At 62.6% G+C, this 57,671-nt stretch carries 40 protein-coding genes and 4 tRNA genes (2 of these 44 cut by a window edge); 28 read left to right on the forward strand and 16 right to left on the reverse strand.

Annotated features, from left to right (window positions below; genetic code table 11):
• The 4 genes from ACN9M3_RS03465 to ACN9M3_RS03480 all read left to right on the forward strand — a co-directional run.
• Window positions 1-2,354, forward strand: the 3' portion of a protein-coding gene (locus ACN9M3_RS03465) for a M48 family metallopeptidase (protein ID WP_426320564.1). It extends 1,414 nt beyond the left edge of the window; only the last 2,354 of its 3,768 coding nucleotides appear in the window; its start codon lies off the left edge, out of view; its stop codon occupies window positions 2,352-2,354.
• Between the two features lie 50 nt (window positions 2,355-2,404).
• The gene (locus ACN9M3_RS03470; protein WP_426320566.1) at window positions 2,405-4,159 is read left to right on the forward strand and encodes a M14 family metallopeptidase; all 1,755 of its coding nucleotides are present in this window, start codon (window positions 2,405-2,407) and stop codon (window positions 4,157-4,159) included.
• 89 nt (window positions 4,160-4,248) lie between these two features.
• Window positions 4,249-6,576: a GH92 family glycosyl hydrolase gene (locus ACN9M3_RS03475; RefSeq protein ID WP_426320568.1), complete on the forward strand. Its 2,328-nt coding sequence runs from the start codon at window positions 4,249-4,251 to the stop codon at window positions 6,574-6,576.
• Window positions 6,573-8,900, forward strand: coding sequence for a GH92 family glycosyl hydrolase (locus tag ACN9M3_RS03480; protein ID WP_426320570.1), 2,328 nt, complete (start codon window positions 6,573-6,575; stop codon window positions 8,898-8,900). The genes ACN9M3_RS03475 and ACN9M3_RS03480 overlap by 4 nt, the downstream gene beginning before the upstream one ends.
• Before the next feature lie 307 nt (window positions 8,901-9,207).
• Here ACN9M3_RS03480 and ttcA read toward each other — a convergent pair whose 3' ends face one another.
• From ttcA to ACN9M3_RS03495, 3 genes are read right to left on the reverse strand one after another with little or no spacing between them, the layout of a single operon-like run.
• The gene (gene ttcA, locus ACN9M3_RS03485; RefSeq protein WP_426167594.1) at window positions 9,208-10,113 is read right to left on the reverse strand and encodes a tRNA 2-thiocytidine(32) synthetase TtcA; all 906 of its coding nucleotides are present in this window, start codon (window positions 10,111-10,113) and stop codon (window positions 9,208-9,210) included.
• On the reverse strand, window positions 10,110-10,508 hold the full coding sequence (locus ACN9M3_RS03490; RefSeq protein WP_057265902.1) for a dihydroneopterin aldolase: 399 nt from the start codon (window positions 10,506-10,508) through the stop codon (window positions 10,110-10,112). Before ACN9M3_RS03490 ends, ttcA begins: the two co-directional genes overlap by 4 nt.
• 29 nt (window positions 10,509-10,537) lie before the next feature.
• Window positions 10,538-11,320: an SDR family oxidoreductase gene (locus ACN9M3_RS03495; protein WP_426320573.1), complete on the reverse strand. Its 783-nt coding sequence runs from the start codon at window positions 11,318-11,320 to the stop codon at window positions 10,538-10,540.
• Between the two features lie 53 nt (window positions 11,321-11,373).
• On the opposite strand from ACN9M3_RS03495, the gene ACN9M3_RS03500 reads away from it, so the two are divergent.
• Both ACN9M3_RS03500 and ACN9M3_RS03505 read left to right on the forward strand, forming a co-directional pair.
• Window positions 11,374-12,537, forward strand: a complete 1,164-nt coding sequence (locus ACN9M3_RS03500; RefSeq protein WP_426320575.1) for a class I SAM-dependent methyltransferase — start codon at window positions 11,374-11,376, stop codon at window positions 12,535-12,537.
• 12 nt (window positions 12,538-12,549) lie between these two features.
• Window positions 12,550-13,494: a J domain-containing protein gene (locus ACN9M3_RS03505; RefSeq protein WP_426320577.1), complete on the forward strand. Its 945-nt coding sequence runs from the start codon at window positions 12,550-12,552 to the stop codon at window positions 13,492-13,494.
• A gap of 88 nt (window positions 13,495-13,582) precedes the next feature.
• Here the strand turns inward: ACN9M3_RS03505 and ACN9M3_RS03510 are convergent, their stop codons facing one another.
• Entirely contained in the window at window positions 13,583-14,074 is a 492-nt protein-coding gene (locus ACN9M3_RS03510) for a chemotaxis protein CheW (RefSeq protein ID WP_426167602.1), read from the reverse strand.
• A 145-nt stretch (window positions 14,075-14,219) separates the two neighbouring features.
• On the opposite strand from ACN9M3_RS03510, the gene ACN9M3_RS03515 reads away from it, so the two are divergent.
• The 3 genes from ACN9M3_RS03515 (at window position 14,220) to ACN9M3_RS03525 (ending at window position 19,165) form a co-directional block, all read left to right on the forward strand.
• Window positions 14,220-15,797 (forward strand): DUF3369 domain-containing protein, encoded by a 1,578-nt coding sequence (locus tag ACN9M3_RS03515; RefSeq protein ID WP_426320579.1) that lies wholly within the window; start codon window positions 14,220-14,222, stop codon window positions 15,795-15,797.
• Window positions 15,798-15,931: 134 nt separating this feature from the next.
• Entirely contained in the window at window positions 15,932-17,584 is a 1,653-nt protein-coding gene (locus ACN9M3_RS03520; protein ID WP_426320581.1) for a tetratricopeptide repeat protein, read from the forward strand.
• Window positions 17,585-17,608: 24 nt separating this feature from the next.
• The gene (locus tag ACN9M3_RS03525; protein WP_426167608.1) at window positions 17,609-19,165 is read left to right on the forward strand and encodes an HDOD domain-containing protein; all 1,557 of its coding nucleotides are present in this window, start codon (window positions 17,609-17,611) and stop codon (window positions 19,163-19,165) included.
• A gap of 127 nt (window positions 19,166-19,292) precedes the next feature.
• Here ACN9M3_RS03525 and ACN9M3_RS03530 read toward each other — a convergent pair whose 3' ends face one another.
• Window positions 19,293-22,550: an EAL domain-containing protein gene (locus tag ACN9M3_RS03530; RefSeq protein ID WP_426320583.1), complete on the reverse strand. Its 3,258-nt coding sequence runs from the start codon at window positions 22,548-22,550 to the stop codon at window positions 19,293-19,295.
• 198 nt (window positions 22,551-22,748) lie between these two features.
• Between ACN9M3_RS03530 and ACN9M3_RS03535 the strand changes: the two genes are divergently transcribed.
• The 13 genes from ACN9M3_RS03535 (at window position 22,749) to rpoC (ending at window position 36,689) form a co-directional block, all read left to right on the forward strand.
• Window positions 22,749-22,834, forward strand: a tRNA-Tyr gene (locus ACN9M3_RS03535).
• Between the two features lie 52 nt (window positions 22,835-22,886).
• Window positions 22,887-22,960 (forward strand) — tRNA-Gly (locus ACN9M3_RS03540).
• Between the two features lie 23 nt (window positions 22,961-22,983).
• Window positions 22,984-23,058 (forward strand) — tRNA-Thr (locus ACN9M3_RS03545).
• A gap of 68 nt (window positions 23,059-23,126) precedes the next feature.
• On the forward strand, window positions 23,127-24,317 hold the full coding sequence (gene tuf, locus ACN9M3_RS03550) for an elongation factor Tu (protein WP_426320585.1): 1,191 nt from the start codon (window positions 23,127-23,129) through the stop codon (window positions 24,315-24,317).
• Between the two features lie 82 nt (window positions 24,318-24,399).
• Window positions 24,400-24,475: transfer RNA gene (locus ACN9M3_RS03555), tRNA-Trp, on the forward strand.
• A gap of 36 nt (window positions 24,476-24,511) precedes the next feature.
• Window positions 24,512-24,895: a preprotein translocase subunit SecE gene (secE, locus tag ACN9M3_RS03560; RefSeq protein ID WP_090436079.1), complete on the forward strand. Its 384-nt coding sequence runs from the start codon at window positions 24,512-24,514 to the stop codon at window positions 24,893-24,895.
• The gene (gene nusG / locus ACN9M3_RS03565) at window positions 24,895-25,494 is read left to right on the forward strand and encodes a transcription termination/antitermination protein NusG (protein WP_426167614.1); all 600 of its coding nucleotides are present in this window, start codon (window positions 24,895-24,897) and stop codon (window positions 25,492-25,494) included. Before secE ends, nusG begins: the two co-directional genes overlap by 1 nt.
• 152 nt (window positions 25,495-25,646) lie before the next feature.
• Window positions 25,647-26,078, forward strand: coding sequence for a 50S ribosomal protein L11 (gene rplK, locus ACN9M3_RS03570; RefSeq protein WP_130316656.1), 432 nt, complete (start codon window positions 25,647-25,649; stop codon window positions 26,076-26,078).
• Window positions 26,079-26,080: 2 nt separating this feature from the next.
• The gene (gene rplA / locus ACN9M3_RS03575) at window positions 26,081-26,776 is read left to right on the forward strand and encodes a 50S ribosomal protein L1 (RefSeq protein WP_130316657.1); all 696 of its coding nucleotides are present in this window, start codon (window positions 26,081-26,083) and stop codon (window positions 26,774-26,776) included.
• A gap of 308 nt (window positions 26,777-27,084) precedes the next feature.
• Window positions 27,085-27,582: a 50S ribosomal protein L10 gene (gene rplJ, locus ACN9M3_RS03580; RefSeq protein ID WP_028103002.1), complete on the forward strand. Its 498-nt coding sequence runs from the start codon at window positions 27,085-27,087 to the stop codon at window positions 27,580-27,582.
• A 64-nt stretch (window positions 27,583-27,646) separates the two neighbouring features.
• Window positions 27,647-28,024 (forward strand): 50S ribosomal protein L7/L12, encoded by a 378-nt coding sequence (rplL, locus tag ACN9M3_RS03585; RefSeq protein WP_155452697.1) that lies wholly within the window; start codon window positions 27,647-27,649, stop codon window positions 28,022-28,024.
• A 191-nt stretch (window positions 28,025-28,215) separates the two neighbouring features.
• Entirely contained in the window at window positions 28,216-32,325 is a 4,110-nt protein-coding gene (gene rpoB / locus ACN9M3_RS03590; protein WP_426167617.1) for a DNA-directed RNA polymerase subunit beta, read from the forward strand.
• A 140-nt stretch (window positions 32,326-32,465) separates the two neighbouring features.
• Complete coding sequence (gene rpoC / locus ACN9M3_RS03595) at window positions 32,466-36,689, forward strand: DNA-directed RNA polymerase subunit beta' (RefSeq protein WP_426167619.1); 4,224 nt, start codon at window positions 32,466-32,468, stop codon at window positions 36,687-36,689.
• 169 nt (window positions 36,690-36,858) lie between these two features.
• Here the strand turns inward: rpoC and ACN9M3_RS03600 are convergent, their stop codons facing one another.
• Complete coding sequence (locus ACN9M3_RS03600) at window positions 36,859-37,437, reverse strand: endonuclease/exonuclease/phosphatase family protein (RefSeq protein ID WP_426320592.1); 579 nt, start codon at window positions 37,435-37,437, stop codon at window positions 36,859-36,861.
• A 39-nt stretch (window positions 37,438-37,476) separates the two neighbouring features.
• Here ACN9M3_RS03600 and ACN9M3_RS03605 point away from each other — a divergent pair, with 39 nt between their 5' ends.
• Window positions 37,477-38,073 (forward strand): hypothetical protein, encoded by a 597-nt coding sequence (locus ACN9M3_RS03605; protein ID WP_426167623.1) that lies wholly within the window; start codon window positions 37,477-37,479, stop codon window positions 38,071-38,073.
• Between the two features lie 32 nt (window positions 38,074-38,105).
• Here ACN9M3_RS03605 and ACN9M3_RS03610 read toward each other — a convergent pair whose 3' ends face one another.
• A complete protein-coding gene (locus ACN9M3_RS03610; protein ID WP_426167625.1) occupies window positions 38,106-38,567 on the reverse strand; it encodes a cupin domain-containing protein in 462 nt (153 codons plus the stop codon).
• Window positions 38,568-38,775: 208 nt separating this feature from the next.
• Between ACN9M3_RS03610 and ACN9M3_RS03615 the strand changes: the two genes are divergently transcribed.
• Both ACN9M3_RS03615 and ACN9M3_RS03620 read left to right on the forward strand, forming a co-directional pair.
• Window positions 38,776-39,669 (forward strand): helix-turn-helix domain-containing protein, encoded by an 894-nt coding sequence (locus tag ACN9M3_RS03615; protein ID WP_426320595.1) that lies wholly within the window; start codon window positions 38,776-38,778, stop codon window positions 39,667-39,669.
• 98 nt (window positions 39,670-39,767) lie between these two features.
• Window positions 39,768-41,378 (forward strand): M64 family metallopeptidase, encoded by a 1,611-nt coding sequence (locus tag ACN9M3_RS03620; RefSeq protein WP_426320597.1) that lies wholly within the window; start codon window positions 39,768-39,770, stop codon window positions 41,376-41,378.
• Here the strand turns inward: ACN9M3_RS03620 and ACN9M3_RS03625 are convergent.
• Genes ACN9M3_RS03625 through ACN9M3_RS03660 form a run of 8 tightly spaced genes read right to left on the reverse strand, consistent with a single transcriptional unit; the run spans window position 41,368 to window position 51,689 of the window.
• Window positions 41,368-41,724, reverse strand: a complete 357-nt coding sequence (locus ACN9M3_RS03625; protein WP_426167631.1) for an MmcQ/YjbR family DNA-binding protein — start codon at window positions 41,722-41,724, stop codon at window positions 41,368-41,370. The genes ACN9M3_RS03620 and ACN9M3_RS03625 overlap by 11 nt on opposite strands.
• A gap of 34 nt (window positions 41,725-41,758) precedes the next feature.
• Window positions 41,759-44,143 (reverse strand): glycoside hydrolase family 3 N-terminal domain-containing protein, encoded by a 2,385-nt coding sequence (locus tag ACN9M3_RS03630; protein WP_426320599.1) that lies wholly within the window; start codon window positions 44,141-44,143, stop codon window positions 41,759-41,761.
• Between the two features lie 48 nt (window positions 44,144-44,191).
• A complete protein-coding gene (locus ACN9M3_RS03635; RefSeq protein ID WP_426320601.1) occupies window positions 44,192-45,778 on the reverse strand; it encodes a sugar porter family MFS transporter in 1,587 nt (528 codons plus the stop codon).
• Window positions 45,667-47,436: an IlvD/Edd family dehydratase gene (locus ACN9M3_RS03640; RefSeq protein WP_426320603.1), complete on the reverse strand. Its 1,770-nt coding sequence runs from the start codon at window positions 47,434-47,436 to the stop codon at window positions 45,667-45,669. Before ACN9M3_RS03640 ends, ACN9M3_RS03635 begins: the two co-directional genes overlap by 112 nt.
• Entirely contained in the window at window positions 47,433-48,320 is an 888-nt protein-coding gene (locus ACN9M3_RS03645; protein ID WP_426320605.1) for an SMP-30/gluconolactonase/LRE family protein, read from the reverse strand. The genes ACN9M3_RS03640 and ACN9M3_RS03645 overlap by 4 nt, the downstream gene beginning before the upstream one ends.
• Entirely contained in the window at window positions 48,305-49,072 is a 768-nt protein-coding gene (locus ACN9M3_RS03650; protein ID WP_426323677.1) for an SDR family NAD(P)-dependent oxidoreductase, read from the reverse strand. The genes ACN9M3_RS03645 and ACN9M3_RS03650 overlap by 16 nt, the downstream gene beginning before the upstream one ends.
• Window positions 49,073-49,100: 28 nt before the next feature.
• Window positions 49,101-50,282 (reverse strand): fumarylacetoacetate hydrolase family protein, encoded by a 1,182-nt coding sequence (locus tag ACN9M3_RS03655; protein WP_426320606.1) that lies wholly within the window; start codon window positions 50,280-50,282, stop codon window positions 49,101-49,103.
• Between the two features lie 18 nt (window positions 50,283-50,300).
• Complete coding sequence (locus ACN9M3_RS03660; protein WP_426167643.1) at window positions 50,301-51,689, reverse strand: enolase C-terminal domain-like protein; 1,389 nt, start codon at window positions 51,687-51,689, stop codon at window positions 50,301-50,303.
• Between the two features lie 51 nt (window positions 51,690-51,740).
• On the opposite strand from ACN9M3_RS03660, the gene ACN9M3_RS03665 reads away from it, so the two are divergent.
• Both ACN9M3_RS03665 and ACN9M3_RS03670 read left to right on the forward strand, forming a co-directional pair.
• On the forward strand, window positions 51,741-53,000 hold the full coding sequence (locus tag ACN9M3_RS03665) for an SGNH/GDSL hydrolase family protein (RefSeq protein WP_426320608.1): 1,260 nt from the start codon (window positions 51,741-51,743) through the stop codon (window positions 52,998-53,000).
• Window positions 52,997-55,870: a glycosyl hydrolase 115 family protein gene (locus ACN9M3_RS03670; RefSeq protein WP_426320610.1), complete on the forward strand. Its 2,874-nt coding sequence runs from the start codon at window positions 52,997-52,999 to the stop codon at window positions 55,868-55,870. The genes ACN9M3_RS03665 and ACN9M3_RS03670 overlap by 4 nt, the downstream gene beginning before the upstream one ends.
• Here ACN9M3_RS03670 and ACN9M3_RS03675 read toward each other — a convergent pair.
• Entirely contained in the window at window positions 55,867-56,988 is a 1,122-nt protein-coding gene (locus tag ACN9M3_RS03675; RefSeq protein ID WP_426320612.1) for an endo-1,4-beta-xylanase, read from the reverse strand. The genes ACN9M3_RS03670 and ACN9M3_RS03675 overlap by 4 nt on opposite strands.
• Before the next feature lie 85 nt (window positions 56,989-57,073).
• Between ACN9M3_RS03675 and ACN9M3_RS03680 the strand changes: the two genes are divergently transcribed.
• A protein-coding gene (locus ACN9M3_RS03680) for an alpha-glucuronidase family glycosyl hydrolase (RefSeq protein WP_426320614.1) crosses the window boundary here: on the forward strand, window positions 57,074-57,671 show its 5' portion. 1,508 nt of this gene lie beyond the right edge of the window; only the first 598 of its 2,106 coding nucleotides appear in the window; it begins with the start codon at window positions 57,074-57,076; its stop codon lies off the right edge, out of view.

The raw sequence follows: 57,671 nt of genomic DNA on the forward strand, positions 1-57,671 counted from the left end.
TGTATCCGGTCTCGCTCAAGGAGGACGTGCGCCAGCTGCGCCAGTTGCAGGAGGAGCGCGCGCAATTGTCGGCCGTGATCAATGGCCACGCCCAGGTACAGGGCAATCGCGTCCAGCTGGGCGGCGAGGAGTACCGGGTGAACCAGCTGCCGGCAGCGCTGCAACGCACCGAAGAACGCATCGCCCAACTGGAAGAAAAGCTGCGCCGCCATGATGCAACAGGACGGGCCTGGCACTATGCGGCGGCGGTCAAGCTGGGCGAAGGCTGGCCCGCCTACCTGGACAGCCTGCTCGACGTGCTGCACTACGCTGAACATGGCGCCGCCAACGTGCGCGATGCCTGGGGCCTGGTGCTGAACACCCGCGCCGTGGTGACGGCCGTGGCGCGCCAGAGCGAGAGCAATATCCAGCGCCTGATCGCCGATTGCTGCGGCCTGTACGTGGTGCTGGACGAAATCTATCGCGGCAACGGCGCTGTGCAGCTCGACCCACAGTTGATGGAACGGCTGGACATAAAGGAGAGCTGGCAAGAGGCATTGCAGAAATTCACGCTGCCGCCTGTCTCGCGCGACAACATCAACGACTGGCTGCAGGTTGTCGTCAACTGGACGTCCCATACGAGCAACTGGCTGGGCGCCTTGCGCTCCGCGGTGCTGGAGCAAATGCTGGTCAGTGAAACGCTGCTTGCCAGCCATGTGCGCAGCGGCGCGCCGATCGAAGCGGCACCGCAAGCGTGCCAGGTCCCCAAGACCTACAGCGTGCTGCTGGCAGGAAGCGAGCGCAAACTGCAAACCTCGCTGGACTGGTGGTCGCGGTTCCAGCGTGCCGACGGCTGGCTTGCCGGCGGCGCGCGGCTGGCTGTTGCGGGCGGCGTCGTGGTCAGCGTGCTGGGCATGGGCATGGCGCTCGGCACTTCGACCGTCATGGTGTACAACGGCCTGGGCACGGCGGTACGCGTCACGATCGATGGCAATTCGAAGCTGGTCGAACCGGGCCAGCACATCACGATCGATGCCAGCCCTGAAGAGGGGCATGCGGTCGAAGCCCGCCTGCCGGATGGCCGGCTGCTGGAAAGCTTCCCCGCGCGCGATGGCGCGGACCAGTCGGTGTACAACGTCGCCGGCGGCACTGTGATGGCAACTGGCGTTGTTCATTACGGCGGACCCGGCAATGACGAGAACACCGTGCTTGGCGCACCGCGCTGGTTCGATACCGACGCCGACGTGCTGTTCGAAGAACCGCCGGAGTCGGTCAGCAGCAAGAGCAAGAAATGGCGCAAGGTGCTTGCCGCGGCGTCGGGCATGGAGCCGGAGTCGCTGTCGCAGCTCGTGAAGGACGATGCGCAGCGCAAGGCCATGGTATTGGCCCACGCACGCTGGGACAACATCAAGGCTCCATCGACCCGCGCCTGGCTGACGATGGCGCACGAGGACGGCGCGGGCGACGTGCTGGTACAGCGCCTGAAGGAAGACCCGGAAAACGTCCAGCTGCGGCGCGCAGAACAGGGCGTTGCCAACGAGTCGCCGGAGATTTGTGCGGCCGCGCGCGAGCGTGCCAAGGCACGCCCGGATGACGGCGACCGGCTCTACCTGGCGCTGCGTTGCGGGCAGTCCGCCAGCAAGGAGGAAATCGCGGCGGCGCGGGCACGCTTCCCGGGCAACGCCTGGCTGGCCTACCTGCACGTGCGCACCCTGCTGGATCAAGGCGCCTGGGAGGAAGCACTGGAGCCGCTGCGCAAGGTGCAGGGCAAGCTGCCGTACGAGAATGCCGATCTGGAAATGCAACTGGAACGTTTGCAGCGCCTGTTGGATGGCCAGGCCGGGAACCGCGCCTTGCCCCAAGGTTCGCGCGTCGCTGCCATGGCGCAGGCCGAGCGCGATGCGAATGATCCTTACGGCGCCCTCGCGCGCGGCGAGCTGGCCAAGGCGCTGGACGCGGTCAAGGGCGATCCGGGGCGCGCGGCGCGCATGCGCCGGCTGGTTGGGGCGTCCGATGGCGCCACTGCCGCCCAGGTGCAGGCTGCGCTGGAGGAACCGATGACAAACGGTATCGACCAGGTGACCTTGCTGGTAGGAGCGGCACTGGCGCTGCGCCATGGCCGCGATACCGAACCATACTGGGCCCAGGCGAAGCCGATGGGGGAATATGCGCTGCGCCTGCGCCGCTTCATCGAGGCTTCCGGGGCCGGCAAATACCAGGAAGCGGAAATGGCGCTGGGCGCAATGCCGATGGAAGCGCGTGCGCTGGCCTATGCGGCGGGCGGGGTGGCGGCAGGCGACGGCGCGCCTGCCCGCTGGCGCAAGACTGCGCGCCTGGCGCTGTTCGCTCCCGAGCGCCCATACCTGCGCAACTGAAGCGCACTATAATGCTCCGGCGTTCCCAACCCAACCGCCGGAGCATTGAGATGATTCGTAACGCCGTACTGCTTTCCCTGTTTGCCGCCTTCCCGCTGGCGCATGCCGCGCCGGACCTCTCGACGGTCGCCGAACGCTCCGGCTACCAGGCCACGGGCCGCTACGACGAAGTGCAGCGACTGTGCGCGGACTACCAGAAGGCCTACCCGAAAGCGGTGCGCTGCTTCTCCTTCGGCGAAACGCCGGAAGGCCGGCCGATGCTGGCGCTGGCCGTTTCCCGTACCGGCGCGCTGACCGCCGCTGCGGCCAGGCAGCGCAAGCTGCCGGTGTTGCTGGTGCAAGGCGGCATCCACGCCGGCGAGATCGACGGCAAGGATGCCGGCTTCCTGGCCCTGCGTGAGGCACTGGACGGCAAGACCGCCGCCGGTGCGCTGGACAAACAGGTCGTGCTGTTCATCCCCGTCTTCAACGTCGATGGCCATGAACGCTTCGGCAAGAACAACCGCCCCAACCAGCGCGGCCCGGTGGAAATGGGCTGGCGCGTCACCGCGCAGAACTACAACCTCAATCGCGATTACGTGAAGGCCGATGCGCCGGAAATGCAGGCCATGCTCAAGCTGGTCAACGAATGGGACCCGCTGGCCTACATCGACCTGCACGTGACCGACGGCGCCAAGTTCCAGCCCGACGTCTCGATCCAGGTCGAACCGGTGCACGGCGGCGATACGGCGCTGCTCCCGCTGGGCAAGGAGCTGCGCGACAACGTCATGGCCGACCTGCGCAAGCAGGGCTCCGACCCGCGCCACTTCTACATTTCCTTCGACAAGACCGATCAGCCGGATTCCGGTTTCGTCGACAGCATGGCCACGCCGCGCTTCTCGACCGGCTATTTCCCGCTGCGTAACCGCTTCGCCATGCTGGTGGAAACGCACTCGTGGCGCGATTACCCGCACCGCGTGAAGGTCACCCGCAACACGATTGTCTCGCTGATGGAGCAATTCGCGCAGCATGGCGCGGCCTGGGCCAAGGCCGCAGCGGAAGCCGATGTGCGCGCCGCCAGGCTGGCCGACATGCCCCTCAGCTACAAGACCACCGAGCGTACCGAGATGATCGACTTCCCGGGCTACGAGTACACCCGCACGCCGTCGGACGTCTCGGGTGGCGTCTGGACGAAATATGATGAATCCCGGCCGCAGAAATGGACCGTGCCGCTGCGCGACGAAGTGGTGCCGGATGTAATGGCCAAGGCGCCGGCCGGCGGCTACCTGGTCCCTGCTGCGCAAGCTGCACTGATTGAACCCAAGCTGAAAGTGCATGGCATCAGCTACAAGCGCCTGGAGCAGGCGCCGGGCAAGGTCTCAGTGGAAGCCTTCCGCGCCGATGAAGCCAAGCTGACAGCAAGCTCTTTCGAAGGCCACCAGCTCGCAAGCTGGAAAGGCGCCTGGAAGATGGAACAGCGCGAGGTGGGCAGGGGCGCCCTGTTCGTGCCGATCGCCCAGCCGAAATCGCGGCTGGTGATGACGATGCTGGAACCGGCAGGCGCAGATTCGTTGGCCGCCTGGGGCTTCTTCAACAACTACCTGGAGCGCAAGGAGTACATGGAGGAATACGTGGCCGAGGAGGCTGCCCGTGAAATGCTGGCAGCCGATCCGGCACTGGCAGCCGCCTTCAAGGCCAGGCTGGAAAGCGATGCGGCATTCGCCAAGAACCCGCGCGCCCGACTGGATTTCTTCGCCCGCCGCCACGCCACCTGGGATGAGCGCTACAACCTGTATCCGGTGTACCGCACGGGCCTTGTTTACTAAACTTTCTGAAACTTCGCCGTTTCTGTCACTTTCGATTGCGAGGAAAGATCGGGTAAAGGTATAAAAGCAGCATCATCAAAGGAGACACCATGGGTATCCGACCTTTCGTGGCGCTGTTTACTGCAACACTGTTGGCCGCCGCCGCCCAAGCGGCGCCCACGGGCAGTCCGGCTGCCGCCGTCAACGTGTTTATCGGCACGGGCGGCGACGGCCACACCTTCCCCGGCGCCAGCCGCCCGTTCGGCATGGTGCAACTGAGCCCGGATACCCAGGTGCGTCATTTCCGCCAAAGCTATCCATGGGCGGCGGGCTATCGCTACGAGGACAACTCCATCCTCGGCTTCTCCCATACGCATTTCTCGGGCAGCGGCCACTCCGACCTGGGCGACATCCTGCTGATGCCCTACAGCGGCGAAACCAAGCTTGAGCCGGGCTACCCCGAGCGACCGTTCAGCGGCTACCGTTCCCGCTTCCGCCACGAAGATGAGCGCGCGGAACCGGGCTATTACGCGGTGCGCCTGCAGGATCACGAGGTCGATGTCGAACTGACCGCCAGCGAACGCGTCGGCCTGCACCGCTACCGCTACGCCAAGGGCGCACAGTCAAAGCTGATCCTCGACCTGCGCCAGAGCATTTACGATTACGCCGGCAAGAACTTGTGGTCATCGCTGCGCCTGCGCGACAGCACCACCATCACCGGCATGCGCATTACGCGCGGCTGGGCGCCCGGACGCCAGGTCTACTTCGCCATGAAGCTCTCGCGCCCGGTCTCAAGCCACACCCTGCTCAACCGCGAGGAGGGCGTTGAATACAAGGGCTTCGCCGGTCCCGGCAAGACTCCGGCCGACAAAGTGCAGGTGGAAGGCAAGGCACTGGTGGCCGCCCTTGATTTCGGCATGCCGGAAGATGGCACGCTGATGGTCAAGGTCGCGCTGTCCGGCGTCAGCGAAGATGGCGCGCTGGCCAACCTGGAAGAAATGCCGGGCTGGGATTTCGATGCCGAACGCCAGCGCGCAAGCACAGCCTGGAGCGAGGCGCTGTCCGCCGTTGCCATCGAAGCGCCGGCCGACATGCGGAGCATGGTCTATACAAGCTTGTACCACGCCATGCTGGCGCCAAGCCTGTTCATGGACCGCGACGGCAGGTATCGCGGCCCGGACAACCAGGTGCACCAGGCCAAAGGCTTCCGCTACCATTCGACCTTTTCGCTGTGGGACACCTACCGCGCCCTGCATCCGCTTCTCACGCTGGTGCAGCCGGAACAGCGCAATGCCGACTTCGTGAATTCGCTTGTCGCATCGCGCCAGCATAGCCCGCACGGCATCCTGCCGGTATGGGCTTTCCACAGCCTGGAAACCTGGTGCATGATCGGCTACCACGCGGTGCCGGTGATTGCCGACGCCTACATGAAGGGCATCAAGGGCATCAATGCCGACGAAGCGCTGGCCGCGATGGTTGCCAGCGCCGACTATGGCCCGTACGGCGGCCTTGAACACTACAAGAAGCTGGGCTATGTGCCAATCGACCTGGAACCTGAAGCCGCCTCCAAGACCGTGGAATATGCCTTCGACGACTGGACCATCGCCCGCATGGCCGAGAAGATGGGCAAGAAGGATGTGGCCGCGCGCTTCTACCGGCGCGCGCAGAACTACCGCAATGTGTTCGACACCAAAACCGGCTTTGTCCGCGCCCGCAAATCCACCGGGGAATTCCGCGAGCCCTTCAACCCGGTGCAGTCCAACTTCGGCAGCGATTACACGGAGGGCAGCGCCTGGCAGTACTCCTGGTATATGCCTCACGATAACGCGGGCCTGGTCGGCATGCTGGGTGGCGACGCCGGCCTGCAGACGAAGATCGACCAGGTGTTCGACGCCAAGATCGATGACAAGGTCTACGCGCACATGGAAGACATCTCCGGCCTGATAGGCCATTACGCCCACGGCAACGAACCATCGCACCATGTGGCCTACCTGTACAACTACGCTGGCGCGCCGTGGAAGACCCAGGCGCGCCTGGCGCAGATCGTCGCCAGCCAATACCATAACAAGCCCGATGGCCTGGCGGGCAACGACGACCTGGGACAGATGTCCGCCTGGCTCGCCTTTACCGCATTGGGTTTCTACCCTGTGGCGCCGGGCAGCAACGAGTATGTGATTGGCCGCCCCTTCGTCGACAAGGCCACGCTGAACCTGCCGAACGGGAAACGCTTTGCCATCCGCGCGGAGCAGATGTCGGTGGCCAATCCCTATGTCGGCAGTGTCACGCTGAACGGCAAGCCCTTGGCGCGCACTTTCCTGCGGCATGAAGACATCATGGCCGGCGGCGAGCTGGTATTTCGCATGCAGGCCGGACCGAACAAGGAATGGGGCCGCGAAGCCGGCGCCCGTCCATATAGCCAAACGGGATATCAACAATGAGGAACACCATCTTCCGCGCCGGGCTGGCGCTTGTGCTGGCGGCCACCGCGCCGCTGGCAGCCGCACAATTCGTGGGCAAGGTCAGCGATCCGGTCGAGTGGGTGAACCCGCTGATGGGCACTGCCAGCAAACCGGAAATGTCGAACGGGAACACCTATCCCGCCATCGCAGTCCCGTGGGGCATGAACCTGTGGACGCCGCAAACCGGCAAGATGGGCAATGGCTGGACCTACCAGTACGATGCCGACAAATTGCGCGGGCTGAAACAGACGCACCAGCCCTCGCCATGGATGAATGATTACGGCCAGTTTTCGGTGATGCCGGTGACAGGCAGCAAACGCTTCATGGAAGACGACCGCGCCAGCGCATTTTCGCACAAGGCGGAGGTTTCCAAGCCGTATTATTACAGCGTCTACCTGGCGGATGCCAACGTCACCGCAGAACTCACGCCAACCGAACGCGCTGCCCAGTTCCGCTTCACTTTTCCTGAATCGGACAAGAGCTTTGTGGTGGTGGACGCCTTCGACAAAGGCTCCTACGTCAAGATCGTCCCTGGGCAGCGCAAGATTGTTGGCTACAGCACCCGTTACGCGCGCGGCCCGCTGCCATCCAGTTTCCGCCTGTATTTCGTGATGGTGTTCGACAAGCCGTTCAGCTCCACCGATGTGTGGCGCGGTAAGGAGCTGGTGGAAGGCGCGCTCGAAATGGAAAGCCAGCACAGCGGCGCCATTGTGGGCTTCAAGACCGGTCGCGGCGAGCAAGTGCACATGAAGGTCGCTTCGTCTTTCATCAGTCCCGAACAGGCCGAATTGAACCTGCAGCGCGAACTGGCCAACGACGATTTCGACGCTACGCGCGCACGCGCCAAGGCGGCATGGAACCGCGTACTGTCCAAGGTGGAAGTGGAGGGCGGCAGCATCGACCAGGTGCGCACGTTCTATTCGAGCCTGTACCGGATGGTGCAGTTCCCGAACAAGATGTATGAAATCGATGCCGCCGGCCAGCCGGTGCACTGGAGCCCTTACAACGGCAAGGTCTTGCCCGGCTACCTGTTTGCCGGCACCGGCTTCTGGGACACCTTCCGCGCCCTGTACCCCTTCCTGAACCTTGTCTACCCGTCGATCAACCGCGAAATGCAAGCCGGCCTGGCCAACGCCTACCGTGAAGGCGGCTGGCTGCCCGAGTGGTCTAGTCCCGGCTACGCCGACATCATGGTCGGCAACAACTCCGCCTCGGTGGTTGCCGATGCCTGGATCAAGGGGAGCCGCAGCCCGGACATCGAAACTCTTTGGCAAGCGCTCAAGCACGGCGCCGACAATGAAGGGCCGGTCAGCGCAGTTGGCCGCGCCGGCGTGAAGTACTACAACGAGCTTGGCTACGTGCCATACGACGTGAAGATCAACGAGAACGCCGCACGCACGCTGGAATATGCCTACGACGACTTCGCGATCTACCAGCTGGGCAAGGCACTGGGCAAGCCGGAGTCGGAGATCGGCGTCTACGCGCAGCGCGCCATGAACTACAAGAAGCTGTTCGACCCTGAAACGGGCCTGATGCGCGGCCGTAACAAGGATGGCAGTTTCCAGGCGCCGTTCAACCCGGTCAAGTGGGGCGATGCCTTCACCGAAGGAAATAGCTGGCACTACACCTGGTCGGTCTTTCACGACATCGACGGCCTGGTGAACCTGATGGGCGGCCGCGCAGCCTTCATCAACAAGCTGGATACGGTGATGAGCATGCCGCCCGTGTTTGACGAAAGCTATTACGGCTCCGTGATCCACGAGATCCGCGAGATGCAGGTGGCGAACATGGGCCAGTACGCGCACGGCAACCAGCCGATCCAGCACATGCTTTACCTGTACAACTTTGCCGGCGCACCGTGGAAGTCGCAGTACTGGATTCGCGAAACGCTGAACCGCATGTACAAGCCGACGCCGGATGGCTACTGCGGCGACGAAGACAACGGACAGACTTCGGCCTGGTATGTGTTCTCCGCGCTGGGCTTCTATCCTGTAACGCCGGCTGTCGGCCAGTACGTGGTGGGCGCACCGCTGTTCCAGCACGCCACCGTGCACCTGGAGAACGGCAAGCGGATTCGCATCAACGCACCGGCCAATGGCGCCGCCACGCGCTATATCCGCGCCGCGAAGCTGAATGGCCGCGCGCTGCAGCGAAACTGGCTGGGCCACGATGAACTGCTGCGCGGCGCCACCTTCGATGTGGAGATGTCGGCGCAGCCGAACCAGCAGCGCGGCACGGCTCCCGACGACGCGCCGTATTCCTTTTCGCGTGCTGAAACGGCGGCTACTTCGCCGAAACGATAGCGTCGATCATCCGCTGGGAATAGGGATCGCCCTTCACTTCTGTCGTCAGCATCATGGCGCGCCACAGCGGGACGATGCCGAAGCCCAGCGCGTCGAAGCGCTTTACCGCACAGTTGTTGAAAACTCGCTACCGTTGAATTTTTTGTTGATACCGATTTGTCGCTCGGACTCAAGGAGTTGTTGCGGTAGCTGGAAGAGCGCGCCGGCCTGCGTGAGCCAAACAAGAAGGAAACCTGGACCATCTGCGGATGAATCTGCGCGACGTGCTGGAAATGGCGCGCAGGCGGCGCGCCCTTCGCCAGCAGCGTTAGCCAGCCTGCAGTGGAATCACGCCGGGCACGGTTGCCGGCGTGGAGCAAGGCTCCTCGTCGAAAGCGATATCGCCCAGCGGGTTGGCGATGCCGTCGGTTTTCAGGTCCTTGAAGCCGAACAGCTCGCGGTCCATCAGGTGCGATGGCACCACGGTCGACAGGGCGGAGAAGGTGTTCTCCACGCGGCCGGGATGTTTCTTTTCCCAGTCGCGCAGCATGGCCTTGATCTGCTTGCGCTGCAGGTTCTCCTGCGAGCCGCACAGGTCGCAAGGGATGATCGGGAAGTTCTTCACCGCGGCGTAGCGCTCGGTGTCTTCTTCCTTCACATAAGCCAGCGGGCGGATCACCATGTGCTTGCCGTCGTCCGACACCAGCTTGGCCGGCATGCCCTTGATTTTCCCGCCGAAGAACATGTTCAGGAAGAAGGTCTCGAGGATGTCGTCGCGGTGGTGGCCCAGGGCGATCTTGTTGCAGCCCAATTCATCGGCCACGCGGTACAAGATGCCGCGGCGCAGGCGCGAGCACAGCGAGCAGGTGGTTTTGCCTTCCGGGATCAGGCGCTTGACGATCGAGTAGGTATCCTGGTTCTCGATGTGGAAGGGCACGCCCAGCTTTTCCAGATAGGCCGGTAGCACGTCGGCCGGGAAGTTCGGCTGCTTCTGGTCCAGGTTGACGGCCACGATCTCGAAGTTGATCGGCGCGCGTTCGCGCAGCGTCATCAGGATGTCCAGCAGGGCGTAGGAGTCCTTTCCGCCGGACAGGCACACCATCACCTTGTCGCCGTCTTCAATCATGTTGAAGTCGCCGATGGCCTGGCCGACCAGGCGGCACAGGCGCTTGTGCAGCTTGTTGTTTTCGTAGGCGATCTTGTCTTCGGCCTTGGTGTCCACTACCGCGTTCATGCTGCGTCCTTGATCTTGAATACTTCAACGCCCACGCCTTCGCAGTCAGGATAGACGTCAGGCTTCATGGTCGACACACGGGCGGCGCGCACGCTTGGATGCGCCAGCATGGCCTGCACCACGTCGTCCACCAGGGTTTCCTGCAGGTGCACGTGGCCCTCGGCCATGCGGCGCGCAATGGTCTCGCGCATGAAGTCGTAGTCGACCACTTCGTGCAGTTCGTCGGCCTTTGGCGTGGACACGGCCAGCGGGATATACAGGTCAACGTTGATCAGTACGCGCTGCTCGCCTTTCTTCTCGAAATCGTGCACGCCGATATTGATCAGCACTTCATAGTTGCGCAGGAACAGCCGGCGGCAGTCTTGCAGTTGCGGGTGAATCAGGGCGGACAGCATGGTGCTAAAACCTTAAAAGTGAAAATTCTTTATTTGGCCAGGAACATTACATCGCGCGGCGACGGCAGCAAATGCTGGCCGCCATCGACCAGCAGGGTAGTGCCGGTCACCGCACGCGCGCCTGCCGCATAGACCACGGCGGCGGCAATGTCCTCGGGAGTGCTGGAACGGCCCAGCGGCGTCTGGGTGTGCGCCTTGGCGAAGCCTTCCTCGCTCTGGTCTCCGGATACCATGGTGATGCCCGGCGCCACGCCCACCACCCGGACCTTCGGCGCCAGCGATTGGGCCAGCATGGTGTTGGCCGCCTGCAGCGCCGCCTTGGACAGGGTGTAGGACAGGAAATCAGGGTTGAGATTATAAAGCTTCTGGTCCAGCAGGTTCACAACCACGGCCTGGCCGCCTTCCGGCGTGGCGTCGTACAGCGCGCGCGCCAGCTGGATCGGCGCCGCCACGTTGGCGTGCATGTGGGCGTCGAGCCGGGCGTGGCTGAGATTCAGGTCGCTGTCGTAATCGAACAGGGACGCGTTGTTGACCACGCAGTCGACCCGTTCCAGTGCCTTCACTGCGGCGGGCAGCAGGCCGCGCACGGCTTCCTCGTCAGACAGGTCGCATTGCAGCGTGATGGCGCGGCGGCCGAGGGCGGCGACGGCCTGCGCCACTTCGCGCGCTTCGTCGTGCGAGTTGCGGTAGTGGACGGCGATGTCCCAGCCGGCGCGCGCCAGTCCCAGCGCGATTTCGCGTCCCAGGCGGCGGCCGGCGCCGGTCACCAGGGCCACGCGCGGCTGTTCGGGCGTCGGAGTTGAAGTAGTCATAGTCAAATTGAGCAAAATGGCGCCGGCTGGCGCTGAACCGCTACAATGCCGGCATGTCTTTACCAGCACCTTCCCCCGACGCGCTGGCCGCGTCCCAAGCCCTGCAGCGCCTGATTGCCGACGACATCGCGCGGCAAGGCGGCGCCATTCCGTTCTCCCGCTTCATGGAGCAGGCGCTGTATGCGCCCGGCCTGGGCTATTACAGCGGCGGCGCCGCCAAGCTGGGCAAGGATGGCGATTTTACAACCGCACCCGAGCTGAGCGCCCTGTTCGGGCAGTCGCTGGCGCATGTTGCAGCCGCTATTATGGACCAAAGCGCGCCGCATATCCTTGAATTCGGCGCTGGAACGGGCAAACTGGCGAGGGATATCCTGACCGAGGCGGCGCAAGCCGGCATCGTGGTCGAAAGCTATTCCATCGTCGAACTCTCCGGCGAACTGCGCGCCCGCCAGCAAGAGCTGCTGCGCGCCTTCCCGCAGGTGCGCTGGCTGGATGCCCTGCCGGAATCGTTTGAAGGCGCGGTATTCGGCAACGAAGTGCTGGATGCCATGCCGGTCGACGTGATCACCCTGGCCGACAGCGGCTGGCAGTCGCTGCACGTGGCCGCCGAGGCCGACGAGGCAGGCGGCGCATGCTTCGCCTGGCGCCCGGTGGCGGCCGACGCCGCGCTGCAGTCGCAGATCGAGCGCCAGGTTCCTGATACGAAAGCGCTGCCGGTCGGCTATGTGACCGAAGTGCACGGCGCCGGCTGCGGCTTCATGGCCACGCTGGCCGCCATGCTTGCAAAAGGCAAAGGCGCCGCCTTCCTGTTTGATTATGGCTTCCCGGCGCGCGAATACTACCTGGGCGACCGCGCCACCGGCACCCTGATGTGCCACTACCGCCACCACGCCCACGCGGAACCGTTCTACCTGCCAGGCCTGCAGGACATCACCGCCCACGTCGACTTCACGGCGATGGCGCTGGCGGCGCAGGACGCGGGCGCCGACGTCATGGCATATAACAGCCAGGCCGGCTTCCTGATCGGCGCCGGCATCGGTGAGCTGATGCAGCGTTTCGACCCGGCTGACGCCCTGAATTACCTGCCGCACGCTAACGCACTGCAGAAATTGCTTTCTCCAGCCGAAATGGGAGAATTGTTCAAGGTGCTGGTGATTGGCCATGGCATTGAATTGCCGGGTCAATTGCTGCGTAGCGACCGCAGCCACCGTTTGTAATATGATTGAGAGATGGGAAAGATACATACTCACTATGACAACCTCAAGGTAGCGCGTGGCGCGCCACAGGAAGTCATACGTGCTGCTTACAAGGCCCTGAGCCAGAAATATCATCCTGACAAGAATCCCGGGGATGAGAAGGCGGCCCGCATCATGGCGATCGTCAACACGGCCTATGGCACGTTGTCCGATCCGCAACGCCGCAAGGAGCACGATGAGTGGATCACCCAGGAAGAATGGGAAATCGAATGGCTGGAGAGCACCAGGCACGAGCCGGCGCATGAGCCGGGCTGGTCCGACCAGCTCGACCTGCCGCGCCGGCGCCGGGTGCTCAAGTCCTGGCGCTTCTGGGGCACGGTGGGCGGCGCCGCCGCAGCCGGCTGGCTGGGCGGGGTGCTGACGGTGACCGAGCCGCGCGCCATGTCCAGCGTGCTGGCCGGCGCCTGGGGCGGCAAGCCTCCTGCCGAATTGACCGCCACTGCCGCCGCCACCCCGAAAATCCACCCGCCGCGGGTAGAAAAAGTCACCCCCGACGATGGCTGGGCCGTCGCCAAGCCATACTCGCCGGAACCGTCGGTCTCTGCTGCAGCAGCACCGCCGATCAAGGTGCTGGCCCTGTCGCAGGTAGTGCTGCCCGGTGCCGCGGTTGATTGCGAGGCCGAGGTTGCCCCATCAGTCGCGCCGAACGGCGAACCATGGCCGGTCCAGTCCGGCTACGTGGAAGGTTTCCCGGTCGGGAACAAAGGCGAAGACATGCAGCTGACGCTGGACAACAGTGCCAACGTCGCCCCGGTCTTCATCAAGGTGTACGACCTCGAGCGCCGCTCAAATGTGCGCTACGCCTACGTGCAGCCGCACGACAAGCTGGTAGTCGACCAGCTATCGAACGGCAAATACGAAATTCGCTACCAGAACCTGAACCTCGGCGCCGGCCAAAACGGCTGTACGCACAAATGAAAGTCGGGGTCAGGTCTGGCAATCCGCCACATTTTTCGCGATGCGAAAAATGTGGCGGATTGCCAGACCTGACCCCGACTTTTGTCTTTTAAGCTGCGCCGGCGGTCAGCGTTTCGCTCAGGCCCATTTCAGGGCTGGCCATCAGGCGGTAGATGTCCACCAGGATCAGCATGCGTTCGTCGATCGTGCCGAGGCCGATCATGTATTCGGAGCTGAAGGCGGTGCCCATGTCCGGCGCCGGCTTGATCTGCTCGGGCGTCAGCGTGGTCACGTCGGAGACCGAGTCCACCACCATGCCCACCACGCGGCCATTGATGTTGAGGATGATGACCACCGTGAACTGGTCATATACCGGCTCGCCCAGCTTGAACTTGATGCGCATGTCCACTACCGGGATGATGATGCCGCGCAAGTTGATCACGCCCTTGATGAATTCGGGCGCATTGGCGATGCGGGTTACCGCTTCGTAACCGCGGATCTCTTGCACTTTCAGGATATCGATGCCGTACTCTTCGGAACCCAGCTTGAATGCCAGGAATTCCTTGCCTTGGCTCGCGTCTTCTTGCGCAGTAACTTGCATGGTTTTTTTCCTTTAGCAAAATCTGTGTTGTCAAAGCGTATCAGAGTGCAAAGCGATTTACGAGCGGGCAATTTTTAATTGCTAGCTAAGTCAAATCTGATTATGCTGGATGTAAAGATTAGCGCATTTTGACCAAGGAGACTTCATGGCGGACCCTCAAGCCGTCGATGACAACTGGCTGCTCGAAGAAGACGAAGAAGAAAAGCCAACGCCATCGGCCGGATCCCCTGAACAGCGGCTGTGGCGCGTGCTGATTGTGGACGACGACCAGGACGTGCATGCGGTGACCCGCCTGGCGCTGCGCAATGTCAGTTTCAAGGGGCGCGAGCTGGAGTTGTTCTCGGCCTACAGCGGCCGCGAGGCATTCGAGATCCTGCGCGACACGCCGGACATCGCCCTGGTATTGCTCGACGTGGTGATGGAGACCGACGATGCCGGCCTGCTGCTGGCGCGCCGCATCCGTGAGGAGCTGCACAATTCCATCGTGCGCGTGGTGCTGCGCACCGGCCAGCCGGGCCAGGCGCCGGAACAGCGCGTCATCATCGAATACGACATCAACGATTACAAGGCCAAGACCGAGCTGACCACGCAGAAGCTGTTCACCACCGTGATCTCGGCCTTGCGCGCGTACGAAAGCCTGAACATGCTGGAGCGCTCGCGCATCGGCCTGGGCAAGATCCTGGCCGGCGCGACCAACCTGTACCAGATCCATTCGTTGCGCGAATTCGCGTCGGGCGTGCTGAACCAGGTGTCGGCCATCCTCGACGTGGGTGCGGACGGCGTGCTGTGCCTGATGCAGGTCGACACCGGCGACACGACCGTGGTGGCGGCGACCGGCGGTTATGCGCCGCTGGCGGAAAAGGAACAGATGCCGGAAAGCCATCCGCTGTGGCCGACCATCCAGAAGGCGTTCAAGGAAAAGAAAAGCCAGTTCGAACACCCGGCCAATGTGCTGTTCATCCACACCCAGGAAAGCCGCGACGTGCTGATTTCGGTGACGCCGCCCTGGCCGCTGGCCCAGATCCAGCGCGACCTGCTGGAAGTGTTCTGCGAGCGTATCGCCGCTGCCTTCGACAACCTGTACATGTTCGGCCAGCTGCGCAAGGCGCAGGAGGCCACGGTGGTGGCGCTGGCCGACCTGGCGGAATTCCGCGACGGCTGCACCGGCGGCCATGTGCGGCGCGTGCAGCAGCTGTCCTCGGCTATCGCGGCACGCATGAAAGAGCGCGGCATCTACGATGACGAGCTGACCCCGCAACTGGTCGACATGATCGGCCTCGCTTCGATCCTGCATGACGTGGGCAAGGTCGCCACCCCGGACCATATCCTGCTGAAGCCTGGGCCCCACACCGACGACGAGCGTGCGCTGATGCAAACCCATGCTGCCGTCGGGCGCAGCGTGCTGGAGCGTGCAGCCAATATGGTCGATGGCGTCAGCTACCTGACTTACGGCGCGGAAATCGCCGGCGGCCACCATGAGCACTGGGATGGCGGCGGCTACCCGAACCAGCTCAAGGGCAAGCAGATTCCCTTGTCGGCGCGTATCGTGGCCGTGGTCGATGTCTTCGATTCCTTGCTGCACGAACGTCCGTACAAGGAGCCGTGGCCGTACCCGGAAGTCATGACCTACATCCGCGACCGTGCCGGCACCCAGTTCGATCCCGAGGTGGTGGCAGCCCTGAACGACGTGGTTGAACGCAACCCGGGACTGGGCCAGTCCTGAGCAAAACCCGCTGAGGCAACCCGACTGTGGCAGCCGCGCCGCGCTGCCACCTTCATTCTCACCAAAGTTCACGGCGTGCAGCGTGCAAGCGCTAAAATAAGGACAGCCCTCGCTCTTGTCCTACGCCGAAAGCCATGAATGAACTGAAGGGCCTGACAGCGCTGGTCATCGAGCCCAACCCCAGCATGCGCGCCAGCTTGCACAATATGCTGAGCTTGTGCGGTTTGGTGCGTATTGACGATGCCGCCAGTTCCAACCAGGCCATCCGCGCGCTGGAAACCCGGATCTACGACCTGGTCCTGTGCGAATACGCCCTGGAAGGCGGCCAGGATGGCCAGCAAATGCTGGAAGACCTGCGCCACCACCGCCTGGTCAATGCCTCCACCATGTTCTTCATGGTCACCGGCGAAGGCGAGTTCAGCAAGGTAGTCAGCGCCGCCGAGCTGATGCCCAACGATTACATCCTCAAGCCTTTCGCAGCCGATGCCATGCTGGAGCGCATCTGGCGCGCGCTCGACCGGCGCAACGCCTTGCTGCCGGTGTACCAGTTGATCGACATGGGCGATTTGCGCGCAGCGATCGAAGCTTGCGAGGAAGGCGAGGAAGCGCAGCCGCGCTTTGCCATGGACTTTCGCCGCCTGCGCGCCGAAATGCACATCCAGGCCGGCGAACCGGACCTGGCGGAACCGCTGTATGCCGAACTGTGGAACAGCCGCCAGGTACCCTGGGCACGGCTGGGCCAGGCCAAGACCCTGTACCTGCGCAGCCGCTACGATGAAGCGCGCGCCATGCTGGAAGACCTGCTGGGCAGGAATACCTGCTTCCTCGATGCCTACGACTGGCTGGCGCGCACGCATGAAGCAAATGGCGACCCGGCGGCAGCGCAAGCCGTACTGGCCAATGCGGTTGAACTGTCGCCGCACGCGGTGCGCCGCCTGCGGCGGCTGGGCGAAGTGGCGCTGGAGGCGGGCGACGTCGATGGCGCCGAGCGCGCTTTCAAGCAGGTGGTCAGCAAGACCCGCTATTCCGAGTTCCGCACGCCGGAAGACCATGCCAGGCTGGCGCAAACCCTGGTCAAGAAGGGCGACCCGGTGCAGGCTGCCGCCGTGATCCGCGACCTCGACAAGTCGCTGTCGGGCACGCCCAACGCCGACGTGTGCAGCGCCATCGCCTCGGCCGCGCTGCATGAATTCACCGGCAACGTGGCGCGCATGAATGCCTCGCTGGACTATGCAGTGACGGGCGTGCGCACGGCCAGCGGCCTGTCGAATGAAATGAAGATGGAACTGGCGCGCACCTGCCTGGAGGTGGGCAAGGAGGAGCAGGCGACGGAAGTGATGCGTGACGTCATGCGCAACTCCGCCACGCCGGGCGCCATGGAGCGCGCCATGCGCATGATGGAAAAAAGCGGCCATGCCGAGTTGGGCCAGCGCCTGGCCGACGAAAGCCGCAACGAGGTCGGCGAGATGGTGGCCGCCGGCGCGGCGCTGGCCAAGAAGGGCGATTTCCGCGGTGCGGTCGACCTGATGCTGGAAGCCGTGGCCAAGCTGCCGGACAACTCGCAGGTGGCCTTCAACGCGGCGGTCGCCATCCTGAAATGCCTGGAAAACGAAGGCTGGGACGATGCCCTCGGGCGCCATGCGCTGGCGCTGGTGGCCACGGTGCGCCGCCTTGATCCTGCCAACGACAAGCTGAACGCGCTGGCCGGCCTGCATCAGGACATATTGAAGAAATACAACATCCGTCCCGCCGCGCGGCGCGAAGCCGGGGTGCGCGTCGCGATCTGATAGCCGCTGGGGCTACAATGGGCTATGAGCTCCCATCCACCAGAAGAACGCCCGGTCCGCGCCTACCTGCTGAAAAAGCTATGCAGCGACGACGAGGGCTTGTTTGCGCTTGGCGTGTCGATCGCGCGCGTAGTGCAAATGGCTGACTCGGACGACCAGGGCACGCAAAGCCTGGCCTACCACGTGCTGTCCGACGTCGCGCTGACGCAGAAGATCCTGCGCCTGGCCAATACGCCGCAGTACCGCCAGGCGTCGGGGGCGCCGGTAACCACAATTTCCCATGCAATTTCGCTGCTTGGTTTCGATAACGTGAAAACCACGGCGCTGGCCATGCTGCTGGTCGACACCATGGCCAACAGCAAGCATGCGCAAAGCGTGCGGGTCGAGCTCGAAGCAGCGCTGTGCGCCAGCCTGGTGGGGCGTGAACTGGCGCGCTACAGCCCTTACCAGAAGGCGGAAGAAGCGGCCATCGGCGCGTTGTTCAAGAACCTGGGGCCGTTGCTGATTGCCTCGCGCGAGCATGAGCGCTTCCGCGAAATCAATGCCCTGGTCGTGGCTGGCGAACATTCGCAGGCCCAGGCTTCGCAAATGATCCTGGGCAGCACCTACGACACCTTGACGGCGACCGTGCTGCGCGAATGGAAGATTCCCGATGTGATCATCCGCTCGTTGACTCCCTTGTATGGCAGCACCTTGCGGCCACCGGCGGACCGCACGGAGTGGATACGGCAGGTGGTGCACTTCAGCATGGATGCGGCACGTGCACTGACCCGGCTGGGCGGCGCGGCTGCCGACGACGTGCGGCTGCTGCACCAGCGCTTCGGCAATGCGCTCGGGCTGGAGCGCGAGCAGGTGACCACGGTGCTGACCCGCGCGCGCAGCAGCATGGATGCCTTGTTGAACAGCATGCAGCTGGATGGCGCTTCCGGCGGCAGTGCCGGTGAGCCGGGCGATCCTTACGCGGAATCGGCCGAGGCGCCGGGACCGGCGGGGACCTTGCCGAGCGTGCTGGCGCTGGCCAGCCTGGATGCGGGCGCGAAGGAGGGCGCTTACCCGAGCGGCAAGCCGTATGATGCACGCGAACAGCTGCTGGCGGGGGTGCAGGAGCTGACCGAGATGCGGGTGGAGGGCAAGGCGCGCGTCAATGAGCTGGTGCAGGCGGTGCTGGAGACTTTGTATCGCAGCATGGGCTTCCGCTTTGCGACGGTGTGCCTGAAGGATGCGAAGACGGGGCAGTTCCGGGCGCGTATCGCGCTGGGCGATAAGCGGGCCTTGCGCCTGGAGGGGTTTGTGTTTCCGCTGCAGGGCAAGGATCTGTTCCACCTGGCGCTGGATAACGATGCGGATTTGATGATCGCGGATGCGAATGTGGCCAAGATCCGCGACCTGCTGCCGAAGTGGCATCTGGATCTGTTGCCCGATGCGCGCAGCTTTATCGTGCTGCCGCTGGTGGTGCAGGGCGTGCAGCTTGGCTTGTTCTATGCGGATCGGGCGCTGCCGGCGCCGGAAGGCGTGCCGCCGGATGAGACTTCGCTGATTCGGGCGTTGAAGGCGCAGGTGTTGGCGGCCTTGTCGCCCTAGAACCGGTAAACCCGGGTCCGACCCAAGGGTCAGACCCTTCTCAAAAAGTCAAAGGCCCGGAACCACCCCCGCGGCAGGGAAGCCGTTGGGGGTCTGACCCTTCGGGTCTGACCCCGGTTTACCGGTTTTAAGCGGTCTCCGGCAGCCGCCCGGCAAGAGCCTCAAACTCAGAAACCGGCATCGGCCGCGCAAACAGATACCCCTGCGCCTCGTTGCAATACTTGCTGCGCAAGAATTCCACCTGCGCCTCGGTTTCAACACCCTCCGCCACCACCCCCAGCCCCAGCGCATGCGCCAGCCCGATGGTCGCGGTAACGATCACCGCATCATTCGGATCGCTCTCGATATCCTTCACAAACCCCCGGTCGATCTTGATCCGGTCGATCTCGAACAACTTCAGGTAGCTGAGCGACGAATACCCGGTCCCGAAATCATCGATCGCCACCTTGATCCCGCGCGCCCGCAGCTCGCGCAACAGTTCGCGGCTACGCTCCGGATCCTGCATCGCCGCCGATTCGGTGATTTCCAGCTCCAGCAAGGAGGGATCAATCCCGCTCTCGCGCAGCAACTGGTCCAGCAGCGGCAACAGCGCACCGCCGTGGCACTGGCGCGCCGACAGGTTGACCGCGAGCCGCAACGAACCTTCCCAGCGTCGCAGCAGGCCAACGGTCTGCTGCAGCACCCATTCCCCCAGCGGCAGGATCAGCCCCGACTCTTCCGCGATCGGGATGAAGCGGTCCGGTCCCACCATGCCCAGCTCCGGATGGTGCCAGCGCAGCAGCACTTCGGCGCCGATCACGCGGCGCGTCGCCAGCTCCACCTGCGGCTGCAGGTAAAGCTCGAACTCCTTGCGCTCCAGCGCCTGCCACAGGCGGTTTTCCATCATCAGCCTGTCGTGGGTCGCGGCATTCATGGCCGCTTCGAAGAACTGGAAGTTGCCGCGGCCCTGGCTTTTGGCAGCGTACATCGCCGTATCCGCATGTCGTAGCAGGGTGGCGCTGTCGTGGCCATCGGGCGGGAACATGGCCACGCCGACGCTGGTGCCGGTGTGGATGGTCTTGCCCGCCAGCTGGAACGGCTCGGCCAGGGCGGCCACGATGCGCACGGCAATCTGGCTCGCTTCGGCCGGCGTCACGTTGCCGCCCGTGACCACGATGAATTCATCGCCGCCCAGCCGGGCGATGGTGTCGACTTCGCGCAGCAAGTCGCGCAGGCGGTCGGCCACGGCCACCAGCAACTGGTCGCCGGTGGCGTGGCCGTGGGTATCGTTGATTTTCTTGAAGTGGTCGAGGTCGAGGAACATCACTGCCGCCGTGCCGTTCGCGCGCCGGGTTTGCGCCAGCAGCTGGTCGAGGCGCAGGTTGAGCGACAGGCGGTTATCCAGACCGGTCAGCGGATCGTGGTGGGCCAGCTTGTAGATGCGTTCCTGCGCGCGCTGCTGCTCGGTCAGGTCGTGCAGGATGGCGACGAACACATTGCCGTCGGGGAGCTCGACCTCGCTCACTGAAATTGCAATCGGCAAGATGCTGCCATCGTGCCGGCGTCCGCTTGATTCGTGTTCGTGGGTGGCGCCGCCGGCGATATTGCGCAGCAGGCGCGCCGCGCTGTCGCTTTCCGCTTCCGGCAGCAGGATCGCCAGCGGCATGCCCGACAGCGCTTCCGTCGGATAGCCAAACAGGCGGCAGGCCGCCGCGTTGGCAGACACCAGCAAGCCCTCGGCATCGATGGTCAGGATGGCGTCGGCCGCCTTGTCGAGGATGGCCTGCAGGCGCGCTTCGCGTTCGCGCAAGCGTATCGTGCTTTCTTTCACCTGTTGCTGGATCTGGGCGCGTTCGCCGCTGGTCAGCAGCATCAGGGCGCCGAGCAGGCCGGTCAGCATCAGGCCCGCGCTCAGGACCAGCCAGCTTTGCCAGCCATGCTGGTGCACCATGTAGGCCGCCGAGGGAACCAGCACCAGTTCGTAGTCGCGGCCGCCAAGGCTGAGCTTGCGCCAATAGTCTTCGTCGTTCGGCGCGCGCGACAGCTGGTCGATCAGCGTTGTCGGGCCGGGCATGCTGCGATCCACCAGGCGCGCCTGGATATGCGGGAAATCGGCGTTGGCCAGCGCCCCGTTGACGTAGGAGTCGATCTGCATGGCCAGCAGCAGCATGCCCGCCGCCGGCTGGCCGTCGCCCGGGTCGACGGCTTGCAGCAAGACCACGCCGCTGCCTTCGCCAGGCGTGGAGAGTGCCACCGGTGCGCTGGCGACCGGCTTGCCGGTACGCAGCGCCTCATGCACCGCTTGGGCGCGTACCGGTTCGGCCAGCCAGTCCAGGCCCTGGTAATGGCGGCGCGCGGCAGGCTCGATGAACAGTGTCACCATGTGGTCGCCTGGCGGCACCTCTGGCTGCTTGGAGGCGGCGTGGCTGTGCGTGTGGCCGGGACCGGTGGCGGGGGCGATCATGCGGAAATCGGGGTCGATGGCATCGCGCGCCCAGGTTTCGAAAGCCGGCCGTTCCGCCTCCGACACGAGGCGCAACCAGGCCATGGACAGCAATTCAGGGCGCTGGTCGAGGTAACCGTGCGCAATCTTGTCGAAGCCTTGCGCCGACATCACGCGTCCATAGCGGTTGATGGCGCGCGCCATGGCCAGGACATAGCGCTCATGCTCGCTGAAGCGCGACTGCAGCAAGTCGCCTACCTGTTGCGCCTTGAGACGGAAGCCTTCCAGGTGCTGCCGGGTTTCCCAGCGCGCCACCAGCACGTACAGCATGACGCACAGGGTGACCAGGAACAGTTGCGGCACGCCCACCAGCAGGCGGCGGCGCTGCCACAGCGCGCGCGGCTGGCCGAACAGCACCCAGCACAGCGGCGCCGCAAGCAGGACGCCGATGGCATCGCCGATCCACCAGGTGAGCCAGCTTGTCAGCAGCTCCGCTGGGGCAATGGCGCCGGCGGCAACGGCCGCAAGATTGGACAGCGTACTGCTCACCAGCGTGACGCAAACCGCCAGCAACAGGAAGCGCAGCACATCGCGGCCGGCGCCGATTTCCGGGCGGATGGCGCGCTGGAAATACAGGCCGCCCAGCCAGGCTTGCAGGGCGGAGCCGAAAGCGGCGGCAAGCGCAGCCAGTCCTTGCGGCAACGGTGGCAGGGTCAGCGGATTGGGCGCGCCCGGCAGGGGCAGGAAATTGATCAGCAGGGCGCCGACCGCAACCCCTGGCAGCAAGCGCGGGCCAAAGGTGACCACGCCAGCCAGGGCAATCCCGGCCGGCAGGAAGAGCGGGCTGGCATAACCGGGCGCCAGCGACAGGTAGAGGCAAAAGCGGCCGATGACCGCGTAAGCCGCCAGCATCAGCAGGTTGGCGGCCAATGTTTGCGGCCAGCCGGGAGAGGTATTCTTCACAGAATGAGCGCTCGGAGGCACAGGACAAGTTGACCGATTTTATAGCAAACGGTGCAACCCAAAAACAACACTTGCAAATTTGCAGGACTAGCCATTACAATCTCGCCCCGAAGCGCACGTCATGCAGCGTTTGCGAAATAAGCAAATAACGTTCTTGACAGTGTTAGAAAGTTGCTTCATACTCTGCGGTTCCTTCGCGGAGGGGTGGCCGAGTGGTTAAAGGCAGCAGACTGTAAATCTGCCCTCTTATGAGTACACTGGTTCGAATCCAGTCCCCTCCACCAAAGCTTGCAGGAAGCTGAGTGAAGAGTAGTAGTCGAAAGTAGTCGGAACCTCGCGGGTGTAGCTCAATGGTAGAGCTGAAGCCTTCCAAGCTTAAGACGAGGGTTCGATTCCCTTCACCCGCTCCATAGCAGCACAGTAGTAAAAATAAGCCCTTGTAGCTCAGTGGTAGAGCACTCCCTTGGTAAGGGAGAGGCCACGTGTTCAATCCACGTCAAGGGCACCAGAATTCTGCAGTATCTATCTGTTAGTCGGGCGCGTGCCCAGCAAATCAACATTTGTTAGGAGTCTAAAATGGCAAAAGAAAAGTTCGAGCGGACTAAGCCGCACGTGAACGTTGGCACCATCGGTCACGTTGACCATGGCAAGACCACCCTGACCGCCGCAATCGCAACCGTCCTGTCGAAGAAGTTCGGCGGCGAAGCGAAAGCTTACGACCAGATCGACGCTGCTCCAGAAGAAAAAGCACGCGGCATTACCATCAACACCGCCCACGTCGAGTACGAGACCGCATCGCGTCACTACGCTCACGTTGACTGCCCAGGCCACGCCGACTACATCAAGAACATGATTACCGGTGCTGCGCAGATGGACGGCGCGATCCTGGTTTGCTCCGCAGCTGACGGCCCAATGCCACAGACCCGCGAGCACATCCTGCTGGCACGTCAGGTTGGCGTTCCATACATCATCGTGTTCCTGAACAAGTGCGACCTGGTTGACGACGCAGAACTGCTGGAACTGGTCGAAATGGAAGTGCGCGAGCTGCTGTCCAAGTACGAATTCCCAGGCGACGACCTGCCAATCATCAAGGGTTCGGCACGTATGGCCCTGGAAGGCGCTGCTGGCGAAATGGGCGAAGACTGCATCATGCGTCTGGCTGATGCGCTGGATTCCTACATCCCAACCCCAGAGCGCGCTGTTGACGGCACCTTCCTGATGCCAGTGGAAGACGTGTTCTCGATCTCCGGCCGCGGCACCGTGGTGACCGGTCGTGTTGAGCGCGGCGTGATCAAGGTCGGCGAAGAAATCGAAATCGTTGGTATCGTTGACACCGTCAAGACCACCTGCACCGGCGTGGAAATGTTCCGCAAGCTGCTGGACCAGGGTCAGGCCGGCGACAACGTTGGTCTGCTGCTGCGCGGCACCAAGCGTGAAGACGTTCAGCGTGGTCAGGTTCTGGCGAAGCCAGGCTCGATCAAGCCGCACGCTCACTTCACCGGCGAGATCTACGTTCTGTCGAAAGATGAAGGCGGCCGTCACACCCCGTTCTTCAACAACTACCGTCCACAGTTCTACTTCCGTACCACCGACGTGACCGGCTCCATCGAGCTGCCAGCGGACAAGGAAATGGTTATGCCAGGCGACAACGTCTCCATCACCGTGAAGCTGATCTCCCCGATCGCTATGGAAGAAGGCCTGCGCTTCGCAATCCGCGAAGGTGGTCGTACCGTTGGCGCCGGCGTGGTTGCCAAGATCATCGACTAAGTAGTCGAAAAGAATCCAGCCAAGACTAGCGCCCGTCGCTGATGGGTGCTAGAATTACGGATTCCACTGTAAAGTTTTACGTAGGGGCGTAGCTCAATTGGCAGAGCGTCGGTCTCCAAAACCGAAGGTTGGGGGTTCGATGCCCTCCGCCCCTGCCACCGAATCTGGTGCAGGGCACCGAAAGTAAAAAGTAAATGTCTAATCAATCCGTGCAAACCGTTAGCACGACGAACGATAAGTTCAAAGTCGTGTTGGCAGTTGTGGCGTTGATTGCAGGCGTGGTCGGATTCTTCGTCCTGACCGGTAAACCAACCCTGGTGCGGGCAGCCGCGCTTGTGGTTGGTTTGCTTATTTCCGCCGGCATCGCGTACACCTCTGCTGCAGGCCGTGATTTCCTGAATTTTGCGAAAGAATCCGTTCGCGAGACCAAGAAAGTTGTTTGGCCGACCCACAAGGAAGCCCGTCAGATCACTCTGATCGTGTTCGCCTTTGTGCTGGTCATGGCGATTTTCCTCTGGGGCACGGATAAGATCCTCGAATTTGTGTTGTACGACCTCATCCTGGGTTGGAAGAAATAATGAGCGAAATTGTACAAGACGAGCCAGGCAAGGAAGAGCCTGCGCAGGCAGTGTCGACGCCAGTCAGCAACAAGCGCTGGTACGTCGTGCACGCCTACTCCGGCATGGAGAAAAGCGTACAGCGCGCCCTGATGGAGCGCGTCGAGCGCGCCGGCATGCAAGACCAGTTCGGCCAGATCCTGGTGCCGACCGAAGAAGTCGTTGAAGTTCGTAACGGCCAGAAGTCCGTTACCGAGCGCCGCTTCTTCCCGGGCTACGTCCTGGTGGAAATGGAAATGACCGACGAAACCTGGCACCTGGTGAAGAACACCAGCAAGGTGACCGGCTTCATCGGCGGCAAGTCGAACAAGCCGACCCCGATTCCTGCGCGCGAGATCGAAAAGATCATGACGCAAATGCAGGAAGGCGTGGAAAAGCCACGTCCAAAAGTGCTGTACGAAGTGGGCGAGCAAGTCCGCATCAAGGATGGCCCGTTCACCGACTTCAACGGCAACGTGGAAGAAGTCAACTACGAGAAATCCAAGGTGCGTGTGTCGGTCACCATCTTCGGTCGCGCTACTCCGGTCGAACTCGAGTTCGGCCAGGTCGAAAAGATCTAAACCGGTAGTTCGGTGTCTGACCCATTGGGTCAGACACCGGTTTGCCGGTTTTGCGGTAAATCGCCTGCCAGCGCGTCTAAGCTGGCAAAACCAAGAGGAGCCCCGCCGCGTGCGGGGCGCTACTACTCAATCCAACGATAGGAAGTGCCCAAATGGCAAAGAAAATCATTGGCTTTATCAAGCTGCAAGTTCCAGCTGGTAAGGCAAACCCATCCCCTCCAATCGGTCCAGCACTGGGCCAGCGCGGTCTGAACATCATGGAATTCTGCAAGGCGTTCAACGCGCAGACCCAAGGTATGGAACCAGGCATGCCAATCCCAGTCGTGATCACTGCGTTCGCGGACAAGTCCTTCACCTTCGTGATGAAGACCCCTCCAGCGACCTTCCTGATCAAGAAGCACTCCGGCGTGCAAAAGGGTTCGTCCAAGCCACATACCGACAAGGTAGGCAAGCTGACCCGCGCTCAAGCTGAAGAAATCGCTAAACTGAAGACCCCGGACCTGACCGCTGCCGACCTGGATGCTGCTGTTCGCACCATCGCTGGTTCCGCACGTTCCATGGGCATCACCGTAGAGGGCATCTAATCATGGCAAAACTGTCCAAGCGCGCTCAAGCCATCAAGGCTAAAGTAGACCGTACCAAAGTGTACGCTTTCGACAACGCTGTCGCCCTGGTTAAAGAACTGGCTACCGCCAAGTTCAACGAATCCATCGACGTGTCCGTTCAACTGGGCGTGGATCCTAAGAAGTCCGACCAGGTTGTGCGTGGTTCCGTGGTTCTGCCAGCTGGCACCGGCAAGACTGTTCGCGTTGCTGTGTTCGCAACCGGCGACAAGGCTGAGCAAGCTAAAGCTGCCGGCGCTGACGTTGTTGGTATGGAAGACCTGGCTGAGCGCGTCAAAGCCGGCGACATGCCTTTCGACATCGTGATCGCTTCCCCAGACACCATGCGTATCGTTGGTACCCTGGGCCAGATCCTGGGCCCACGTGGCCTGATGCCTAACCCGAAAGTTGGCACCGTCACTCCAGACGTGGCTGGCGCCGTGAAGAACGCCAAGGCCGGTCAGGTTCAGTACCGTACCGACAAGGCAGGTATCATCCACGCGACCATCGGCCGCAAGTCGTTCAGCGACGCAGATCTGAAGACCAACCTGGTTGCTCTGATCGACGCCCTGAACAAGGCTAAGCCAGCTTCGTCCAAAGGCGTGTACCTGCGTAAAGTATCCCTGTCGTCCACCATGGGCGCTGGCGTACGCGTAGACCACGCTGGCCTGAACGGCTAAGTTTTACACTTCGGTGCCAGTGGCTGACACGCGCAGCGTGTTGGCCCCTGGCACCGACTGAATAGTATTAAGTCCTCAGCCGGAAGGTTGAGGCGGATCTTTGGGTTGGCGGCGGTTCTGCCGCCGCCATGCCTTCAAAGACCGTTGGGCTCGGAGCATCAGGTAGGCTCTGGGTTAATAGTGAAAGCTCCCAACGCAGATGGTGATCCCGAACAAGTTTATGTAGTCCCTTTAGACTCCTAAACCTCGGACGCCGTTGTTCGAACCGATGCGAGGCGCAAGCCGAGCATTATTTAAGGAGATAGACCGTGGGTCTCAATCTGAATGACAAAAAGGCCGTCGTAGCCGAAGTTTCCGCAAAAGTAGCAACTGCGCAAACTATCGCTGTGGCCGAGTACCGTGGCATCCAGGTTGGTCACTTGACTAAACTCCGTGCTAATGCGCGTGCGCAAGGCGTGTACATCCGTGTTCTGAAGAACACCCTGGCACGTCGTGCAGTAGAAGGCACGCAGTTCGCCGCTCTGGCCGACTCCATGACCGGTCCGCTGATCTACTCGATCTCGGATGATGCTGTTGCTGCAGCGAAAGTCCTCGCCGACTTCGCCAAAACCAACGACAAACTGGTCCTGAAGGCTGGTAACTATGCAGGTAAGCAGCTCGACGTAGCTGGCGTTACCGCACTGGCGAGCATTCCTTCCCGTGAAGTCCTCATTTCGCAGCTGTTGGGCGTTATGCTGGCTCCGGTGTCGGGCTTTGCACGTGGCTTGGCTGCTCTGGCAGCCAAGAAAGAAACCGAAGCTGCTTAATCGCTGGCCTCGTTTCTTAGTCAATACCAATTCTGTAGTACTACAAACAAATTAGGAGTTTCAAATGGCAATTTCCAAAGACGACATCCTGAACGCAGTGTCCGAAATGTCCGTAATGGACCTGAACGAACTGGTCAAGGCATTCGAAGAAAAGTTCGGCGTGTCCGCAGCTGCAATGGCAGCTCCAGCCGCTGGCGGCGCAACCGGCGGCGCAGCTGCTGCTGAAGAGCAAACCGAATTCAACCTGGTTCTGTCCGAAGTCGGCGCTAACAAAGTTGGCGTGATCAAGGCTGTTCGCGAAATCACCGGTCTGGGCCTGAAAGAAGCCAAAGACCTGGTTGACGGCGCACCGAAGACCGTGAAAGAAGCAATGGCTAAGGCCGACGCTGAAGCAGCTAAGAAGAAGCTGGAAGAAGCCGGCGCGAAAGCTGACCTGAAGTAATTGAACCAAGGCGGGTTAACTGCCTTAGTTTAGGAAGCCAATGCGGCGGATCTCTCCCGAAAGGGAGGGTCCGCCCTTGGCTCCTTTGTCGTCTCTGAAGTAGAAGTTGTTGTTTTCTAGTGAATTGAGCTTTGCGAAGCGCGCCCGCAACGCTGAATTCTCTACCTTTTCCTGTCTCACACGGAGTGTCCATGCACTACTCATTTACTGAGAAGAAACGCATTCGCAAGTCCTTTGCGAAACGCGCCAACGTCCACAACGTTCCGTTCCTGCTGGCTACCCAGCTCGAGTCGTACGAGAACTTCTTGCAAGAGCACACTCCCGTTGCAAACCGCAAGAACGAAGGCCTGCAATCGGCTTTCACGTCGATCTTCCCAATCGTTTCCCACAACGGCTTCGCCCGTCTGGAATTCCTGTCCTACGTCCTGGGTGACCCGGCGTTCGACGTCAAGGAATGCCAACTGCGCGGCCTGACCTTCGCTTCCCCGCTGCGCGCCAAAGTGCGCCTGGTGATCCTGGACAAGGAATCGCCAACCAAGCCGGTCGTGAAGGAAATGAAGGAACAGGAAGTCTACATGGGCGAACTGCCCCTGATGACGACCACCGGCTCGTTCGTGATCAACGGTACCGAGCGTGTCATCGTATCCCAGCTGCACCGTTCGCCAGGCGTGTTCTTCGAGCACGACCGCGGCAAGACCCACTCGTCCGGCAAGCTGCTGTTCTCGGCACGTATCATTCCTTACCGCGGTTCCTGGCTGGACTTCGAGTTCGACCCGAAAGACATCTTGTACTTCCGCGTCGACCGCCGCCGCAAGATGCCGGTATCGATCCTGCTGAAGGCGATCGGCATGACCCCGGAACAGATCCTGGCGAACTTCTTCGTCTTCGACAACTTCAACCTGCGTTCGGAAGGCGCGGAGATGGAGTTCGTGTCCGAACGCCTGCGCGGTGAAGTCGCGCGCTTCGACATCGTCGATCCGAAGTCGGGCAAGACCATCGTCACCAAGGACAAGCGTATCAACGCCAAGCACGTGCGCGAAATCGAAGCAGCCGGCATCCAGCACATCTCCGTGCCGGAAGACTACCTGCTGGGCCGCGTACTGGCGAAGAACATCGTTGATCCGGAAACCGGCGAAGTGGTGGCACTGGCCAACGACGAGCTGACCGAAGACACCCTGGGCAAGCTGCGCGAAGCCAATATCTCCGCGATCCAGACCCTGTACACCAACGACCTGGACCAGGGCGGCTACATCTCCCAGACCCTGCGTATCGACGACACTGCCGACCAGACCGCAGCCCGTATCGCGATCTACCGCATGATGCGTCCTGGCGAACCGCCAACCGAAGAGTCGGTGGAAGCCCTGTTCAACGGCCTGTTCTACAGCGCCGACCGCTACGACCTGTCCGCCGTGGGCCGCATGAAGTTCAACCGCCGTATCGGCCGTGACGAACTGACCGGCGCCATGACCCTGTCGAACGACGACGTGCTGGCCGTGATCAAGATCCTGGTTGAGCTGCGCAATGGCCGCGGCGAAGTCGACGATATCGACCACCTGGGTAACCGCCGCGTACGTTGCGTGGGCGAACTGGCCGAGAACCAGTTCCGCGCCGGCCTGGTGCGCGTTGAGCGCGCCGTCAAGGAACGCCTGGGCCAGGCCGAAGCCGACAACCTGATGCCGCACGACCTGATCAACTCCAAGCCGATCTCGGCTGCTATCCGTGAGTTCTTCGGTTCGTCCCAGCTGTCGCAGTTCATGGACCAGACCAACCCGCTGTCGGAAATCACCCACAAGCGCCGCGTATCGGCCCTGGGCCCTGGCGGCCTGACCCGCGAACGCGCAGGCTTCGAGGTGCGAGACGTTCACCCGACCCACTACGGCCGTGTGTGCCCGATCGAAACGCCTGAAGGCCCGAACATTGGTCTGATCAACTCGCTGGCACTGTACGCCCGCCTGAACGAGTACGGCTTCCTGGAAACCCCGTACCGTAAAGTTGAAAACAGCAAGGTGACCGACAAGATCGATTACCTGTCCGCGATCGAAGAAGGCCGCTACATCATCGCCCAGGCAAACGCCAAAGTGAATGAAGAAGGCCAACTGGTCGACGAACTGGTATCGTCCCGTGAAGCCGGCGAAACCATTCTGGTCTCCCCAGAGCGCGTGCAGTACATGGACGTTGCGCCAGGCCAGATCGTGTCCGTTGCAGCATCGCTGATTCCATTCCTGGAACACGATGACGCGAACCGTGCACTGATGGGCGCCAACATGCAGCGTCAAGCCGTGCCTTGCCTGCGTCCTGAAAAGGCGCTGGTCGGTACCGGTATCGAACGTACCGTGGCAGTCGACTCCGGCACCACCGTGCAGGCCCTGCGCGGCGGCGTGGTGGACTACATCGACGCGGGCCGCGTCGTGATCCGCGTGAACGACGAAGAAGCACAGGCTGGCGAAGTCGGTGTGGACATCTACAACCTGATCAAGTACACCCGTTCCAACCAGAACACCAACATCAACCAGCGTCCGATCGTCAAAGTGGGCGACCGTGTGGCCAAGGGCGACGTGATCGCCGACGGCGCATCGACCGACCTGGGCGAACTGGCACTGGGCCAGAACATGACCGTGGCCTTCATGCCATGGAACGGCCTGAACTTCGAAGACTCGATCCTGATCTCGGAAAACGTCGTGAAAGACGACCGTTACACCTCGATCCACATCGAAGAACTGTCCGTTGTTGCCCGTGACACCAAGCTGGGCGCGGAAGAAATCACCCGCGATATTTCGAACCTGGCAGAGAACCAACTGGCTCGCCTGGACGAGTCCGGCATCGTGTACATCGGCGCTGAAGTGCAAGCCGGCGACGTGCTGGTCGGTAAGGTGACCCCGAAAGGCGAAACCCAGCTGACCCCGGAAGAGAAGCTGCTGCGCGCGATCTTCGGCGAAAAAGCATCCGACGTGAAAGACACCTCGCTGCGCGTTCCATCCGGCATGGTTGGTACCGTCATCGACGTGCAAGTGTTCACCCGCGAAGGCATCCCACGCGACAAGCGCGCCCAGCAGATCATCGACGATGAACTGAAGCGCTACCGCCTGGACCTGAACGACCAGATGCGTATCGTGGAAGGCGACGCCTTCCAGCGTCTGGAAAAGATGATGATCGGCCAAGTGGTCAACGGCGGTCCGAAGAAGCTGGCCAAAGGCGCCAAGGTCACCAAGGACTACCTGGACGACCTGGACAAGTTCCACTGGTTCGACATCCGTCCTGCCGACGAAGACATGGCCAAAGCCCTGGAAGCCATCAAGGAATCCATCGCCGAGAAGCGCCACCAGTTCGACCTGGCCTTCGAAGAGAAGCGCAAGAAGCTGACCCAGGGCGACGAACTGCAGCCTGGCGTGCAGAAGATGGTCAAGGTGTACCTGGCCGTTAAACGCCGCCTGCAGTCCGGCGACAAGATGGCAGGCCGCCACGGTAACAAGGGTGTTGTGTCCCGTATCGTTCCGGTGGAAGACATGCCATACATGGCTGACGGTACCCCGGCAGACGTGGTGCTGAACCCACTGGGCGTTCCGTCCCGTATGAACGTTGGCCAGATCCTGGAAACCCACCTTGGTTGGGCAGCGAAGGGCCTGGGCATCCGTATCGGCGAAATGCTGCAAGCGCAGATCAAGGTCGAAGAGATGCGCAAGTACCTGACCACCGTGTACAACGAGTCCGGCGCCAAGGAAGACATCGCTTCCCTGTCCGACGACGAGATCATGAAGCTGGCATACAACCTGAAGAAGGGTGTGCCGTTCGCGACTCCGGTGTTCGACGGCGCGCACGAATCGGAAATCCGCCGCATGCTGGACCTGGCGTATCCGGACGATATCGCCAAGCACCTGGGCATGACCCCGTCCAAGAACCAGGTCACCATGTACGACGGCCGCACCGGCGAAGCGTTCGAACGCAAAGTCACCGTGGGCGTGATGCACATGCTGAAGCTGCACCACCTGGTCGACGACAAGATGCACGCCCGTTCCACCGGTCCTTACTCGCTGGTGACGCAGCAGCCTCTGGGCGGTAAAGCCCAGTTCGGCGGCCAGCGCTTCGGTGAGATGGAGGTGTGGGCACTGGAAGCGTACGGCGCGTCCTACGTGCTGCAAGAAATGCTGACCGTGAAGTCCGACGACGTGAACGGCCGTACCAAAGTGTACGAAAACCTCGTCAAGGGCGACCACGTGATCGACGCCGGCATGCCGGAATCGTTCAACGTGCTGGTGAAAGAGATCCGCTCGCTGGGTATCGATATCGACCTCGAGCGCAACTAAAACCGGTAAAGCAGCGTCTGACCCGCAGGGTCAGACACTGAGCCCGCGGCAGCCGCGTACCGGGTGTCGGACCCAGTGGGTCTGACACCGGTTTACCGGTTTTAAGTAAGTAAAGAATTCGTCACTATCTGGAGTGATACATGAAAGCCCTGCTCGATTTATTCAAGCAAGTACAGCAAAACGAGTCGTTCGACGCGATCAAGATCGGTCTGGCCTCTCCTGAGAAAATCCGTTCGTGGTCCTACGGCGAAGTCAAAAAGCCTGAGACCATCAACTACCGTACCTTCAAGCCAGAGCGCGATGGCCTGTTCTGCGCCAAGATCTTTGGCCCGATCAAGGACTACGAATGCCTGTGCGGCAAGTACAAGCGCCTGAAGCACCGCGGTGTCATCTGCGAAAAGTGCGGCGTTGAAGTGACCCTGGCCAAAGTGCGCCGTGAGCGCATGGGCCACATCGAACTGGCATCCCCGGTTGCCCACATCTGGTTCCTGAAATCGCTGCCGTCGCGCCTGGGCATGGTCCTGGACATGACCCTGCGCGATATCGAACGCGTGCTGTACTTCGAAGCATACGTCGTGACCGATCCAGGCATGACCCCGCTGAAGAAGTGCCAGATCATGTCGGAAGACGACTACGCCGCCAAGTACGAAGAGTACGGCGACGACTTCACCGCCTTCATGGGCGCTGAAGGTATCCGCGAACTGCTGCGCTCGATCGACATCCACCGCGATGCCGAAGCCCTGCGCGTGGAACTGAAGGAATCGAAGTCCGAAGCGAAGATCAAGAAGTACGCCAAGCGCCTGAAAGTGCTGGAAGCATTCCAGCGTTCCGGCATCAAGCCAGACTGGATGATCATGGAAGTGCTGCCGGTGCTGCCGCCGGAACTGCGCCCACTGGTCCCGCTGGATGGCGGCCGCTTCGCGACCTCCGACCTGAACGACCTGTATCGCCGCGTCATCAACCGTAACAACCGTCTGAAGCGCCTGATGGAGCTGCGTGCTCCAGAGATCATCACGCGTAACGAAAAGCGCATGCTGCAGGAAGCAGTTGACTCGCTGCTGGACAACGGCCGTCGCGGCAAAGCGATGACCGGCGCCAACAAGCGTCCGCTGAAGTCGCTGGCTGAAATGATCAAGGGTAAGGGCGGCCGCTTCCGTCAGAACTTGCTGGGTAAGCGCGTCGACTACTCCGGCCGTTCCGTGATCGTGGTGGGTCCACAGCTGAAACTGCACCAGTGCGGTCTGCCAAAGCTGATGGCTCTGGAACTGTTCAAGCCATTCATCTTCAACAAGCTGGAACTGATGGGTCTCGCGACCACCATCAAGGCCGCTAAGAAGCTGGTCGAAGTGCAAGAGCCAGTGGTGTGGGACATCCTGGAAGAAGTGATCCGCGAACATCCGATCATGCTGAACCGTGCACCAACCCTGCACCGTCTCGGTATCCAGGCGTTCGAGCCTGTGCTGATCGAAGGTAAAGCGATCCAGCTGCACCCGCTCGTCTGCGCCGCGTTCAACGCGGACTTCGACGGTGACCAGATGGCAGTCCACGTTCCTCTGTCGATCGAAGCACAGATGGAAGCCCGCACCCTGATGCTGGCTTCGAACAACATCCTGTTCCCATCGAACGGCGAACCATCGATCGTTCCTTCCCAGGATATCGTGCTGGGTCTGTACTACGCGACCCGCGAAGCAGTGAACGCCAAGGGCGAAGGCATGATGTTCCCGGACGTGTCGGAAGTGATCCGCGCGTACGACAACAAGGAAGTGGAACTGGCGACCCGCATCACCGTGCGTATCGTTGAGAATCCAAAGGATCCAGCAACCGGCGAGTTCGTCCGTACCGTGACCCGTTACGAGACCACCGTTGGCCGCGCCATCCTGTCCGAGATCCTGCCGAAAGGCCTGCCATTCAGCGTACTGAACCGTCCGCTGAAGAAGAAAGAGATCTCCAAGCTGATCAACACTTCCTTCCGCAAGTGCGGCCTGCGCGCAACCGTGGTGTTTGCCGACCAGCTGATGCAGTCGGGCTTCCGCCTGGCAACCCGCGCCGGTATTTCGATCTGCGTGGACGACATGCTGGTACCGGAAGTGAAGAAGACCCTGATCGCGACCGCCGAAGCGGAAGTGAAGCAGATCGAGCAGCAGTACGCTTCCGGTCTGGTCACCGCCGGCGAACGTTACAACAAGGTCGTCGACATCTGGGGCAAGACCTCCGACGAAGTCGGCAAGGCGATGATGGACCACCTGAAGGTGGAAGACGTGGTGCGCCGCGACGGCACCCAGTCGACCCAGGAATCGTTCAACGCGATTTACATGATGGCCGACTCCGGTGCGCGTGGTTCCGCAGCACAGATTCGCCAGCTGGCCGGTATGCGAGGCCTGATGGCCAAGCCAGACGGCTCGATTATCGAGACGCCAATTACCGCGAACTTCCGCGAAGGCCTGAACGTTCTGCAGTACTTCATCTCGACCCACGGCGCTCGTAAAGGTCTGGCCGACACCGCGCTGAAGACCGCGAACTCCGGTTACCTGACCCGTCGTCTGGTCGACGTGACCCAGGATCTGGTGGTGATCGAAGACGATTGCGGCACTTCCAACGGCACCCTGATGAAGGCGATGGTCGAAGGTGGTGAAGTGATCGAAGCCCTGCGCGACCGTATCCTCGGCCGCGTGGCAGGCACCGACATCGTCAACCCAGAGACCCAGGCTACCCTGTACGAAGCCGGCACCCTGCTGGACGAAGACATGGTGGAAGAGATCGAACGCGTCGGCATCGACGAAGTGAAGGTCCGTACCCCGCTGACTTGCGACACCCGCTACGGCCTGTGCGCCAAGTGCTACGGCCGCGACCTGGGCCGCGGCCTGCTGGTCAACGCCGGCGAAGCAGTCGGTGTGGTGGCAGCGCAGTCGATCGGTGAACCTGGTACCCAGCTGACCATGCGTACCTTCCACATCGGTGGTGCGGCATCGCGTGCAGCAGTGGCATCGTCCGTCGAAGCCAAGTCGAACGGCACCGTGCGCTTCACCGCCACGATGCGTTACGTCACCAACGGCAAGGGCGCCCAGATCGTCATTTCCCGTTCCGGCGAAGTGCTGATCACCGACGACCACGGCCGTGAGCGCGAGCGTCACAAGGTACCGTACGGCGCGACCCTGATCGTCAAGGATGGCATGGCTGTGAAGGCCGGCGCTCCTCTGGCAACCTGGGACCCGCTGACCCGTCCGATCATTACCGAGTACGCCGGTACCATCCGCTTCGAGAACATCGAAGAAGGCGTGACCGTGGCTCGCCAGGTCGACGAAGTGACCGGCCTGGCCACCCTGGTGGTGATCGACGCCAAGCGTCGTGGTTCCCCAGGCAAGGCCCTGCGTCCACAGGTGAAACTGCTGAACGAAGACGGCGGCGAAGTGAAGATCGCCGGCACCGAACACGCAGTGGCGATCGGCTTCCAGGTCGGCGCGCTGATCATGGTGAAAGACGGCCAGCAAGTGTCCGTGGGTGAGGTTCTGGCGCGTATCCCGACCGAATCGCAGAAGACCCGAGACATTACCGGTGGTCTGCCACGCGTGGCGGAACTGTTCGAAGCACGTTCGCCGAAAGACGCGGGCATGCTGGCGGAAGTCACCGGTACCGTGGCCTTCGGTAAGGAAACCAAGGGCAAGCAGCGTCTGGAAATCACCGACATGGACGGCAACAAGCACGAGTTCCTGATTACCAAGGACAAGCAAGTGCTGGTGCACGACGGCCAGGTGGTGAACAAGGGCGAGATGATCGTGGACGGCCCAGCCGATCCGCAAGACATCCTGCGCCTGCTGGGTATCGAAGCGCTGGCACGCTACATCGTTGACGAAGTGCAGGACGTGTACCGACTGCAGGGCGTGAAGATCAACGACAAGCACATCGAGGTGATCGTTCGCCAGATGCTGCGCCGCGTGCAGATCACCAACGCCGGCGACACCGACTACATCGTCGGCGAGCAGGTGGAGCGTTCCGAACTGCTGGAAGAAAACGATCGCGTCAATGCCCTGAACAAGATCCCTGCAACGTACGAAAACGTACTGCTGGGTATTACCAAGGCATCGCTGTCGACCGACTCCTTCATCTCGGCCGCATCGTTCCAGGAAACCACCCGCGTGCTGACCGAAGCCGCGATCATGGGCAAGCGCGACGGTCTGCGCGGCCTGAAGGAAAACGTCATCGTCGGCCGCCTGATCCCAGGCGGTACCGGCCTGGCCTTCCACCGCGCCCGCAAAGAGAAGGAAGTGTGGGAAGCCGAAGAGCGCAAAGCGCTGCTGGAAGCAGAACGCGCCGCGATCGTGGCCGAACTGCCAGCGGACGAACCGCACCACAGCGACGAAGCGTAATCCGCTTCAACGCCAGAAAAAACGCCACCTTCGGGTGGCGTTTTTTTTTGCGCTACGGCAGAGCCCGTGTCACACCATGGGGTCACACCCCAAGGGTGACACGGGCTCTTCAGTTGATCCTGGCCTTGATCAGCACAGGCAGGTGATCGGATGGGAAGCGGCCGTGGAGTTAATCGGTCAGTGTTGCGTAGCTCAATACCTTCACGTGCGGGCTGGCGAAGATGCGGTCAATACGCTCTGTCAGTGGGCTGTCGATTTTAAATCTGTTGAAAGTACCAACCGGGCCATAGGCTGGCTTCGCGCTGATATCGAATGCATCGGCCAGCCGAGACTTCATGATGGCAACCTGTTCGGTCTCCGGGACGGAATTCAAATCGCCGGCCACGATCACTGGCTCGGAGCCGGCAATTTCCTTCACCTTTCGCAGCATGAGCTTAGCCGATTCCCGGCGCGCCACCTCGCCTTCGTGGTCGAAGTGAACGGAGAAGAAGTAGAACTTGCGGCCAGTCTGGCGATCCTGCAGTTGCGCCCAGGAGGCGATATGGTTGCAGCAAGTAGCATCCCACCCCAACGTTGTCATGCTCCACGATAGGTAGTTCGGACTCACCAGTATAGGCGAGACGCATTGCTGGAAGCCCGCTGGCGCGAAATGGTAGGGTCTAATTAACAAACTGCTGCAAAAATGCCACCATTGGGTGGCGTTTTTATTTGCGCCAGCCCCAGAAATATTGTCAGGCGCCAATTGCATACTACAATCAGTATTTTCTGCATTCTGTTTGAGAGCGCTATGGCCGAATCCCTCCAAATCACCTGTGACGCGACGACTGTGGGCGATGATGGAAAAATGTACCTGCATGAGTCGATGTTCAGCGGCCTGTATGACTTGCCAAACAATCATGCTGAAATCGTGGCACGCCTGCACCCTGCCAAGCGCAAGCTGTTTGATGCACTGGTAGGCGGCGAGGAGATCGAGGTCGAGACGAAAGACGCGAAGGGTGCCGTTGTCAAGGTCAGGCTGGACAATGATGTCACGATCCATGTAAACCAGCGCTACGGCGGTGTGCGCCGCTTCAGCTATTCGTCCATTATTGCGAAACATGCCCGAAGCTATGGCGAAGTCCAGGCGAGAGGCTTCGACGCCAATTGCGAGCCGGTGATTCGGCAGATGCCTGACCGCAGTTTCAGGATCATTTTCAACACGATGCCGCCGCGTGGGCATGCGCTTGGGGCAGCCTTCAATATGGATCACTTCGGCGCCCACATGGTCAAGCTGACCGAGTCCAAGATGACCTGGGATGATCGTGACGTATTTCACCTTCCCTCCGCGACTGAGGCGGAAATTCGCGCCATTTTGCAGTTCATGCTCACTTACGGGAAGGCCTGAGGCCACGAGATGTGACCTCACTCGTTTCTCGACTACTTTTTATCGCTTGCCGCGGCCTTCGAATCGTCAATCAAATCGAACTTGCCGTCGGATGTCATGAAGAAGGTGCAGTCTGCACCGGTTGCACAGCCGCTGACGTGCTTTTTGCCGGGCGCTTGCATCAGGTAAGAGCCCGGGCCCAGCTTGGTTTCAGGGGCGCCATCGGATTTATGCACGAAAGTGCCGGACATGATCACGATCTTCAGCGCGTGGGTGTGGTGGTGCAGGGCGTTGACCTGCCCGGCGTCGAACTTCACCAGCACGCCGTAAGGGCCGCCTTTCATCCAGTCGCCCCACAGCTTGGCAACCTTGGTGCCGGCAACCGGGCCGGCTTCCCATTTCACCGACTCGGCCGGCCAGACCACATCTTCCATGGCCTTGCCTTTATCCTTGGCTGGCGCGTTGGCGCTCAGCAGGGTAGAAACCGCTAGTACCGCAAATGCCATTGTTCTCATGGTGGCGCTCCTTCTTATGGTTGGCGGGGAAACTGGCGTCCATTTATCGTTATAGCCCATCCGCAGCGGATTCCAAGTTGGTAGGCAGCGACACTCCTGTGCTGAAACGCCCGGCCTGGACGCTGATTCCAGCCGAGCCCGTGTCACACTTGGGGTGTGACCCCATGGTGTGACACGGGCTCGGCTGTAGGTGGGGTATATTGCTTCGATGGAGAGCGTCGAAGAGCTTGAGCGGTGGTTCAGGATGGCGGGCGTGCACTCGCTGAATGCCTGTGTCGGGCCGCTTCCCGGATCGGGGGCTGCGTTGGGGCGGTGGACCAGCGATGGGCCGGATCACGCCATTCGCTCCGTAAGCCCGCATCCGGGCACTTACCGCCTGGCGCTGATGATGGAGCCGCTCGATGCGCGCATCTGGCACGGCGATACGCCGGTCTGGGGCGGGACCATCGGAGCGAGCCGCTTTCGTCTTTGTCCGCCAGGGGAGCAGGGGCGCTGGAGCCAGTTGAGCGGCTGCGATATCGTGAATGTCTTCCTGCCGGTGCAGCTACTGGACCGCTTGGCGGCGCAGCGCGGCGAGGATATCGATGCCACGCTGGCGGCTAGCCAGTTCACTTCCGACCGCATGGTATCCGACCTGGTGCGCAAGATGCTCGATGCGCAGGCGCTGGCCGGGCCGCTGGCGGCGGAGATGTGCGACCACCTGGCCATGGCCCTGGCTTGCTACCTGCTCGAACATTATTCGCGCCCGGCCCAAGGCGCCGACAGCTCCCTCGGCGGTGCGCGCCTGCGCCGCGTGCTGCGGCATATTTCAGATCACCTGGATGCGCCGCTGGCCAATGCGGAACTGGCGTCCCTGTGCGGCATGAGTGCGGCGCATTTCTCGCGCGAGTTCCATCGGGCGGTCGGCTTGCCGCCGCATCGCTATGTGCTGACCCGGCGCCTGGAGCAGGCATGTGTGGCACTCGCAGGCCGGGAGGCGCGCATTGTCGACATTGCGGAGGAGTTCGGGTTTCATAGTGCCAGCCATTTCACGCGCGCTTTCGCGACGCAGTACGGCCTGTCGCCTGCTGCGTGGCGCGCCAGCCGCTGTAACAATTGTTAAAAGCAGGATTGTGCAAATTGCGCGCGTTTTTGCACGCGCCGCCTCTTTGATCGGCCACAGAATCTCCAGTTCCAAACCACAACAAATGGAGAGAGAACATGGCTTTACTTCGAAATTCACTGATGCTTCTCGCGCTGGCGGCAGCGGGTGCTGCCCAGGCCGACAATATCTCGCTGCGCATCGGCTTTGCTGAAGGCCGTAGCGGGGCGGAGTTCAAACCCCTGCATGCGGAAGTGGGCAAGTTTGCGGTGACGCCCAATGTGCGCCAGGGCGCGGAGGATGACCAGTGGGTGGTGGTCGCTAAGGATGCCCAGGGCCGCGTGCTGCATGAGGTGAGCGTCAACAATGGCTTGCGCCGCCACGTGGAGACCTTCAATCCGCGTTCGGGCGCTATCGACCTGTCGACCACGGTGCAGCAGCGTGAGGGCAGCTTTGAGGTGTCGCTGCCATTCGACAAAGCCACCGCGAGCGTGGAGGTGCTGCCGAAGAAGGGTGCCAGCACCGGCGCCAAGACGGCTCTTGCAGCACCTGCGGCGCTGGCGCGTTTCGATCGCGGCACCCTGGAACAGGCGGCAGCGAGCGGCAAGACCTCGCGCTCGGCCATGCTGGCGGCGACGCCTTCCGCCACCGCGACGACCATCCTGAACAACGGCAGCGCGGCGACGCATATGGACTATGTCTTCATCGGCGACGGCTACACCGCTGCGGAAATGGATAAGTGGCGCGCCGATGCGCAGAAGGTGATCAATGGCTTCCTGGCCGATCCGCTGTTCAATGCCAACCGCGCTTCGATGAATATCCATCGCGTCGACGTGGCCAGCAACCAGTCGGGCGTGGACGAACTCGATAAGGGCATTTATCGCGATACGGCGATGGATGGGGAATTCGCTTGCTACAACATCGAACGCCTGCTGTGCGTGAACAATACCAAGGCGACCAATATCGCGGCTTCCGTGCTGGCGCCCGATGCGCGCGATGTGATTGTGGTGATCGCGAACTCGACGCGCTACGGTGGTTCCGGCGGCGCGGTGGCAACGCTGTCGATGCATGAGCAGTCGATCGAGGTGGCCTTGCATGAAATCGGCCATACGGCGTTCGCATTGGCGGACGAATACGAGTACGGCACCTGCAACACCAGCAGCGAGCCCACCGAAGTCAACGTGTCGCTGAACGGCACGCGTTCCGTCAAATGGGGCAGCCTGATTTCCGGCAGCACCGCAGTGCCGACCGGACTTGGCGTGTACCCGAACGGTACTGTCGGCACTTTCGTGGGCGCGCAGTACTGCGGCTCGGGCAAATACCGTCCGACAGAGAACTCGCGCATGCGCACGCTGGGGTATCCGTGGCATGCGGTGAATGAAGGCGCGGTGAAGAAGGTGTTTGCCAAGTACACCGGCTCCGGTTCGGTCACGCAGACCGGTACCCTGGCCAACGGCGGCAGCGCCATTGCGCCTAGCGCGTCGCCTGGCTGGGTGCAGGCCGGCGCCGGCACCTTCTCGCTGCAACTGAGCGGTCCTTCCGGTGCCGACTTCGACCTGTTCCTGTACAAGTGGTCGGGCAGCGCCTGGACCAAGGTCGCTTCCAGCGAGGGCAATACGTCCAGCGAGTCGATCAGCTACAACGGCACGGCGGGCTATTACTACGCGCAGGTGAAGTCGTATTCGGGCAGCGGCAACTATTCGCTGACCTACGCTTTCCCTAAGCCTTGATCTCGCGCTGGCGTGCCTTTGTCAGCGAGGAGAATGCCTTGTCGTAGGACCATTGCACCAGTTCGACCAGGTAGTCTTCCGGAAAGCGGCGCACGTCGACGATCGTGACCCAATGGAAGCGGCCCATGTAGCGGGCCGGTTTCACGCCGGGCATGCCGGTGAGTTCGAGGAAGCGGTCGGGCGTGGCGCGGAAACTGAAGCGCCATTGTTCCGGTTCGCTGGTCTTGAAGTAGGCGAAGGTTTTGCCGCCGACCTTGTAGCTTAGTACATTGACCGGCGGTGCATGCAGCAGGCTGTCTGCGCCAGGCAGGCTGGCGCAGTGGGCTTTGACTTGAGTGATGTCCACTTTCGCTCCCGACTCGAAAGTGGACATTCTAGCGTCAACTGACCAGCAGTTTGGCCGATTTCAAGGTTGCGCTGTCCGGGCCCACCGAAATGGTGAAGTTGCCCGGTTCGACAACGCGCTTCATGTCGGCGTTGTAGAACTGCAGGTCGGCCGGCTTGATGTTGAAGGTGACGGTGCGCTTCTCGCCCGGCTGCAGCGTGATGCGCTGGAAGCCTTTCAGTTCCAGTACGGGACGGGTAGCGCTGCTGATGTCGTCGCGGATGTACATCTGCACCACTTCGTCGCCGGCGCGCTTGCCGGTGTTGGTGACGTCGACGCTGACTTTCGTGCTGCCGTTGGCGGCGATGGTGGCTTGCGCCAGGCGCGCCTCGCTGAATGCGAAGCTGGTGTAGCTCAGGCCATAGCCGAACGGGTAGAGCGGCTTGGTGCTGCCGTCGATGTAGCCGCGGCGGGCGCTTGGCTTGTGATTGTAGAAGATCGGCAGTTGGCCGACGTGGCGCGCTACTGACACCGGCATCTTGCCGCCCGGGTTGGCGCGGCCGAACAGGACGTCGGCGGCGGCGTGGCCGGTTTCCTGGCCGAGGTACCATCCTTCCACCAGCGCGTCGGCACGTTCGGCCAGCAGGTTGACCGACAACGGGCGGCCGTTAAGCAGGAAGACCACGGTTGGCTTGCCGAGGTCGAAGATGGCCTTGGCCAGTTCGTTCTGCTGGCCCAGCATATCCAGCGTCTGGCGGTCTCCCAGGTGGTTGTCGGCCCAGGCTTCGCGGCTGGTCTGTTCGTTGTCGCCCAGGACCATGATGATGGTGTCGGCGTTGCGCGCGGCGGCAACGGCTTCGGCAATCAGCTTGGCGTTGGTCTGCGGTGGGGTGAAGATGATTTCGTCCTTGCCCCAGATCCGTTCTTCGGTGATGCGCACGCCTTCGCGGTATTCGAGCTGGAAGCCCTGGCGCTGGCTTTCGGCTTGCAGGCCTTCGTACACCGAGACCACGTGGCGCGGCACGTCGGAATAGCCGCCGATCGGGGTGTCCTTGGCGTGGGTGCCGAGCAGCAGCACCTTGCCGACCTTCTTGCCGTCCAGCGGCAGCAGGCCTTTGTCGTTCTTCAGCAGCACGACGGCGCGCGCGGCAGCCTCGCGGGCCAGGGCAACGGCCTCCGGCGTGGCGGTCAGGCTGTCTGCAACGGCGGCGTCGACGTAAGGCTGTTCGAACAGGCCGGAGAGGAATTTCCATTCGAGGATGCGGGACACCACGGTGTCGATTTCTGCGACGCTGACCTTTTTCTCCTTTACCAGTTGTGGCAGGAGCTGGTAGCCGAAGGCGTCCGGGGTTTCGATGTCAACGCCGGCTTTGACGGCGCGCGTGGCGGCGTCCTTCGGCATGTCGGCGAGGCGGTGGCGGGTGATCAGTTCCTTGACGCCGAAGTAGTCGGATACTGTCAGGCCTTTGAAACCCCATTCTTCGCGCAGCACTTTGTGCAGCAGCCAGTGGTTGGCGTGCGATGGCAGGCCGCCGATCTCGTTATACGAAGGCATCACGGCGGCGGCATTGGTTTCCTTGATGATGCACTCGAATGGCGGGAAGAATTCTTCGCGCAGCGTGCGTTCGGTGACTTCGGCGGGACCGATGTTGGTGCCGCTTTCCGGTTGGCCGTGGCCGGTCATGTGCTTCAGCGTCGTGAACACCTTGTCCTTGGCCAGCTTGCGTTCCTCACCCTGGAAGCCCAGCACGGCTGCTTTGCCCATCTCGGCGCACACGTGCGGGTCTTCGCCGAAGGTTTCTTCGATGCGGCCCCAGCGCGGTTCGCGTGCCACGTCGACCACCGGCGCCAGTGCCAGGTTGGCGCCGCGGGCACGCATCTCGCGGGCGGCGACGCTGAATACCTTGCGTACCAGCGGCGGGTCGAAAGTCGATGCGAGCGCGATCGCCTGCGGGAAGCTGGTGGCGTCCTTCGCCACGTAGCCGTGCAGGGATTCTTCGTGCATGAACAGCGGAATGCCGAGGCGCGTCTGTTCGACGGCCCATTTCTGCGCGGCGTTGGTGTAGGTTGCGGTCTCCCGAGCGTTGCGGTTGGCGCGGGCGCCGTTGTCGCCGGCGCCGCCTGCTTCGGCGCCGCCCTGGCGGTCGGAAGGGCGGGCCAGCATGCCGAGGCCATTCGGGTAAGCCTTGGCGGCTTTCGCGGCCGAGAATTCACCGTTGGCGTCCTGGATGATGCCTTTCTCCTGCCAGATGCACAGCATTTGCGCGACCTTTTCCTCCAGCGTCATGCGACCGAGCAGGTCTTTTACGCGGGCCGGCACCGGCGCGGCGGGGTCTTTGTACAGGGGCCTTGCCGCTGCGGCAGCCATGGCTGCCGGCGTGCCGAGGGCGGCTACGCTAGCCGCGCCGGATAGGGATGTGAGGAACTGCCTGCGTTTCATGCTGTGTCTCCAGTAGTTGTATTCGTTTTATATTTTTCTTGAACCTGCTTAGCCTTCCATCTGCTCCAGCTCTTTGCCGCGCGTTTCATGCACATAGCGCAGGACGAAGAACAGGGAGATCACGGCGGCGACGGTGTAGATACCGTATGCGCCAGCCAGGCCGATGCCGCCGAGCAGGATCGGGAAGGTCACCGTGATGATGAAATTCGATGTCCATTGCGCGGCGCCTGCGACTGCCAGGCCGGAGCCGCGAATCTGGTTGGGGAACATCTCGCCCAGCATGACCCACATGACCGGACCCCACGACAGGTTGAAGAAGATCACGTAGACATTCGCGGCGATCAGCGCGAGCACGCCCATGGAGCCGGACAGCGTCAGCTTGCCGCTTGCGTCGAGCGACGCGCTGGCGAATGCAAGGGTGACCAGCCCGAGCGTCACTGCCATGCCGATCGAGCCGATCCACAGCAAGGGCTTGCGGCCGATGCGGTCGATCAGGAACACGGTGACGATGCAGGCGCCAATGCTCAGTGCACCCGAAAGGACGTTAATCAGCAGCGCATCGCTCTCGGAGAAGCCAACGGCCTGCCACAGTACCGCGCCGTAGTAGAACACGACGTTGATACCGACCAGCTGCTGAAAGGTCGCCAGGCCGATGCCGACCCAGACGATAGGACGCAGCTTGCCGGTTGCCTTGTTGATCAGGTCGGACAGGCGTGGGCGATGGTGGTCTTCGGACAGCGAGACGTCGATCGCTGCGAACTTCTCCTTGGCTGCGGAGGCGCCATACAGGCGCTCCAGCACGGCCATGGCTTCGGATGTGCGCTTCTTCACGACCAGGAAGCGCGGGCTTTCAGGAATCGCCAGCAGGAGCAGCAGGAACAGCGCGGATGGAATGGCCATCATCCAGAACATCCAGCGCCACGCCTCCTGGCCGAGCCACAGTACGCCGGTCGAACCGCCGGCTGCTTTCGCCAGCATATAGTTGCTGAGGAAGGCACAGAACAAACCGCTGATGATGGCGATCTGCTGGACGGTTGCGAGACGGCCGCGATAGCGCGCCGAGGCGACTTCGGCGATGTAGGCCGGCGACATCACGCTAGCCGCGCCGACGGCGAAGCCGCCCAGTACGCGGGCGGCGATGAACACGGCCGATGTCGTCGCGCAGCCTGCGCCCAGCGCCGACAGCAGGAACATCACGGAGGAAATGATCAGCACTGCACGGCGCCCCCAGCGGTCGCCAAGGCGGCCGGCGAAGAAGGCGCCGATCGCGCAGCCAAGCAGCATCGACGCGACTTCGAAACCGATCCCGGCGGAGGTTGAGTGGAACGCCTGCTTCAGGCCGTCGACCGTGCCGTTGATGACGCCACTATCGAAGCCGAACAGGAAGCCGCCGATGGTGGCTACGCAGCTGATAAGGATGATGAGGCCAGTGTTCTCCTCTTCATGACTGGGTTCGGTATTTTCCAGGGCAATGCTGTTCATGGATGTCTCCTCTTTCTTTATCAGGCCCGGTTCGTGCCGGGTCAGTGATTGTGGCGCGGCGTGTCGTTCGCGACGCCTCGGTAAGCCAGTGCCAGCTCCATGCACGCGCCGTTGGCCATCTGGCCCACGGTGGCACGATAGATCTCCTGCCATGGCGTCTGGCTAGGCGGTACGGGCGGCACGCCGTCTTGCTTGCGGCGTTCAATTTCCTGGTCGTCCACCAGCATATTGCAGCTGCCGGTGTTCAGGTCGATGCGCACCATGTCGCCGGTGCGAATCCAGGCCAGGCCGCCGCCCACCGCGCTTTCCGGCGAGGCGTTCAGGATCGACGGGCTGTCGGAAGTGCCGGACTGGCGGCCGTCGCCAAGGGTCGGCAGGTTGTTGATGCCTTTCTTGATCAGCGCATCAGGCGGTTGCATGTTCACCACTTCCGCCGAACCGGGCCAGCCCACCGGGCCGGCGCCGCGGATCACCAGGATGGTGTTCTCGTCGATGCCCAATGAAGGATCGTTGATGCGGGCGTGGTAGTCGCCGGAGCCGTCAAATACAACGGCGCGGCATTCAAAGATGTTTTCCTGGCCGGGACGGCGCAGGTAGCGGTTGCGGAAGTCTTCAGAGATCACGCTGCTCTTCATGATCGCAAAGTCGAACAGGTTGCCGCGCAAGACCATGAAGCCGGCCTGCTCTTTCAGCGGCTTGTCGAATGGCGTGATCATTTCGCGGTCGGCGCTCTCGCGGCCTTCCAGGTTCTGCGCCATGCTGCGGCCGGTGACGGTCGGGCGGTCGGCGCGCAGCTTGCCCGCCTTGTGCAGCTCCCACATGATGGCCGGGACGCCGCCGGCGCGATGGAAACGCTCGCCGAGGAATTTTCCGGAAGGCTGCATGTTCAGCAGCAGCGGGATGTCGTGGCCGTAGGTCATCCAGTCGTCTTCGTGCAGTTCGACGCCGGCGTGGCGCGCCATGGCCATGATGTGCTGCTGGGCGTTGGTGGAACCGCCGATGGCGGCATTGACCACGATGGCGTCCAGGAAGGCTTCGCGCGACAGGATCGACGACGGCCGGATGTCCTGCTGCGCCAGTTCGACGATGCGGCGCCCGGTTTCATAGGCCATCTGGCCGCGCTCGCGGTAGGGCGCCGGGATGGCGGAACAGCCGGTGAGCGACATGCCCAGTGCTTCGGCCATGGCGTTCATGGTGGAGGCGGTGCCCATGGTGTTGCAGTGGCCCGCTGACGGTGCCGAAGCGGCGGCGATCTCGAGGAACTTTTCGTTGTCGATCTGGCCTGCTGCCAACTGGCGGCGGCCTTTCCAGATCGCGGCGCCCGAGCCAACCAGTTCACCATCGAGCCAGCCATCGAGCATCGGCCCGCCGGACAGCACGATGGCGGGAATGTCGACGGTGGATGCGGCCATCAGCTGCGCCGGGGTGGTCTTGTCGCAGCCGGTGGTCAGCACCACGGCGTCGATCGGGTAGCCGTGCAGGATCTCGACCAGGCCCATATAGGCCAGGTTGCGGTCGATGGCGGCGGTGGGACGGCGGCAGTTCTCGAAGATAGGGTGCAGCGGGAATTCCATCGGTATGCCGCCCGCGTCGCGGATGCCGTCGCGCACGCGCTTGGCCAGGTCGAGGTGGATCCGGTTGCATGGGCTGATGTCGCTGCCCGATTGCGCGATGCCGATGATCGGGCGGCCGCTGCGCAGCTCTTCCGGCGTGATCCCGTAGTTCATGAAGCGCTCGAGATACAGCGCGGTCATGTCGATGTGGTCCGGATTGTCGAACCAGTCCTGCGAACGATAGCGGCGGGTGCTCATGCTGCTTTCCTGTCGAATTGATGTTGCGGCAGGCCGGGCACGTCCACGCGGAAGGTGAACACGCCGCCAGCCAGCGGGTGTGCGGCCAGGGCTTCTTCGCTCATGCCCTTGCGCGCGGTGGTGACGAAGACCGTGCGCAGGTCGGCGCCGCCGAAAGCGACCTTGGTGATGTTAGGGCAGGGCATCGGGATAGTTTGCGCCAGCTTGCCGTCCGGCGCATAGCGTTCGATGCGGCTGCCGCCGAACAGGGAGATCCAGAGGTGGCCCTCGGCGTCGACCGCGCTGCCGTCCGGGTGGCCGGGCACGCCATGCGCGTAGCGTACGAATTCGCGCTTGTTCGACAGCGTACCGTCAGCTGCGCTGTCGTAGGCATATACCACGCGCGCCAGGGTGTCGGTGTGGTAGAAGGTCTTGCCGTCCGGGCTGTGGCAGGGGCCATTGGTGATGATGATGTTGCCATCCATGGCTTGCAGGCCGCGTGCATCGAGGCAGTACAAGGAACCAGTGGGAGCGGATTCGCCGTTGTCCATGGTGCCGAACCACAGGCGCCCGTTGGCATCGACGTAGCCGTCGTTGCAGCGGTTACCCGGCTGGCCGGCTTCGATCTCCAGCACGGTCTCGAACTTGCCGGCCATGGTGAAGCGCGCCAGCTTGCCCTGCAGGCCGCAGATGAAATCGCCGCCAACCATCGGCAGGGCAAAGCCGATTTCCGCAGGCGCCTCCCAGCTCAGGCGATCGCCGCCGTCTTCATTGCAGCAATGCAGTCGGCGGCCTTTGATGTCGACAAAGTAGAAGACGCGCTCGGAGGCATGCCAGACCGGCCCTTCGGCCAGTGTGGCGCCGACTTCCCAGATGCATTGCGGCGAGCTCACGATCCGTACCATCCAGCGTCGACGAAGTAATCGCGGCCGGAGCAGCGCGCTGCGTTGCCGGAGGCGAGGAACAGGGTCAGCGCAGCCACGTCATCCGGTTCCACGCGCTCGTGCAGGCACTGGGCGGCCAGGATCGCGGCTTCGTCTTCCGGCGAATGCCACAGCGCCATCTGGCGCGGCGTCTTGATCGAGCCGGGAATGATGCAATTGACGCGGATGCCGTCGGCGCCGAGGTCGCGGGCCAAGCCGCGGGTCAGGCCTTCGATTGCCGCCTTGGCGGTCATGTACAGCGACAGCTTGCCCAGCGCCAGGTGCCAGGAGATCGAGCCGAAATTCAGGATCACGCCGCCGCCCGCAGCCTTCATGCCCGGCGCCACAGCCTGCGCGCAGAAGAACTGGTGGCGCAGGTTGACGGCCAGGCTGTCGTCCCAGTATTTGGCGGTGACGTCTTCCACCTGGTGGCGGTTGTCGTTGGCGGCGTTGTTGACCAGGACTTCAACCGGGCCGAGTTCGCGCTCGATCTGCTGGAACACGGCGCCGACCTCGTCGAGGTTGGTCAGGTCGCAATGGATGAAGCGCGGCGGATGTTGCGCACCTGCCAGGCTTTGCTCCAGCGCCTTCGAGGCCTCGTCCTGGATATCGAGGAAGACAACGTGCGCGCCCTGTTTGGTGAAGGCGTCCACGATGGCCGCGCCGATGCCGGTGCCGCCGCCCGTGATCACGACGCGCTTGGCGGCGAGGTCGGGGTAGGTGGCGTACACCACGGGTTTTCTTGCTGCTGCTGTCATGTATTTATTCTCCTGCCGCGATGCCGCGGCGTGCCAGGTTGCGGTAGAGGGCACGGACACCAAACGTCCACGGCGGCAGCTGGTCGCTGCGCTGCACGTGGTTGACCAGCGCGCCAAGCGATGCGCTGCTGATGGTGACCCGGTCGCCCAGGTGATGGGTAAAGCCGGCGCCCTTCTGGCCGCGGTCCTTGATCGGCGAGAACATCGTGCCGAGGAAGAGCATGAAGCCGTCCGGGTATTGGTGGTGGGCGCCCGCGGTTTGCGCGACCAGGTCGAGCGGGTCGCGGCTGATTTCGCACATGCGGCTAAGGCCGTCGAGCACGAAGTCGTCGTCGCTGCCTTCGATCGCCAGGCGGACTTCGGCGTTGCGCACGTCGCCCATGGTGAAACTGCTGTCGAACAGGCGGATGAAGGGGCCGATCGAGCAGGAAGCGTTATTGTCCTTGGCCTTGCCCAGCAGGAGTGCGCTGCGGCCTTCAATGTCGCGCAGGTTGACGTCGTTGCCCAGGGCCGCGCCGACAGCTTCGAAGCGGCTGTTCACTGCCAGCACGATCTCCGGCTCCGGATTGTTCCACTGCGAGGCAGGGTGCAGGCCGACATCGGCGCCGAAGCCGACTGCCGACATGGGCTGGGATTTCGAGAAGACTTCGGCGAAGGGGCCGATGCCCACTTCCATGTATTGCGACCATGCGCCGCGCGCCTGGAATTCGCGCTTGAGCTGCTCTGCCTCCGGCGAGCCGGGTTTGATGCTGGACAAATCGCCGCCGATGGTGGACAGCAGTTCCGCGCGCAGCGCATTGGCGCGAGCGGGATTGCCGCCGGCCTGCTCTTCGATCACGCGTTCCAGCAGGCTGACGGCAAAGGTCACGCCGCAAGCCTTGATGGCCTGCACGTCGCACGGCGCCAGCAGGCGCACGCCTTTGACGTCACCAGCCAGTGCAGCGCCGATCAGTTCCTCGGCGCTGCCCAACTGTTCGCCGTCCACATCGCGTGCGAACTGCAGCACGTCCGGACGGTCCAGCAGGTCCGCTACCGTGGCCACATGCGCGGTGATATCGAATACCACGCCATTTCGTACCACGACGACGCAGGGGCCATCCACCGGCGCCGGGCGCCACACGCGCCCCACCAGCAGGGCATCTTCCAGGTCGTGCGGCAGGCACGCCGATGCATTAATCGTTTGCATAAAGTCTCCTTTGAATTCTTAACGGCCCAGGCTTGGCAGCTTGGGCGAGTACTGCCAGCCTGGCACCAGGTATTGCATGGCCATCGCGTCGTCGCGCGCGCCGGTGCCGACCTTCTTGAACAGTTCGTGCGCAGCTTCGATGCGCTCCATATCCGGCGCGATGCCCAGGCCCGGCGCCTCTGGTACCGCTACCTCGCCAGCTACAATTTGCGGCGGATTAACGGTCAGGCGTTCCTGCCCTTCCTGCCAGATCCAGTGGGTGTCGATGGCGGTGATACGGCCTGGCGCCGCAGCCGCCGCATGCGTGAACATGGCCAGCGAAATATCGAAGTGGTTGTTGGAGTGTGAGCCCCAGGTCAGGCCCCATTCGGCGCAGAGCTGGGCCAGCCGCACCGAACCTTGCATGGTCCAGAAATGCGGATCGGCCAGAGGAATGTCGACAGCCCCCAGCAGGTGCGAGTGCGCCATCTGGCGCCAGTCGGTGGCGACCATATTGGTGGCGGTTGGAATGCCGGTGGCGCGGCGGAATTCGGCCATGACCTCGCGGCCGGAATAGCCGTCCTCGGGGCCGCATGGATCTTCGGCATACGCCAGCAGGTGACCCTGGCCGCGGCACAGGGCGATCGCTTCTCCGAGCGACCAGGCGCCGTTAGGGTCGAGGGTTACACGGGAATCGGGGAAGCGCGCCTTGATGGCGGCGATGGCTTCCATCTCCTCGGCGCCGCGCATGACGCCGCCCTTCAGCTTGAAGTCGCGGAAGCCATAGCGATCTGCCGCTGCCGCGGCCTGGTCGGCGATGGCGGCCGGCGTCAGTGCTTCGCGGTGGCGGGCAGCGTACCAGCCGGTGCTGCCGCTGCCGGACAGGTAAGGCAGGTCGGTGCGCTGGCGGTCGCCAATGTAGAACAGGTAGGCCAGCATCGGCACGCTGTCGCGCTGCTGGCCGGCGCCGAGCAGTTCGCACACCGGCACGCCCAGGTGCTGGCCCAGCAGGTCGAGCAGGGCCGCTTCGATGGCGGTGACCACATTCTCCAGGCGCAGGTTGATTTCGTGCGGCTGCTTGAGCACTGCGGCTTCGGCGGCGGAGGTGACCTGGTGCTGCATGCCGCTGCCTTTGCCGGAGATCGCGGCGCGCACGGCGTTCAGGGTGCGGTTGAAGCGGCCGGTTTCGGTGCCGACCACCAGCGGAATGGCTTTTTCCAGCGCTTTGGTAATGCCGGCGCCGCCAGGTACTTCGCCAACGCCGGTGCGGCCCGCGCTATCCTTGAGAATGACGACGGTGCGAATGAAATAAGGCGCGTGCGCGCCGCACAGGTTGAGCAGCATGCTGTCGTGGCCGGCGACCGGAATCACCCGCATTTCGACGATGGCAGGCGTGCTGCCGCTGCCCTGAATTGTTGCGTGTACCATTTGATTACCCTAAAATGAATAGCGCTACCATTTCTCAAGTGTGAGGTATTTATGCGGGCAAGTCAACAGAAGTTGTGTGCATGGATTGCGGGGCTGGCCCTGCTGGCTGGCGCTGCCGGCGCCGGGGCGGCAACGCCGCAATGGCGCTGGGTTGCGTCGTGGGGTACGGCGCAGATGGTGCCTGAAGGACCCAATGAATTACCCGCCGCGCAATGGCGCGATGGCAGCCTGCGCCAGGTGGTGCGTGCCTCGCTCGGAGGGAAAGTGTTGCGGGTGCGCGTCAGTAATGCCTTCGGTACCGCTCCGCTGGCGCTGGAAGCTGCCAGCATTGCCCGTGCGGTGACGGCCGGCTCCCCCGATGTTGACGCTGCGACAATCCGCCCCCTGACCTTCGGCGGCCAGGCTGCGGTCGTGATCCCCGCCGGCGCCGAGTATTACAGCGATCCAGTTGAACTGCCGCACGCAGCCGGGACCGACCTGGCAGTGTCCTATTACTTCAAGGGCGAACCTGCGCGCCAGACCGGCCATCCCGGTTCGCGCACTACCAGCTTTACGCTGGCGGGTCGCCATGAGGCGGAAGCGAAATGGCCGGAGGCGGGCAAGGTGGTGCGCTGGTACGCTCTGGCAGATATCGAGGTGCAGGCGCCGCGCGGCACTGCTGCGGTGGTGGCGATCGGCGATTCGATCACGGACGGCTATGGCACCACGACCGATGGCAATGACCGCTGGACCGACTTCCTGGTGGCGCGGCTGGCGCGGGAAAAGATGACCATCGGCGTGGTCAATGCCGGCATCGGCGGTGGACGCCTGCTGCGCGATGGCCTGGGTCCCAACCTGGCATCGCGCTTCGAGCGCGACGTCTTGGGGCGCAGCGGCGTCACGCACGCGCTGGTGCAGATTGGCGTGAATGACCTGGGCGGCCAGCACCGCGCCGGCGAAGATACGCCTGCCGCACGCGCGGCCCTGCTGGAAGCTTTGAAGGTGGCGCATCGCCAACTGGTGGAGCGCGCCCATGCCCAGGGCATTTGCGTGATCGGTGCGACGGTGACGCCGTATACCGGCAGCGATTACTATCGCCCTGCGCCGCATAATGAGGAAGACCGCCAGGCCTTGAACAAATGGATACGCACGTCGGGTGTGTTCGATTCGGTGGCCGACTTCGATGCGGCATTGCGCGATCCTGCGCAGCCGGAGCGCCTGCTGAAAGCGCTCGATGTTGGCGACGGCCTGCATCCTTCGATTGCCGGCTATCGCGCAATGGCGGAAGCGTTGCCGCTGAACGCCTTGCGCTCTTGCGGGGCTGCGAAATGAGGCGGTTGTGCGAACTGTTGCTCGCCGTTGCATTGCTCGTCGCCGGCGTTGCCGGATCGGCCCATGCGCTCGGACAGAAACCTTTCATTGCGACTGAGCGTGCGGCTGCGGCTCCGGGCTCTGTCGTGCTCGTGGAAGCTGGCCGCGCGTCCACGCTATACGTCGATGCCGGCGACCATGCCGGCGTGCTGCGTGCGGCAGCCTCGCTGCAGGAGGACATCGGACAAGTCAGCGGCGTTCGGCCAGCGCTTGAGAACTCTACGCCGCGCGGCAAGGACGTGATCATCATCGGCACGCTGGGCAAGAGCCATCTGGTGGACGGTCTGGTGAAAGCCGGCAAGCTCGATGCAAAGGCTATCGCGGGTAAATGGGAGGGCTGGCTGGTGCAGTCGGTGGCGGAGCCGATGCCTGGCGTCGAGCGCGCCCTGGTAATCGCCGGCAGCGACAAGCGCGGCACCATTTTCGGCATCTACGAGCTGTCGGAACAGATCGGCGTATCGCCTTGGTATTGGTGGGCCGACGTGCCCGTAAAACGCGCAAACGCGCTTTACGCAGCGCTGCCGGCGCCTGTCAGCGATGCACCAGCCGTGCAATACCGCGGCATCTTCCTGAACGACGAAGCGCCGGCGCTGACCGGTTGGGCCAAGCAGCATTACGGCGGCTACAACCACCAGTTCTACGAAAAAGTATTTGAGCTGATCCTTCGTTTGCGCGGCAACTACCTGTGGCCTGCAATGTGGGACGCTGCGTTTTATGACGACGATCCGCTGAACGGCAAGCTGGCCGATGAATATGGCGTTGTGATCGGCACTTCGCACCACGAACCGATGGCGCGCGCCCACAAGGAGTGGACGCGCTACGGCAAGGGGCCGTGGGATTATTCGCGCAACGAGGCAGTGCTGAAGGACTTCTGGTGGAAAGGCGCTGTGCGTGCGAAAGACTACGAGAAGATCGTCACCCTTGGCATGCGCGGCGACGGTGATGAGCCGATGTCGGAAGAATCCAACGTCGCGCTGCTGCAGCGCATTGTCGGCGACCAGCGCAAGATGCTGTCGAAGCTTCCTGCCGCGCCGCAGGTATGGGCGCTGTACAAGGAGGTGCAGGACTATTACGAGAAGGGCATGCGCGTGCCAGATGACGTAATCCTGCTGTGGTGCGACGACAACTGGGCCAATATCCGCCGCCTGCCGACAGCGGAAGAGCGCAAGCGCCCAGGCGGTGCGGGCGTGTACTACCACTTCGATTACGTCGGCGGCCCGCGCTCGTACAAGTGGCTGAACGTGACGCCGATCCCGAAGATCTGGGAGCAGATGCACCTGGCGTGGGAATACGACGCCCGCAAGCTGTGGATCGTGAATGTCGGCGACCTCAAGCCGATGGAGGTGCCGATCGAGTTCTTCCTGAGCTATGCGTGGAAGCCGGATGCATGGCCGGCATCGCGCCTGCAGGAGTACTTGCAGCAGTGGGCGGCGCGCGAATTCGGCCCGGAGCATGCCGTGGAGATCGCGGACATCGTCGCGAAGTACACCAAGTACAACGGTCGACGCAAGCCAGAGCAACTGGAACCGGAGACCTACAGCCTGGTGAACTACAACGAGTCGGAGCGCGTGGTGGGGGAATATCGCGCGCTGGCCGAGAAGGCAGAGCGCATCAATGGCCAGCTGCCGGAGGCGAAGCGCGATGCTTTCTTCGAACTGGTGCTGTATCCGGTGAAAGCCGGCGCCGTGGTCAATGAGCTGTACGCAACGGCTGGGATGAACCGCTTGTATGCCCGCCAGGGCAGGGCCGCTGCCAATGTACTGGCCGAGCGTGCACGCGAGCTGTTCCGCCAGGATGCTGCGCTGTCGGAGCAATACCATGCGCTGCGCGGTGGGAAATGGAACCACATGATGTCGCAGACCAGGCTTGGCTACACCTACTGGAACCAGCCGCCGCTGAACGTAATGCCGGCCGTGAGCGAAGTGCAGTTGCCGGCTGCCGGCGCGCTCGGCGTAGCCGTTGAAGGGCACGCGGCCGTGTGGCCTGGCCCGGGAGCAGAAGCGCTCGCCTTGCCGGCGCTGGACGCATACGAAAAGCGGGCGCGCCATGTTGAAGTCTTCAATCGGGGATCGCTGCCGCTGTCTTTCACCATTATTGCTGACCAGCCCTGGCTCGTCCTGTCGCGCACCGAAGGCAGTGTGGCAGTGCAGGAGCGGATCAGCGTCGACGTCCGATGGGCCGACGTGCCGCGTGATGCGCGCGAAGCGACGCTGACCATCAGCGGCGACGACGGCTCGCGGGCCATGGTCCGTGTTCCGATCCGGCAGCGCGAGGTAGCGGTCGAAACGGCCGTAGCCGGGCAGGGCGGCCGGTTCGTGGAGACTGGCGGTGTGGTATCGATCGAGGCGGCCCACTTTACGCGGCAGGTGACGCCGGCGGGACGCTCCTGGCTTCTGGTTCCGGATCATGGCCGCACCTTGTCGGCCATGACCGCATTGCCGGTCCACGCGACAGGCGGCCTGGCTGGGCCGCAAGCGATGCGCCTTGAGTATGACGTCGCGCTTGCCAAGCCGGGCAGGTTCACCCTGCATACCACGCTGGCGCCGACCCAGAAGTTCCAGCCCGGTGGAGGTTTGAAGTTCGCGGTGTCGATCGACAACGAAGCGCCGCAAATCGTCAACATGCACGCCGATGCATCGCTGGCTGTGTGGGAGCGCTCGGTGAGCGATGGTGCGGTGACCTTCCGCACCACCCATGCCGTGCGCAGCGCGGGAGCCCACACCATCAAATTCTGGGCGATCTCGCCTGGCGTAGTGCTGCAGAAACTGGTGCTGGATGCCGGCGGGCTGAAGCCAAGCTATCTCGGCCCGCAGGAAAGTCCCCGGCTCTAAGCGGCGGAGCGCTGCGGCATCGCTCGCAGCGCCCCTGCAATCGCCTCGCGCAATGGCTTGGCGCGAAGCTGCGCGTCGTAAGGACACGGCCGCATTGGCAAGTTGTCGGTGCGCGGCGCCTCGTGCCAGGTTTGCAGCCAGCTGATATCGTCCGACATCCCCCATAGTAGGAAATCGCGGCACTGTGGATAGCTGAACGTCGCGTCAAGGAAGTCGCGCGCCAGTGCCGCCACGCCCGCGTCGCGCGCTGCGATATCGCCCGGCAGCTTGCGGTCGTTGACGTCGAACTCCGTGACCAGCAGATCCAGTCCCATGCCCGTTACTTCGTCGAGGAAGCGCCGCCATTCAACCAGGTCGTGCGAGGCATTGCGGGAATCGTCCCAGGAGCCGATGTGGCCCTGGATGCCGAGCGCTTGCACCGGCGTGCCGCGCTTCTTCAGCGCCTGCAGCATTTTCAGCACGCCGGCGCGATGCTTTGTGCTGCCTTCATCCCAGCGCATGTAGTCGTTGTACACAAGCTGCGCCGACGGCAGCTGCTCGCGTGCGAGGCGGAAGCACAAATCCACCTGCTCGATGGCGCCAAGCCGTTCCGTGAACACATTGCTGCGCATGCTGCCGGTATCGGGATCGACCGCCTCGTTCACGACGTCCCAGCTATAGATGCCGTCGCCGAAGTGACGGGTAACGGCGTCAATGTGGGCTTGCAGCAGGCGTTCGGCTTCGCGCGCGGGTGCAGCGCCGAAATCGTGCTGGTTGACCCAGTCCGGCAGCCATTTGGACGGTTGCCACACCAGCGTATGGCCGCGCAAGTTCATGCCTTTGGCGCGAGCCCATTCGAACATCGCATCGGCGCGGGCAAAGTCGAATTGGCCGGGCCTGGGCTGCACGGCCTGCCATTTCGTTTCGTTCTCGGCAACGATAGTGTCGCATTCACGCGCCATCAGTTCGAGATAAGCGGGCTTGCGATGACCGTATCCGAGGGCGTTCCCAAACCGCATGCCTTTCGCTGCGGCGATTGATTTCAAAGGGGTTTCTGCCCCGATGGCGAGTGCGGGAAGGGAAGCCGCCGTCGTCGCGGCGGCAAGCCATTGCATCACCTGGCGTCGATTTTTATTCATGAAAGTCTCCTGTTGGTTTGAATTTTGAGATAAGCTACCATGAAATGGTTGCGCAAACATAAGAAAAAAGACTGGGAGATGAAGGATGGTTATTTGGCAGCGCGTCGTGCTGGCGCTGGCCCTGCTGCTGCCGCTTACGGCAGCGCAGGCGGAGCAGGAAGACGGATATGAGCTTTGGCTGCGCTATCGGACGCTTGCCGGCGTAGCGTTGCCAAAGCAGATTGCGTTGGCAACGCCTGGATCGCCGACGGTGCAGGCGGCCGTGCAGGAATTGCAGCGTGGCTTGCGCGCCATGGCTGGCAAGGAGCCATCACTTGCCGTGCTTTCGGCGGGCGCCCAGCCGGCCAGCGGCGCTATCGTGCTGGCAACCCGCACGCAACTTGCAGCAAGCGGTGGCCAGGCTGCCGTGGCCGGCGCGCTGGAAGGACTGGGCGACGAAGGATATCTGCTGCGCTCGATGTGCGAGCCGAATGGGCGCAGGTACACGCTGATCGCAGCCAACAAGGATATCGGCCTGCTGTACGGTGCCTTCGCCTGGCTGCAGGCCGCGCAACTAGGCAAACGACTCGATGCGCTGGATGAACGCAACGCGCCGAAGCTGGCGCGGCGCGTCTTGAACCACTGGGACAACCTGGATCGCACCGTGGAGCGCGGATACTCAGGTGAATCGATCTGGAACTGGT

This window comes from Pseudoduganella sp. R-43 (assembly GCF_049913255.1).
GTDB lineage: Bacteria > Pseudomonadota > Gammaproteobacteria > Burkholderiales > Burkholderiaceae_D > Rugamonas.

Coding starts and splice junctions, on each gene's coding strand:
- ACN9M3_RS03470 (WP_426320566.1), top strand. CDS start 2,405: ATGATTCGTAACGCCGTACTGCTTTCCCTGTTTGCCGCCTTCCCGCTG.
- ACN9M3_RS03475 (WP_426320568.1), top strand. CDS start 4,249: ATGGGTATCCGACCTTTCGTGGCGCTGTTTACTGCAACACTGTTGGCC.
- ACN9M3_RS03480 (WP_426320570.1), top strand. CDS start 6,573: ATGAGGAACACCATCTTCCGCGCCGGGCTGGCGCTTGTGCTGGCGGCC.
- ttcA (WP_426167594.1), bottom strand. CDS start 10,113: ATGAACGCGGTAGTGGACACCAAGGCCGAAGACAAGATCGCCTACGAA.
- ACN9M3_RS03490 (WP_057265902.1), bottom strand. CDS start 10,508: ATGCTGTCCGCCCTGATTCACCCGCAACTGCAAGACTGCCGCCGGCTG.
- ACN9M3_RS03495 (WP_426320573.1), bottom strand. CDS start 11,320: ATGACTACTTCAACTCCGACGCCCGAACAGCCGCGCGTGGCCCTGGTG.
- ACN9M3_RS03500 (WP_426320575.1), top strand. CDS start 11,374: ATGTCTTTACCAGCACCTTCCCCCGACGCGCTGGCCGCGTCCCAAGCC.
- ACN9M3_RS03505 (WP_426320577.1), top strand. CDS start 12,550: ATGGGAAAGATACATACTCACTATGACAACCTCAAGGTAGCGCGTGGC.
- ACN9M3_RS03510 (WP_426167602.1), bottom strand. CDS start 14,074: ATGCAAGTTACTGCGCAAGAAGACGCGAGCCAAGGCAAGGAATTCCTG.
- ACN9M3_RS03515 (WP_426320579.1), top strand. CDS start 14,220: ATGGCGGACCCTCAAGCCGTCGATGACAACTGGCTGCTCGAAGAAGAC.
- ACN9M3_RS03520 (WP_426320581.1), top strand. CDS start 15,932: ATGAATGAACTGAAGGGCCTGACAGCGCTGGTCATCGAGCCCAACCCC.
- ACN9M3_RS03525 (WP_426167608.1), top strand. CDS start 17,609: ATGAGCTCCCATCCACCAGAAGAACGCCCGGTCCGCGCCTACCTGCTG.
- tuf (WP_426320585.1), top strand. CDS start 23,127: ATGGCAAAAGAAAAGTTCGAGCGGACTAAGCCGCACGTGAACGTTGGC.
- secE (WP_090436079.1), top strand. CDS start 24,512: ATGTCTAATCAATCCGTGCAAACCGTTAGCACGACGAACGATAAGTTC.
- nusG (WP_426167614.1), top strand. CDS start 24,895: ATGAGCGAAATTGTACAAGACGAGCCAGGCAAGGAAGAGCCTGCGCAG.
- rplK (WP_130316656.1), top strand. CDS start 25,647: ATGGCAAAGAAAATCATTGGCTTTATCAAGCTGCAAGTTCCAGCTGGT.
- rplA (WP_130316657.1), top strand. CDS start 26,081: ATGGCAAAACTGTCCAAGCGCGCTCAAGCCATCAAGGCTAAAGTAGAC.
- rplL (WP_155452697.1), top strand. CDS start 27,647: ATGGCAATTTCCAAAGACGACATCCTGAACGCAGTGTCCGAAATGTCC.
- rpoB (WP_426167617.1), top strand. CDS start 28,216: ATGCACTACTCATTTACTGAGAAGAAACGCATTCGCAAGTCCTTTGCG.
- rpoC (WP_426167619.1), top strand. CDS start 32,466: ATGAAAGCCCTGCTCGATTTATTCAAGCAAGTACAGCAAAACGAGTCG.
- ACN9M3_RS03600 (WP_426320592.1), bottom strand. CDS start 37,437: ATGCAATTGGCGCCTGACAATATTTCTGGGGCTGGCGCAAATAAAAAC.
- ACN9M3_RS03605 (WP_426167623.1), top strand. CDS start 37,477: ATGGCCGAATCCCTCCAAATCACCTGTGACGCGACGACTGTGGGCGAT.
- ACN9M3_RS03610 (WP_426167625.1), bottom strand. CDS start 38,567: ATGAGAACAATGGCATTTGCGGTACTAGCGGTTTCTACCCTGCTGAGC.
- ACN9M3_RS03615 (WP_426320595.1), top strand. CDS start 38,776: ATGGAGAGCGTCGAAGAGCTTGAGCGGTGGTTCAGGATGGCGGGCGTG.
- ACN9M3_RS03620 (WP_426320597.1), top strand. CDS start 39,768: ATGGCTTTACTTCGAAATTCACTGATGCTTCTCGCGCTGGCGGCAGCG.
- ACN9M3_RS03630 (WP_426320599.1), bottom strand. CDS start 44,143: ATGAAACGCAGGCAGTTCCTCACATCCCTATCCGGCGCGGCTAGCGTA.
- ACN9M3_RS03635 (WP_426320601.1), bottom strand. CDS start 45,778: ATGGCAGGAGATCTATCGTGCCACCGTGGGCCAGATGGCCAACGGCGC.
- ACN9M3_RS03640 (WP_426320603.1), bottom strand. CDS start 47,436: ATGAGCACCCGCCGCTATCGTTCGCAGGACTGGTTCGACAATCCGGAC.
- ACN9M3_RS03645 (WP_426320605.1), bottom strand. CDS start 48,320: ATGGTACGGATCGTGAGCTCGCCGCAATGCATCTGGGAAGTCGGCGCC.
- ACN9M3_RS03655 (WP_426320606.1), bottom strand. CDS start 50,282: ATGCAAACGATTAATGCATCGGCGTGCCTGCCGCACGACCTGGAAGAT.
- ACN9M3_RS03660 (WP_426167643.1), bottom strand. CDS start 51,689: ATGGTACACGCAACAATTCAGGGCAGCGGCAGCACGCCTGCCATCGTC.
- ACN9M3_RS03665 (WP_426320608.1), top strand. CDS start 51,741: ATGCGGGCAAGTCAACAGAAGTTGTGTGCATGGATTGCGGGGCTGGCC.
- ACN9M3_RS03670 (WP_426320610.1), top strand. CDS start 52,997: ATGAGGCGGTTGTGCGAACTGTTGCTCGCCGTTGCATTGCTCGTCGCC.
- ACN9M3_RS03675 (WP_426320612.1), bottom strand. CDS start 56,988: ATGAATAAAAATCGACGCCAGGTGATGCAATGGCTTGCCGCCGCGACG.